At 74.3% G+C, this 47,543-nt stretch carries 44 protein-coding genes and 7 tRNA genes (1 of these 51 only partly in view); 34 read left to right on the top strand and 17 right to left on the bottom strand.

Going from position 1 to position 47,543, the window contains the following annotated elements; all coding sequences use genetic code 11:
• Positions 1-136 precede the first annotated feature (136 nt).
• Together argG and ACFYZY_RS26035 are read right to left on the bottom strand one after the other, a co-directional pair.
• Complete coding sequence (gene argG, locus ACFYZY_RS26040; RefSeq protein WP_383439479.1) at positions 137-1,582, bottom strand: argininosuccinate synthase; 1,446 nt, start codon at positions 1,580-1,582, stop codon at positions 137-139.
• Positions 1,583-1,915: 333 nt separating this feature from the next.
• Positions 1,916-2,611 (bottom strand): alpha/beta fold hydrolase, encoded by a 696-nt coding sequence (locus tag ACFYZY_RS26035; RefSeq protein ID WP_388698552.1) that lies wholly within the window; start codon positions 2,609-2,611, stop codon positions 1,916-1,918.
• A 376-nt stretch (positions 2,612-2,987) separates the two neighbouring features.
• Between ACFYZY_RS26035 and argC the strand changes: the two genes are divergently transcribed.
• The 8 genes from argC (at position 2,988) to ACFYZY_RS25995 (ending at position 12,516) form a co-directional block, all read left to right on the top strand.
• Positions 2,988-4,016 carry an N-acetyl-gamma-glutamyl-phosphate reductase gene (argC, locus tag ACFYZY_RS26030; RefSeq protein WP_388698549.1) on the top strand — a complete coding sequence of 343 codons (1,029 nt, stop codon included), beginning with the start codon at positions 2,988-2,990 and terminating at the stop codon, positions 4,014-4,016.
• A gap of 118 nt (positions 4,017-4,134) precedes the next feature.
• Positions 4,135-5,301: a bifunctional glutamate N-acetyltransferase/amino-acid acetyltransferase ArgJ gene (gene argJ, locus ACFYZY_RS26025; protein ID WP_388698546.1), complete on the top strand. Its 1,167-nt coding sequence runs from the start codon at positions 4,135-4,137 to the stop codon at positions 5,299-5,301.
• The gene (argB, locus tag ACFYZY_RS26020; RefSeq protein ID WP_388698544.1) at positions 5,298-6,203 is read left to right on the top strand and encodes an acetylglutamate kinase; all 906 of its coding nucleotides are present in this window, start codon (positions 5,298-5,300) and stop codon (positions 6,201-6,203) included. Before argJ ends, argB begins: the two co-directional genes overlap by 4 nt.
• The gene (locus tag ACFYZY_RS26015) at positions 6,200-7,399 is read left to right on the top strand and encodes an acetylornithine transaminase (protein WP_388698541.1); all 1,200 of its coding nucleotides are present in this window, start codon (positions 6,200-6,202) and stop codon (positions 7,397-7,399) included. Before argB ends, ACFYZY_RS26015 begins: the two co-directional genes overlap by 4 nt.
• Before the next feature lie 7 nt (positions 7,400-7,406).
• Entirely contained in the window at positions 7,407-7,937 is a 531-nt protein-coding gene (locus ACFYZY_RS26010; protein ID WP_030214728.1) for an arginine repressor, read from the top strand.
• Positions 7,938-8,842: 905 nt separating this feature from the next.
• Entirely contained in the window at positions 8,843-10,270 is a 1,428-nt protein-coding gene (gene argH / locus ACFYZY_RS26005) for an argininosuccinate lyase (RefSeq protein ID WP_388698539.1), read from the top strand.
• A gap of 153 nt (positions 10,271-10,423) precedes the next feature.
• A complete protein-coding gene (locus ACFYZY_RS26000; RefSeq protein WP_388698536.1) occupies positions 10,424-10,975 on the top strand; it encodes a TetR/AcrR family transcriptional regulator in 552 nt (183 codons plus the stop codon).
• A gap of 2 nt (positions 10,976-10,977) precedes the next feature.
• Positions 10,978-12,516 (top strand): MFS transporter, encoded by a 1,539-nt coding sequence (locus ACFYZY_RS25995; RefSeq protein WP_388698565.1) that lies wholly within the window; start codon positions 10,978-10,980, stop codon positions 12,514-12,516.
• A 74-nt stretch (positions 12,517-12,590) separates the two neighbouring features.
• On the opposite strand, the gene ACFYZY_RS25990 is transcribed toward ACFYZY_RS25995, so the two are convergent.
• The gene (locus tag ACFYZY_RS25990) at positions 12,591-13,262 is read right to left on the bottom strand and encodes a lysophospholipid acyltransferase family protein (RefSeq protein ID WP_388698533.1); all 672 of its coding nucleotides are present in this window, start codon (positions 13,260-13,262) and stop codon (positions 12,591-12,593) included.
• 241 nt (positions 13,263-13,503) lie between these two features.
• Here ACFYZY_RS25990 and ACFYZY_RS25985 point away from each other — a divergent pair, with 241 nt between their 5' ends.
• The 3 genes from ACFYZY_RS25985 to ACFYZY_RS25975 all read left to right on the top strand — a co-directional run bounded on the left by ACFYZY_RS25985 (position 13,504) and on the right by ACFYZY_RS25975 (position 16,029).
• Positions 13,504-14,673: a glycerophosphodiester phosphodiesterase gene (locus ACFYZY_RS25985; protein ID WP_388698530.1), complete on the top strand. Its 1,170-nt coding sequence runs from the start codon at positions 13,504-13,506 to the stop codon at positions 14,671-14,673.
• A 207-nt stretch (positions 14,674-14,880) separates the two neighbouring features.
• Entirely contained in the window at positions 14,881-15,510 is a 630-nt protein-coding gene (locus ACFYZY_RS25980; protein WP_388698527.1) for an RNA polymerase sigma factor, read from the top strand.
• A 36-nt stretch (positions 15,511-15,546) separates the two neighbouring features.
• Positions 15,547-16,029: a GNAT family N-acetyltransferase gene (locus tag ACFYZY_RS25975; RefSeq protein ID WP_388698523.1), complete on the top strand. Its 483-nt coding sequence runs from the start codon at positions 15,547-15,549 to the stop codon at positions 16,027-16,029.
• 40 nt (positions 16,030-16,069) lie between these two features.
• Here ACFYZY_RS25975 and ACFYZY_RS25970 read toward each other — a convergent pair whose 3' ends face one another.
• On the bottom strand, positions 16,070-16,504 hold the full coding sequence (locus ACFYZY_RS25970; RefSeq protein ID WP_388698520.1) for a hypothetical protein: 435 nt from the start codon (positions 16,502-16,504) through the stop codon (positions 16,070-16,072).
• Positions 16,505-16,506: 2 nt separating this feature from the next.
• Positions 16,507-16,869 (bottom strand): hypothetical protein, encoded by a 363-nt coding sequence (locus ACFYZY_RS25965; RefSeq protein WP_388698518.1) that lies wholly within the window; start codon positions 16,867-16,869, stop codon positions 16,507-16,509.
• Positions 16,870-17,537: 668 nt separating this feature from the next.
• Here ACFYZY_RS25965 and ACFYZY_RS25960 point away from each other — a divergent pair.
• From ACFYZY_RS25960 to ACFYZY_RS25925, 8 genes are all read left to right on the top strand, one after another.
• Positions 17,538-18,593, top strand: a complete 1,056-nt coding sequence (locus ACFYZY_RS25960; RefSeq protein WP_388698516.1) for a methionine ABC transporter ATP-binding protein — start codon at positions 17,538-17,540, stop codon at positions 18,591-18,593.
• On the top strand, positions 18,590-19,258 hold the full coding sequence (locus tag ACFYZY_RS25955) for a methionine ABC transporter permease (protein WP_388698514.1): 669 nt from the start codon (positions 18,590-18,592) through the stop codon (positions 19,256-19,258). Before ACFYZY_RS25960 ends, ACFYZY_RS25955 begins: the two co-directional genes overlap by 4 nt.
• 92 nt (positions 19,259-19,350) lie before the next feature.
• Entirely contained in the window at positions 19,351-20,205 is an 855-nt protein-coding gene (locus tag ACFYZY_RS25950; protein ID WP_388698511.1) for a MetQ/NlpA family ABC transporter substrate-binding protein, read from the top strand.
• A 239-nt stretch (positions 20,206-20,444) separates the two neighbouring features.
• Entirely contained in the window at positions 20,445-21,080 is a 636-nt protein-coding gene (locus ACFYZY_RS25945; protein WP_388698509.1) for a GNAT family N-acetyltransferase, read from the top strand.
• A gap of 73 nt (positions 21,081-21,153) precedes the next feature.
• Positions 21,154-22,395, top strand: coding sequence for a precorrin-6y C5,15-methyltransferase (decarboxylating) subunit CbiE (cbiE, locus tag ACFYZY_RS25940; protein WP_388698507.1), 1,242 nt, complete (start codon positions 21,154-21,156; stop codon positions 22,393-22,395).
• 303 nt (positions 22,396-22,698) lie between these two features.
• Positions 22,699-26,058 carry a nicotinate-nucleotide--dimethylbenzimidazole phosphoribosyltransferase gene (gene cobT / locus ACFYZY_RS25935; RefSeq protein ID WP_388698505.1) on the top strand — a complete coding sequence of 1,120 codons (3,360 nt, stop codon included), beginning with the start codon at positions 22,699-22,701 and terminating at the stop codon, positions 26,056-26,058.
• Between the two features lie 268 nt (positions 26,059-26,326).
• On the top strand, positions 26,327-27,586 hold the full coding sequence (gene cobA / locus ACFYZY_RS25930) for a uroporphyrinogen-III C-methyltransferase (RefSeq protein WP_388698502.1): 1,260 nt from the start codon (positions 26,327-26,329) through the stop codon (positions 27,584-27,586).
• Between the two features lie 72 nt (positions 27,587-27,658).
• Complete coding sequence (locus ACFYZY_RS25925) at positions 27,659-28,477, top strand: TrmH family RNA methyltransferase (protein ID WP_388698500.1); 819 nt, start codon at positions 27,659-27,661, stop codon at positions 28,475-28,477.
• A gap of 26 nt (positions 28,478-28,503) precedes the next feature.
• On the opposite strand, the gene ACFYZY_RS25920 is transcribed toward ACFYZY_RS25925, so the two are convergent.
• Positions 28,504-29,673, bottom strand: coding sequence for a serine/threonine-protein kinase (locus ACFYZY_RS25920; RefSeq protein ID WP_388698497.1), 1,170 nt, complete (start codon positions 29,671-29,673; stop codon positions 28,504-28,506).
• 508 nt (positions 29,674-30,181) lie between these two features.
• Between ACFYZY_RS25920 and ACFYZY_RS25915 the strand changes: the two genes are divergently transcribed.
• From ACFYZY_RS25915 to ACFYZY_RS25905, 3 genes are all read left to right on the top strand, one after another.
• Positions 30,182-30,337: a hypothetical protein gene (locus ACFYZY_RS25915; protein WP_388698494.1), complete on the top strand. Its 156-nt coding sequence runs from the start codon at positions 30,182-30,184 to the stop codon at positions 30,335-30,337.
• A gap of 212 nt (positions 30,338-30,549) precedes the next feature.
• A complete protein-coding gene (locus tag ACFYZY_RS25910; protein WP_388698492.1) occupies positions 30,550-31,500 on the top strand; it encodes a phosphotransferase family protein in 951 nt (316 codons plus the stop codon).
• 67 nt (positions 31,501-31,567) lie between these two features.
• Positions 31,568-31,864 (top strand): zf-TFIIB domain-containing protein, encoded by a 297-nt coding sequence (locus ACFYZY_RS25905; protein ID WP_388698490.1) that lies wholly within the window; start codon positions 31,568-31,570, stop codon positions 31,862-31,864.
• A 133-nt stretch (positions 31,865-31,997) separates the two neighbouring features.
• Here the strand turns inward: ACFYZY_RS25905 and ACFYZY_RS25900 are convergent.
• From ACFYZY_RS25900 to ACFYZY_RS25880, 5 genes are all read right to left on the bottom strand, one after another.
• Positions 31,998-32,069 (bottom strand) — tRNA-Val (locus ACFYZY_RS25900).
• Between the two features lie 39 nt (positions 32,070-32,108).
• Positions 32,109-32,180: transfer RNA gene (locus ACFYZY_RS25895), tRNA-Val, on the bottom strand.
• Positions 32,181-32,199: 19 nt separating this feature from the next.
• Positions 32,200-32,271, bottom strand: a tRNA-Val gene (locus tag ACFYZY_RS25890).
• A 1-nt stretch (position 32,272) separates the two neighbouring features.
• Positions 32,273-32,346: transfer RNA gene (locus ACFYZY_RS25885), tRNA-Cys, on the bottom strand.
• A gap of 39 nt (positions 32,347-32,385) precedes the next feature.
• Positions 32,386-32,458, bottom strand: a tRNA-Gly gene (locus tag ACFYZY_RS25880).
• 294 nt (positions 32,459-32,752) lie between these two features.
• Here ACFYZY_RS25880 and ACFYZY_RS25875 point away from each other — a divergent pair.
• The 3 genes from ACFYZY_RS25875 to ACFYZY_RS25865 all read left to right on the top strand — a co-directional run bounded on the left by ACFYZY_RS25875 (position 32,753) and on the right by ACFYZY_RS25865 (position 35,560).
• Entirely contained in the window at positions 32,753-33,820 is a 1,068-nt protein-coding gene (locus ACFYZY_RS25875; protein ID WP_388698487.1) for a chorismate-binding protein, read from the top strand.
• Positions 33,817-34,647 carry an aminotransferase class IV gene (locus tag ACFYZY_RS25870; RefSeq protein WP_388698484.1) on the top strand — a complete coding sequence of 277 codons (831 nt, stop codon included), beginning with the start codon at positions 33,817-33,819 and terminating at the stop codon, positions 34,645-34,647. Before ACFYZY_RS25875 ends, ACFYZY_RS25870 begins: the two co-directional genes overlap by 4 nt.
• Before the next feature lie 73 nt (positions 34,648-34,720).
• Positions 34,721-35,560: a GNAT family N-acetyltransferase gene (locus ACFYZY_RS25865; RefSeq protein ID WP_388698481.1), complete on the top strand. Its 840-nt coding sequence runs from the start codon at positions 34,721-34,723 to the stop codon at positions 35,558-35,560.
• Positions 35,561-35,633: 73 nt separating this feature from the next.
• Here ACFYZY_RS25865 and ACFYZY_RS25860 read toward each other — a convergent pair whose 3' ends face one another.
• A complete protein-coding gene (locus ACFYZY_RS25860) occupies positions 35,634-36,149 on the bottom strand; it encodes a DsbA family protein (protein ID WP_388698479.1) in 516 nt (171 codons plus the stop codon).
• A gap of 148 nt (positions 36,150-36,297) precedes the next feature.
• On the opposite strand from ACFYZY_RS25860, the gene ACFYZY_RS25855 reads away from it, so the two are divergent.
• Positions 36,298-36,714, top strand: a complete 417-nt coding sequence (locus ACFYZY_RS25855) for a hypothetical protein (RefSeq protein WP_388698477.1) — start codon at positions 36,298-36,300, stop codon at positions 36,712-36,714.
• 122 nt (positions 36,715-36,836) lie between these two features.
• Positions 36,837-37,019, top strand: coding sequence for a hypothetical protein (locus ACFYZY_RS25850; protein WP_388698475.1), 183 nt, complete (start codon positions 36,837-36,839; stop codon positions 37,017-37,019).
• 54 nt (positions 37,020-37,073) lie between these two features.
• Here the strand turns inward: ACFYZY_RS25850 and ACFYZY_RS25845 are convergent, their stop codons facing one another.
• A complete protein-coding gene (locus ACFYZY_RS25845) occupies positions 37,074-37,631 on the bottom strand; it encodes a CGNR zinc finger domain-containing protein (RefSeq protein ID WP_388698472.1) in 558 nt (185 codons plus the stop codon).
• Positions 37,632-37,822: 191 nt separating this feature from the next.
• Complete coding sequence (locus ACFYZY_RS25840; protein ID WP_015032345.1) at positions 37,823-38,236, bottom strand: SsgA family sporulation/cell division regulator; 414 nt, start codon at positions 38,234-38,236, stop codon at positions 37,823-37,825.
• A 189-nt stretch (positions 38,237-38,425) separates the two neighbouring features.
• Here ACFYZY_RS25840 and ACFYZY_RS25835 point away from each other — a divergent pair, with 189 nt between their 5' ends.
• Together ACFYZY_RS25835 and ACFYZY_RS25830 are read left to right on the top strand one after the other, a co-directional pair.
• Entirely contained in the window at positions 38,426-38,848 is a 423-nt protein-coding gene (locus ACFYZY_RS25835; RefSeq protein WP_388698469.1) for a TIGR02611 family protein, read from the top strand.
• A gap of 54 nt (positions 38,849-38,902) precedes the next feature.
• Positions 38,903-38,977 (top strand) — tRNA-Val (locus ACFYZY_RS25830).
• A 60-nt stretch (positions 38,978-39,037) separates the two neighbouring features.
• Here ACFYZY_RS25830 and ACFYZY_RS25825 read toward each other — a convergent pair.
• A complete protein-coding gene (locus tag ACFYZY_RS25825; RefSeq protein WP_388698466.1) occupies positions 39,038-41,611 on the bottom strand; it encodes an SCO7613 C-terminal domain-containing membrane protein in 2,574 nt (857 codons plus the stop codon).
• Positions 41,612-41,694: 83 nt separating this feature from the next.
• On the opposite strand from ACFYZY_RS25825, the gene ACFYZY_RS25820 reads away from it, so the two are divergent.
• Both ACFYZY_RS25820 and ACFYZY_RS25815 read left to right on the top strand, forming a co-directional pair.
• Positions 41,695-42,150: an SRPBCC family protein gene (locus ACFYZY_RS25820; protein WP_388698463.1), complete on the top strand. Its 456-nt coding sequence runs from the start codon at positions 41,695-41,697 to the stop codon at positions 42,148-42,150.
• Positions 42,151-42,189: 39 nt separating this feature from the next.
• Positions 42,190-42,261: transfer RNA gene (locus ACFYZY_RS25815), tRNA-Val, on the top strand.
• 61 nt (positions 42,262-42,322) lie between these two features.
• On the opposite strand, the gene ACFYZY_RS25810 is transcribed toward ACFYZY_RS25815, so the two are convergent.
• Positions 42,323-43,051 (bottom strand): 3'-5' exonuclease, encoded by a 729-nt coding sequence (locus tag ACFYZY_RS25810; RefSeq protein WP_388698461.1) that lies wholly within the window; start codon positions 43,049-43,051, stop codon positions 42,323-42,325.
• 121 nt (positions 43,052-43,172) lie between these two features.
• Between ACFYZY_RS25810 and ACFYZY_RS25805 the strand changes: the two genes are divergently transcribed.
• The 3 genes from ACFYZY_RS25805 (at position 43,173) to thrS (ending at position 47,208) form a co-directional block, all read left to right on the top strand.
• Positions 43,173-43,739: a DUF4365 domain-containing protein gene (locus ACFYZY_RS25805; protein ID WP_388698458.1), complete on the top strand. Its 567-nt coding sequence runs from the start codon at positions 43,173-43,175 to the stop codon at positions 43,737-43,739.
• The gene (locus ACFYZY_RS25800; protein WP_388698455.1) at positions 43,739-45,085 is read left to right on the top strand and encodes a hypothetical protein; all 1,347 of its coding nucleotides are present in this window, start codon (positions 43,739-43,741) and stop codon (positions 45,083-45,085) included. Before ACFYZY_RS25805 ends, ACFYZY_RS25800 begins: the two co-directional genes overlap by 1 nt.
• Positions 45,086-45,231: 146 nt before the next feature.
• The gene (gene thrS, locus ACFYZY_RS25795) at positions 45,232-47,208 is read left to right on the top strand and encodes a threonine--tRNA ligase (RefSeq protein ID WP_388698452.1); all 1,977 of its coding nucleotides are present in this window, start codon (positions 45,232-45,234) and stop codon (positions 47,206-47,208) included.
• 75 nt (positions 47,209-47,283) lie between these two features.
• Here thrS and ACFYZY_RS25790 read toward each other — a convergent pair whose 3' ends face one another.
• Positions 47,284-47,543 carry the end of a potassium channel family protein gene (locus ACFYZY_RS25790; protein WP_388698449.1) on the bottom strand. The gene runs 469 nt beyond the window's last position, so 260 of the gene's 729 nt are visible here — the last part of the coding sequence; its start codon lies beyond the right edge, outside the window; the stop codon is at positions 47,284-47,286.

The following is a 47,543-nucleotide window of genomic DNA, read 5'->3' as shown; positions in this document are numbered from 1 at the left end:
CCCCGCCCCCTTTGGGGGGGGGGGCGGGGGGGGCCGCGCCCGGCCCCCCCCCCCCCCCCCGGGCGCGGCCCCCCCGCCGCGGCCGGCGGCCCCCCCCCCCCGGGGGGCCCCCCCCCGCCCCTCTCCGTGAAACGCGTCAGTCCGTGCCGAACTCCATCGCGGCCCGGTCGAGCAGCTCGTCGTCGCCCGAGGACTCGCCGCGGGAGGCGATGGCCTCGGCCCCGCCCTCCGGCATGCTCCCGATCAGCCCGGTCGCGGCGGCCTGGGCGGCGCCGATGGCCGGGTTGGCCGTACCGATCAGACCGAGGCCGGCGTACTGCTCCAGCTTGGCGCGCGAGTCGGCGATGTCGAGGTTCCGCATGGTGAGCTGGCCGATCCGGTCCGCCGGGCCGAAGGCCGAGTCCTCGGTGCGCTCCATGGAGAGCTTGTCCGGGTGGTAGCTGAACGCCGGACCCGTGGTGTCGAGGATCGAGTAGTCCTCGCCGCGCCGCAGCCGCAGCGTCACCTCGCCGGTGACGGCCGCGCCGACCCAGCGCTGGAGCGACTCGCGCACCATCAGGGCCTGCGGGTCCAGCCACCGGCCCTCGTACATGAGCCGCCCGAGCCGCCGCCCCTCGTTGTGGTACTGGGCGAGGGTGTCCTCGTTGTGGATCGCGTTGACCAGGCGCTCGTACGCGGCGTGCAGCAGCGCCATGCCGGGGGCCTCGTAGATGCCCCGGCTCTTGGCCTCGATGATCCGGTTCTCGATCTGGTCCGACATGCCCATGCCGTGACGGCCGCCGATGGCGTTGGCCTCCATCACCAGGTCGACGGGGGAGGAGAACTCCTTGCCGTTGACGGTGACCGGGCGACCCTGGTCGAAGCCGATCGTCACGTCCTCGGCGGCGATCTCGACCGACGGGTCCCAGAACCGGACGCCCATGATCGGCTCCACGGTCTCGACGCCCGTGTCCAGGTGCTCCAGGGTCTTGGCCTCGTGGGTGGCGCCCCAGATGTTGGCGTCGGTGGAGTACGCCTTCTCCGTGCTGTCCCGGTAGGGGAGGTCGTGGGCGAGGAGCCACTCCGACATCTCCTTGCGGCCGCCGAGCTCGGTCACGAAGTCCGTGTCGAGCCACGGCTTGTAGATCCGCAGGTGGGGGTTGGCGAGCAGGCCGTAGCGGTAGAACCGCTCGATGTCGTTGCCCTTGAAGGTCGAGCCGTCGCCCCAGATCTGGACGTCGTCCTCCAGCATCGCCCGGACCAGGAGCGTGCCGGTGACGGCGCGGCCCAGCGGCGTGGTGTTGAAGTAGGCGCGACCGCCCGACCGGATGTGGAACGCGCCGCAGGTGAGCGCGGCGAGGCCCTCCTCGACCAGTGCCGCCCGGCAGTCGACCAGGCGCGCGATCTCGGCACCGTAGGTCTTCGCGCGGCCGGGCACCGAGGCGATGTCGGGCTCGTCGTACTGACCGATGTCGGCGGTGTAGGTGCAGGGGATGGCGCCCTTGTCGCGCATCCATGCGACCGCGACGGAGGTGTCGAGGCCGCCGGAGAAGGCGATGCCGACGCGCTCGCCGGCGGGCAGGGAGGTGAGGACCTTGGACATGGGAAGAGTATGCATCATCTCGCATGGTCATGCAAAGGGGGTGTCGCGCCTGACCGGTCCCCGGAGGCGAGCGACTGGCCGGCACTCGATCATCCCGCTGACCTCGGGGCGCATGCGGGCACGCTGCCCCCCCCGGCAATCCGCGAGCCGGCATCCGCTTTTCGCCGCGCGACCTCCCGGACGGCCCACGGGGGCCGAAGGTGCGGGTCGGCGGTGCCGCGGCTTGCTCCACGCGCATCGGGCGGGGGATCTCCCGGCGCGCGAACGGGCGGACCCAGGGGTTTCCGGAGAGCCCGTTCCCGGAGGAGGCGTCGGTCGGACCGGTCGGTGGGCTTACCGCCAGGCAGCGGTGGCGGTGATGACGGTCCGGGCCAGGGCCACGGGTTGATCGCGGGCGATGAGGTGCCCGGCGCCCTGGACGGGCCGGACCGTGGCGTGGGGGGCCAGGCGCAGCAACTGCTCGATGTCCTCGTCGGTGAGCGACGAGCCGTGGTCGCCGTGGACGAGCAGGACGGGCAGGTCGAGTTCCGCGGTGACCTGCCGCAGCCGCGGAACCCGGGCGAGGACGTCCTCGACGAGCTCGGTGTGGGCGCCGAGCGGGTCGACGGAGGCGAGGAGGCGGCGGACCCTGGAGGGTTCGAGGCAGGGCACGACGTCGACCAGCACCAGCCCCGCCACCCTGGCTCGCACGGCCGGGTCCGTGAGGGCGGCGACGGCGGCGAGCCCGCCGAGCGAGGCACCGACGACCACGCTCCCCGGCGGCTCGGCGCGCACCATCGCGGCGACGTCGTGCGCGCACGCGGACAGGGTCCGGGCGCTGCCCCCGCTGTCGCCGTGGCCTCGCTGGTCGAAGGCCACGCACCGGTACCCGGCACCGACGAGGACCTCGCTGACCGGCCGCCACACCCGACGGCGTTCGCCACCGGCGTGAAGGAGCAGGAAGGTCGGTCCGGCGCCGACCTCCTCCCCGCGCAGGATCGCATCGGGGCGAGTGATCCGCCGTCCTCGCGGGGCGGTGGGGCCGATCATGAAAATGACACCTTCCCTCCTCCTGTCGCCCGTGTCCCCGGCCGGGCCGCCGGGGCCGGCCGATGCCCCGGCCGAACGCGACACTCCGTACTGCCCGCGAGGCGCGTCGGGAACGGTACCGCCACCGGAGCGGATGCGGACCCGGGGCGGCACGGGCACGCGCTCGCCGGGCGCGACGGCCGGTGCCGACGGCCCCGGCCGGGTGCCGGCCCGGCACATCGCCTCCTGTCGGCGCCGCGCACCTCAACTCGCCGGCTCGGCCGCTCATCCGTCGAGCGAAGCGCTCGGTCGCACCCACCCGGACGGTCACCCCAAGGGCTCGTTGCATAAAACTGCGATGACACGTATAGTCATGCCATCCATGAGGAGGGTTTCGATGACGGTACGAGCAGCGGTGGCGGGTGCGAGCGGATACGCGGGCGGAGAGCTCCTGCGCCTGCTCCTGGCGCACCCCCACGTCGAGATCGGGACACTGACCGGCCACTCCCACGCCGGTCAGCGGCTCGGGGCGCTCCAGCCCCACCTGCTCCCGCTCGCCGACCGCGTCCTGGCGCCCACCACCGCCGAGGAACTGGCCGGACACGACGTCGTCTTCCTCGCCCTGCCGCACGGCCGATCCGCCGCCGTCGCCGAGCGGCTCGGCCCGGACGTCCTGGTCGTCGACATGGGCGCCGACTTCCGGCTGGACGACCCGGCCGACTGGGAGGCGTACTACGGCTCCCCGCACGCCGGGACCTGGCCCTACGGCCTCCCCGAACTCCCCGGCGCCCGCGCCGCCCTGGAAGGGACCAGGCGCGTCGCGGTGCCCGGCTGCTATCCCACCGCCGTGTCGCTCGCGCTCTTCCCCGCGTACGCCCACGGTCTCGCCGAGCCCGAGGCCGTGATCGTCGCCGCCTCCGGGACCTCCGGCGCGGGCAAGGCGGCCAAGCCGCACCTCCTCGGCAGCGAGGTCATGGGCAGCATGTCCCCGTACGGGGTCGGCGGCGGCCACCGCCACACCCCCGAGATGATCCAGAACCTCAGCGGACCGGCGGGGGAGCGGGTCACCGTCTCCTTCACGCCCACCCTGGCCCCGATGCCCCGCGGCATCCTCGCCACCTGCACGGCCGCCGCGAAGCCCGGCGTCACCGCCGGGGCCGTACGGGCCGCGTACGAGAAGGCGTTCGCGGACGAGCCGTTCGTCCACCTGCTCCCCGAGGGGCAGTGGCCGGCCACGGCGTCCGTCCACGGTTCCAACGCCGTTCAGGTGCAGGTCGCGTACGACGCCGCCGCGAACCGGATCATCGCGATCAGCGCCATCGACAACCTCACCAAGGGCACCGCCGGCGGCGCGGTGCAGAGCATGAACATCGCCCTCGGCCTCCCCGAGAGCGCCGGACTTTCCACGACCGGGGTCGCTCCGTGAGCGACGCGCGCGCGACAGCCGGTCCGCAGACGACGACGAAACCCACATCCCTGTGCCGCGCGGGCGGAGACGGGGACACCTCCCAGGCGTCCGCTCTGGGGAAGAACGGAGAAGCACAGTGAGCGTCACCGCAGCGAAGGGATTCACGGCGGCCGGCATCGCCGCCGGGATCAAGCAGAACGGCAACCCGGACCTGGCCCTCGTGGTCAACACCGGGCCCCGCCGCGCCGCCGCGGGAGTCTTCACCTCCAACCGCGTCAAGGCCGCCCCCGTCGTCTGGTCGCAGCGGGTCCTCGCCGACGGCGAACTGACCGCCGTCGTCCTCAACTCCGGCGGCGCCAACGCCTGCACCGGCCCCCAGGGCTTCCAGGACACCCACGCCACCGCCGAGAAGGTCGCGGAGGTCCTCTCCACGAGGGGAGAAGAGGTCGGCGCGGGCGAGGTCGCCGTCGCCTCCACCGGTCTCATCGGCGTCCCGCTCCCCATGGACAAGCTGCTCCCCGGCGTGGAGAAGGCCGCGGCCGAACTCTCCGAGCACGGCGGGGAGAAGGCCGCCATCGCCATCAAGACCACCGACACCGTCCACAAGACCGCCGTGGTGACGAAGGACGGCTGGACGGTCGGCGGCATGGCCAAGGGCGCCGGCATGCTCGCCCCGGGCCTCGCCACCATGCTCGTCGTCCTCACCACCGACGCCGACGTGGACGCCGAGGGCCTCGACGCCGCCCTCCGGGACGCCACCCGCGTCACCTTCGACCGGGTCGACTCCGACGGCTGCATGTCCACCAACGACACCGTCCTCCTCCTCGCCTCCGGCGCCTCCGGCGTCACCCCCGCCGGGGACGGGTTCGCCGAAGCGGTGCGGGCGGTCTGCGACGACCTCGCCCGCCAGCTCATCGGCGACGCCGAGGGCGCCAGCAAGGACATCCGCATCGAGGTGGTCAACGCCGCGACCGAGGACGACGCCGTCGAGGTGGGCCGCTCCATCGCCCGCAACAACCTCCTCAAGTGCGCCATCCACGGCGAGGACCCCAACTGGGGCCGGGTGCTCTCCGCCATCGGCACCACGGCCGCCGCCTTCGAGCCCGACGAACTCAACGTCGCCATCAACGGCGTCTGGGTCTGCAGGAACGGGGCCGTCGGCGAGGACCGCGACCTCGTCGACATGCGCTACCGGGAGGTCACGATCACCGCCGACCTCGCCGCCGGCTCCGAGTCCGCCGTCATCTGGGCCAACGACCTCACCGCGGACTACGTCCACGAGAACAGCGCGTACTCGTCGTGACCGGCGCCACGCGGAAGCACACCGCGCTCCCCAAGGCCCGGATCCTCATCGAGGCGCTGCCCTGGCTCACCCGCCACCACGGCAGGACCGTCGTCATCAAGTTCGGCGGCAACGCCATGGTCGACGAGGACCTGAAGGCCGCCTTCGCCCAGGACGTCGTCTTCCTGCGCCACGCCGGCCTCAGGCCGGTCGTGGTGCACGGCGGCGGCCCCCAGATCAACGCGGCCCTCGACCGCCACGGCCTGGTCAGCGAGTTCAAGGCCGGCCTCCGGGTCACCACCCCCGAGGCGATGGACGTCGTACGGATGGTCCTCGCCGGACAGGTCCAGCGCGAACTCGTCGGGCTGCTCAACCAGCACGGCCCGTTCGCCGTCGGCATGACCGGCGAGGACGCCCGCACCATCACCGCCACCCAGCACCGGCCGCTCATCGGGGGCGAGCCGGTCGACATCGGCCGGGTCGGCGAGATCACCGCCATCGAGACCGGCGCCATCGAAGCCCTCCTGGAGGACGGCCGCATCCCGGTCGTCTCCTCCATCGCACGCTCCCAGGACGACGGACATGTCTACAACGTCAATGCTGATACGGCGGCTGCGGCACTCGCTGCGGCGCTGGGTGCCGAGACCCTGATGGTCCTGACCGACGTCGAGGGCCTCTACGAGGACTGGCCGAACAGCGACGAGGTCATCAGCCGGCTCACCGCGAGCCAGCTGGAGAAGCTGCTGCCCGAGCTCTCCAGCGGCATGGTCCCCAAGATGGAGGGCTGCCTGCACGCCGTACGGAACGGGGTCACCACGGCCCGCGTGATCGACGGCCGGGTCCCGCACTCGATCCTGCTGGAGATCTTCACCGACGAGGGCATCGGCACGATGGTCGTGCCGGACGGACAGGGGGACCGATGACCGGCAACACCGAGCTGACCCAGCGGTGGCGGGGCTCGCTCATGGACAACTACGGCACCCCCCGGCTGCCGCTCGTCCGCGGCGAGGGCGCCAGGGTGTGGGACGCCGACGGCAAGGAGTACCTGGACTTCGTCGGCGGCATCGCCGTCAACGCCCTGGGCCACGCCCATCCGGCGGTCGTCGAGGCCGTGTCGCGGCAGATCGCCTCCCTCGGCCACGTCTCCAACCTCTTCGTCGCCGAACCGCCCGTCGCCCTCGCCGAGCGGCTCCTGGACCTCTTCGGCCGGCCCGGCAGGGTCTTCTTCTGCAACTCGGGCGCCGAGGCCAACGAGGCCGCGTTCAAGATCGGCCGGCTCACCGGCCGCTCCCGCATGGTCGCCACCGACGGCGGCTTCCACGGCCGGACCATGGGCTCCCTGGCGCTCACCGGCCAGCCCGGCAAGCAGACCCCGTTCCTGCCGCTGCCCGGCGACGTCACCCACGTCCCGTACGGGGACGCGGAGGCGCTGCGGGCCGCGGTCACGGAGGACACCGCCCTCGTGATCATCGAGCCGATCCAGGGCGAGAACGGCGTCGTCGTCCCGCCTCCCGGCTACCTGAAGGCCGCCCGCGAGATCACCCGCGCCACCGGGACGCTGCTCGTCCTCGACGAGGTGCAGACCGGCGTCGGCCGGTGCGGCCACTGGTTCGAGCACCAGGCCCACGAGGGTGTGGAGCCCGACGTCGTGACCCTCGCCAAGGGCCTCGGCGGCGGCCTGCCGCTCGGCGCGACGGTCGCCTTCGGCGAGGCCGCGGAACTCTTCGCGCCCGGCCACCACGGCACCACCTTCGGCGGCAACCCGGTCGCCTGCGCCGCCGGACTCGCCGTCCTGGACACCCTCGGCGCCGACGCGGCCCTCGACCACGTGAAGTCGGTGGGGGAGCGGCTGCGCCGGGGAATCGAGGCTCTGGGACATCCGCTGGTCTCCCACGTCCGTGGTGCGGGACTCCTGCTGGGTATCGTGCTCACCGGGCCCCTCGCACCCCAGGTGCAGCAGGCGGCCCAGGACGCCGGCCTCCTGGTGAACGCGCCCGCCCCCGACGTCGTACGGATCATGCCTCCGCTGGTCCTCACCGACGCCGAGGCGGACGCCTTCCTCCGGGCGCTGCCCGGGGTCCTGGACGAGGCGAACGGGCAAGGACGAACCGGAGAATGAGACGACGATGACCGACGCGCAGGAGAACGAGCACGGCGGGCCGTCCGTTCCGCAGACCCGTACGGCCCGCCACCGCAGGATCGTCGACATCCTCAACCGGCAGCCGGTGCGGTCGCAGAGCCAGCTCGCCAAGCTCCTCGCGGACGACGGGCTGAGCGTCACCCAGGCGACGCTCTCCCGCGACCTGGACGAGCTGGGCGCGGTGAAGATCCGCAACACCGGCGGGGAGCTGATCTACGCGGTGCCCAGCGAGGGGGGCTTCCGCACCCCGCAGGCCCCGCTCGGCGAGTCCGCCAAGGAGGAGCGCATGCGGCGCCTCTCCGGCGAACTGCTGATCTCCGCCGAGGCGTCCGCCAACCTGGTGGTGCTGCGGACCCCGCCGGGAGCCGCCCAGTTCCTCGCGTCGGCCATCGACCAGGCCGAACTCCACGCCATCCTCGGCACCATCGCCGGTGACGACACCCTCCTCCTGATCAGCCGGGACCCGGTGGGCGGCCAGGCCCTCGCGGACCACCTCCTGAAGCTGGCCCAGAAGTAGGGGTCCTCCTCCAGCGGCGCGTTCACCGCCGGACCGTCCCGCGACCCGCGCGGTGAGAACCCGTACGGGAACTTGTACGGCGGACCCGTACGGGGCGGACGGCCCGCCCGGCCCGCCCGGCGCCCTCCGGGGCGGACGGCGGAGGGATCGGCGCCGCTCGCCCGCCGACGCGCTCGTCTGTCTTTCCCGTGGACCGCGTTCCGCTCAACGCGCCCGCGCGGGGCGTTCCTCCGGCGCGTCCCCCGGGAAAGGAGGCGCCTCCCCCGGGCCCGCCGCGCCCGGGCGCGCACCTTCGGGTCCGGGTCGTCCACGAGCACCCGGACCGCCTCCCGGAACGGGGCGCCGCCGGTCTCCGCGAGCAGCCGCAGCGCGCCCCTGCGGACGTGCGCGGCGGGACGGGTGGTCGCACGCCGCAGGAGCCCGTCGGCCGGAAGCCGGTCGGCCCACGGCAGCAGCGCCGTCACCGTCTCGCGCACGACCCGCGGCGAACCGTCGTCCAGCGGCGGTACGAGCGGACCTGGCCGGACGGCGTCGAGCAGGCGCAGCCCCGCCACGGCGCCCGCCCGTACGCGGGACCGCTCGTGGCCCGTGAGCGTCCACAGGACCGGGGCGTCCACGGTCCGGTCCCCGCACTCGGCGAGCCCGAGCGGCGCGCCGTCGGGCATCCCGGCACCGTCCGCGCACACCGCCCGGTACAGCGGCAGCGGATCGGTGCCCGCCTGCCGCAGCACCCAGCGGGCACAGGCGCGCACCAGCGCGGAGCGGTCGTACAGGAACGGCCCGCCCGCGCGACGGCCGCGGCGCGTTGACAAACCATACGGTCAATTGCATAGTTATGCCATCACCTTCTCCGCTCCCGGGCCGGGAAGGTGGCGGTACCCGCACCCTCCCGAGGAGCAACAGCTGTGAGCAGCAACAACGGTGACGTACGGCTCTGGGGCGGACGGTTCGCCGACGGTCCGGCCGAGGCCCTGGCGAAGCTGTCCGCGTCGGTCCACTTCGACTGGCGTCTCGCCCCGTACGACATCGCCGGCTCCCGTGCCCACGCCCGCGTGCTGCACAAGGCGGGCCTGCTCACCCAGGACGAACTGACCCGCATGCTGGCCGGACTCGACCGGCTGGAGGCGGACGTCGCCGACGGCTCCTTCGTCGGGACCCTCGCCGACGAGGACGTCCACACCGCCCTGGAGCGGGGCCTCCTGGAGCGCCTCGGGCCGGACCTCGGCGGCAAGCTGCGCGCCGGCCGGTCCCGGAACGACCAGGTCGCCACCCTCTTCCGGATGTACCTGCGCGACCACGCCCGGATCATCGGCGGCCTCCTCGCCGACCTCCAGGACGCCCTGGTCGGCCTCGCCGAGGCGCACGCGGACGTCGCCATGCCCGGCCGTACGCACCTCCAGCACGCCCAGCCGGTGCTCTTCGCCCACCACGTCCTCGCCCACGTCCAGTCCTTCTCCCGGGACGCCGAGCGGCTGCGCCAGTGGGACACCCGGACGGCGGTCTCCCCCTACGGGTCCGGTGCCCTCGCCGGTTCCTCCCTCGGGCTCGACCCGGAGGCGGTCGCGAAGGACCTCGGCTTCGAGCGGGGCAGCGCGGGCAACTCGATCGACGGCACGGCCTCCCGCGACTTCGTCGCCGAGTTCGCCTTCATCACGGCGATGATCGGGGTGAACCTCTCCCGGATCGCGGAGGAGGTCATCATCTGGAACACGAAGGAGTTCTCCTTCGTCACCCTCCACGACGCCTTCTCCACCGGCTCGTCGATCATGCCGCAGAAGAAGAACCCCGACATCGCGGAGCTGGCCCGGGGCAAGTCCGGCCGCCTCATCGGCAACCTGTCGGGCCTGATGGCCACCCTCAAGGCCCTCCCGCTCGCGTACAACCGCGACCTCCAGGAGGACAAGGAGGCGGTCTTCGACTCCTGCGACCAGCTGGAGGTCCTGCTCCCCGCCTTCACCGGCATGATGGCCACGCTCACCGTCAACCGGGAGCGCATGGAGGAGCTGGCCCCGGCCGGCTTCTCGCTGGCCACGGACGTCGCGGAGTGGCTGGTCAGGCAGGGCGTCCCGTTCCGGGTGGCGCACGAGGTGGCCGGCGAGTGCGTGAAGGTCGCCGAGTCCGAGGGCAAGGAGCTGGACGAGCTGACCGACGAGGAGTTCGCCAAGATCTCCGAACACCTCACCCCCGAGGTCCGCACGGTCCTCGACGTCCCCGGCGCCCTCGCCTCGCGCGACGGGCGCGGCGGCACCGCCCCCTCCGCCGTCGCCGTCCAGCTCGTGGAGGTCAAGGCGGACCTGGTGATCCAGCACGCCTGGGCCGAGGCCAAGAAGTAACGACCGTACGCGTTCCACGGTGCCGCCGTCCCCGATCCGGGGGCGGCGGCACCGTGCTGTCCGTCCCGCCCCGGCCTGCGGAACACCCTCACTCTCCGGGACGCCTTTACTCTGAATGAGACGCCAATGTCTCACCGGGTGTATGGTTGTCTCATGTCAGTCGACCGCACCCAGATGCTCCGCGCCGCCGCCGCCCTGCTCTCCCGGAGATCGACCGCCACCATGGACGAGGTCGCCCGGGCCGCCGGGGTCGGCCGGGCCACGCTGCACCGGCACTTCGCCGGACGGGACGCCCTGGTGCGGGCGCTCGAGGAGCTGGGCCTCCAGGAACTGGACGCGGCCCTCGACGCGGCCGGGATCGAGGAGGGGCCCGAGGACGAGGCCGTGCGCCGGCTCATCGCCTCCGTGGAGCCCGTGGCGCCCCTGCTGTCGTTCCTCGTCACCGAGAACCAGCTCTTCGAGGGCGACCGGCGCAACGAGGGCTGGGAGCGCATCGACGCCCGGATCTCGGCCCTCTTCCGGCGCGGCCAGGAGCGCGGCGTCTTCCGGATCGACCTGACCCCCGCCTGGCTCACCGAGGCGTTCTACGGACTCGTGGGCTCCGGTACCTGGGCCGTGCAGGACGGCCGGGTCGCCGCCAAGGACTTCCAGTACATGATCGTCGAGTTGCTGCTCGGCGGAGCGCGCAGGAGTGTGGAGAAGTGAGCATCAGCACCCTCAAGACCCCGAACCATACCGAGGGCGTCCGCCGCCCCGGCCGGTGGCTCGCCCTCTCCGTCCTCGTCCTGGCCGTGCTGCTCGTGGCGGTCGACGCCACGGTGCTCGGCCTCGCGACCCCCTTCCTCTCCGAGGACCTCGAACCCACCGGTACCCAGCTCCTCTGGATCGGCGACGTCTACTCCTTCGTCATCGCCGGCCTCCTGGTCTCCATGGGAAGCCTCGGCGACCGCATCGGACGCAAGAAGCTGCTCCTGATCGGCGCCACGGCCTTCGGCGCCGTCTCGGTGCTCAACGCCTACGCGTCCAGCCCCGAGATGATGATCGTGGCCCGCGCCCTCCTCGGCGTCGCCGGCGCGACCCTCATGCCGTCCACCCTGGCGCTCATCCGCAACATCTTCCACGACCCGCGCGAACGCAGCCTCGCCATCGGCATCTGGGGCGCCATGGCCTCCGCGGGCGCGGCCGTCGGCCCGGTCGTCGGCGGTTTCCTCCTGGAGCACTTCTGGTGGGGCTCGGTCTTCCTCATCAACCTGCCCGTCATGGCCGTCCTCGTCCTCGTCGGCATCAAGCTGATCCCCGAGTCGAAGAACCCGAATCCGGGCCCCTGGGACCTGCCCAGCGTCGTGCTCTCCCTCGCCGGCATGATCGGCGTCGTCTACGCCGTCAAGGAACTGGCCTCGCACGGACCCTCCCTCGGCGCGGGCCTCGCCGCCGTCGTCGGCGCCGCCGCCCTCGCCTGGTTCGTCCGCAGGCAGCTGACCCTGCCCACGCCCCTCCTGGACATGCGCCTCTTCCGCCACCGGGGCTTCTCCGGAGCCGTCCTCGCGGACCTGCTGACCATCCTCGGCCTCTCCGGCCTGGTGTTCTTCCTGTCCCAGTTCTTCCAGCTGGTCCAGGGCCGCCACCCACTGGAGGCCGGACTCGCCGAACTGCCCGCCGCCGTGGGCGCCGTCACCGCCGGTCTCGTCGCGGGCGTCGTGGCCCGCCGCTTCTCCGTGCGGTCCGTGGTGGCCGGCGGCCTCGCGGCGGTCGGCGCCTCCCTCGCCGTCCTGACGACGCTCGACCAGCACACCGGCTATCCGCTGCTCGGCGGCGCCCTGCTCGTCGTCGGCGTCGGCGCGGGCTTCGCCTTCACGGTCACCGCCGACGTGATCCTCTCCAGCGTCCCCCAGGAGCAGGCCGGTTCCGCCTCCGCCGTCTCCGAGACCGCGTACGAACTGGGCGCCGCGCTCGGCATCGCCGTCCTCGGCTCGATCGTGACCGGCGTCTACCGGGGCTTCCCCACCCCGGCCGGCGTCCCCTCGGACGTCGCGTCGGCCGCCCACGAATCGCTCGGCGGCGCGGTCGAGGCGTCCGGCGCCCTCGCCCCCGACACGGCGACCGCCCTCGTGTCGGCCGCGCAGACGGCCTTCGTCGACGGCCTGCGGATCGCGGCCGGGGCCGGCGCGGCGGTCCTCCTCGTCACGGCGGTCGCCGCCTGGTTCCTGCTCAGGGGCCAGAAGCTGGAGGACGGCATCGAGCACTGACCCGCCCCCGCACAGGGGGGTGCCCCCGTACGGCCGGACCGTACGGGGGCACCCCCCTGTGCGTACTTACGCCCTCACGCGGCCTTCGCCTTGGTGGCGTACACGTCCACGTACTCCTGCCCGGAAAGCCGCATCACCTCGGCCATCACCGAGTCCGTCACCGCCCGCAGGACGTAGCGGTCGCGGTCCATCCCCTCGTAGCGGGAGAACTCCATCGCCTCGCCGAAGCGGACCGTCACCCGGCCCGGACGGGGGAACCCCGCCCCGCCCGGCTGGATCTTGTCGGTGCCGATCATCGCGAACGGCACCACCGGCGCACCGGTCATCAGGGTCAGCCGCGCGATCCCCGTACGGCCCCGGTACAGCCGGCCGTCGGGGGAGCGGGTGCCCTCCGGGTAGATCGAGAACGCCTTGCCCTCGTCGAGCACCCGACGGCCCGTCATCAGCGCCGCCACGCCGCCGCGTCCGCCGTCCCGGTCCACCGGGATCATGCCGACGCTGGTGAAGAACCAGGCCATCGCCCGGCCCTTGAGGCCCTTGCCCGTCACGTACTCGTCCTTGCCGATGAAGTAGACCGGACGGTCCAGGCAGATCGGCATGATCATCGAGTCGATGAAGGTGAGGTGGTTGCCCGCGAGGATCACGGGACCCGTCCCCGGAACGTTCTCGGCGCCCTCCACGCGGGGGCGGAACATCAGGCGCATGACCGGCCCGAGCACTGCCTTGATGATCGCGAGACGGGACAACGGTTCCTCCGGTGGGAAGCGGGTCAGCCGAAGACGGACGAACTGACGGTGCGACTGGCGACCATACTCGCGGGTCACCTCCGCGCGCACATCGGGTTCACCGAACGGATACGCAGTGTTGACACGAGTTTCCGCCATGTTCGGCGCAGGTCTGCCGCCCGTAGGGGGTCGGTGCCTAGCGTCGGGAGCACCGCCGACAGGTGCGGGACATCACACCACGATCCACCCAGGAGGACCCTTCATGACCCAGGGCGAACGCCGGACCCCGGCACGGCGGACGGTCCTCGGCGCCGCGGGCGCCACCGTCCTCGGCGCCTCCGCGGCCCTCACGGCCGGCACCGCGCAGGCCGCCCCGGCCGCCGCGACGAACCGTCCGCACGGGCGCGGCTACCGCTCCCTCCCCGTTCCCACGGTCATCGGCCACCGCGGCGCGAGCGGCTACCGCCCCGAGCACACCCTCGGTTCCTACCGGCTCGCCCTCGACCTCGGCGCCCACATCGTCGAGCAGGACCTCGTCCCCACCCGGGACGGCCACCTGGTCTGCCGGCACGAGAACGACATCACCGGCACCACCGACGTCGCCGACCACCCCGAGTTCGCGTCCCGGAAGACCACCAAGACCGTCGACGGCACCAGGATCACCGGCTGGTTCACCGAGGACTTCACGCTCGCCGAGCTCAAGACCCTGCGGGCCGGGGAGCGCATCCCCGGCACCCGCCAGGAGAACACCCTCTACGACGGCCGCTGGACGGTCCCCACCTTCGAGGAGGTGCTGCGCTGGGCCGACGAGGAGGGCCGCCGCCGGGGCCGCGAGGTCTGGCTGTACGTCGAGACCAAGCACCCCACCTACTTCCGCTCCCTCGGCCTCGGCCTGGAGGAGCGGCTCGCGAAGCTCCTGCGCCGGTACGGACGCCACCGCGCCCACTCGCCCCTCCTCCTCCAGTCCTTCGAGCCGAGCAGCATCCAGCGCCTGGCGAAGCTGGTCGAGACCCCCGGCGTGGTCCTGCTCTCCGGGGCGAACAGTCGCCCCTGGGACTTCGTCGAGGCCGGGGACCCGCGCACGGTCGCGGACCTGATCACGCCCGAGGGCCTGCGCCGGATCTCCTCGTACGCGAAGGGCATCGGCCCCACGCTCGACCTGGTGATCCCCCGGGACGCGGCCGGCCGGCTCGGCGCCCCGACCACCCTGGTCCGCGACGCGCACGCGGCCGGGCTGATCCTCCACCCCTACACGCACCGCAACGAGAACACCTTCCTGCCCGCCGACTTCCGGCGCGGCACCGACCCGAACGCCTACGGCGACTCGATCGGCGCCCTGAAGAAGTACCTGGAGACGGGCATCGACGGCATCTTCTCCGACAACCCCGACACCGCCCTGCTCGCCGCCGAGGACCTCACCGGCCGCCGCTGAAGCGCGTCGCGACGGGCGGCCCCCGGGTGTTCCCGCCCGGCTCGCGGCGCCCGTGACGGGCGGACGGTCGTGGGGGGGGGGGGGGGCCCCCCCCCGCCCCGCCCCCCCCCCCCCCCCCCCCCCCCCCCCCCCCCCCCACGACCCCCTCCCGGGTGGTTTACGTCCCGTACCGCGTCCACGGGCGCGTGACCCGGCATGGTGCGGGGCATGACCACCTCCGCTCCCGCCCCGCTCGCCCCCGCCCCGGGGTCCGTCTCCGCCCCCGCCGTTCCGGACGCGGCCGCCGCCCCGGGGTCCGTCTCCGCCCCCGACGCGCGCGCCGGGCTCCTCGCCGCGCTCGCCCCGCTGCTCGCCGCCGAGTCGGACGCCGAGGCCCCCGCCGCCGGCGTCGAACCCGGCGACCTGGAACAGGCCGTCTGGCTGCGCCTCCTCGAACGCCTCCGGGAGACGGGCGCCCCCGCGCGACCCGCCGACTGGCTGCGCCGGGCCGTCCGCGCCGAGGCCCGCCGCGCCCGCCGCACCGGCGACCGGGAACGCCCCTACCGGGACGAACCCGTCCACGACGGCGCCGGGCCCCACGGCTCCCCCGAGCACGCCCTGCTGGCCGACGAACGCCGCCGCGCGGTGCGCGCCGCAGTCACCCGCACCCCCGGCCGCTGTCCCGGGGTCCTGGCCGCGATGCTCGCCCCGGGGGACCCCACCTACCGGGAAATCGCAGGGGAGTTGGGTATCTCACAGGGCAGTCTGGGCCCGATGCGTTCCCGTTGCCTGGGATGCCTGCGCAGAATGCTGGCCGCGGAGGTTCCCGCCCCGGACCGCCGGGGAAGGGTGCGGTAGACCGGTGAACGGCAGGGGAGCGGGAGGCGTGCACACATGGGCCTGAGCGTGACCATCTCGGCGGCGGACGCGCGGGACGCGGAGCAGATCCTGAAGTTGCAGTACCTCTGCTACCAGGGCGAGGCGGAGCTGTACGACGACTGGTCGATCGAGCCGCTCACCCAGTCGCTCGACGCCCTGCGCGCCGAACTGGAGGAGGGCCACGGGCTCGTGGCCCGGCTCGGCGACGAGGTCGTCGCCTCGGTACGGGCCAGGCTCGACGAGGACGGCACGGTACGGATCGCCAAGCTCATCGTCCACCCGCGCATGCGGCGGCACGGTCTCGGCGGCCGCCTCCTCGACGGCATCGAGCGCCACTTCGCGACCGCGCCCGCGCCGGCCGCCAGGCGCTTCCGGCTCTTCGCGGGCCACCGCGGCGAGGGCCACCTGCGCCTCTACCGCCGCAAGGGGTACGCGCAGGTCGCCACCCGCGAACTCGGCGCCGGGCGCACCCTGGTGACCCTGGAGAAGGCCGCCTGACCCGGCGGCCCGCCCGGTCCCGGTCCGCCGGGCGGGGGCGTCAGGCCGCCGGCACCGCGCGCGACCGGCGCAGCCACCAGATGCCGGTCAGCGGCAGCAGCACCGGGATGAACACGTAGCCGTAGCCGTACTTCGACCAGACCGTCGTGTCCGGGAAGGCGGACGGCTCGATCAGCGTCCAGGTCCCCACGACCAGGACGCCCACGAGTTCGGCGGCGCAGCACACCAGCGCCGCCCTGCGGGCCGTCTCCCCGCCGCGCACCAGCGTGTACGTGATGAAGACGTAGACGGCGGCCGCCACCGCCGACAGGCCGTACGCGAGCGGCGCCCGGTCGAACTCGGTGGCGATCTGGAAGGCCGAGCGGGAGACCGCGCCCACCGACATCACGCCGTACAGCCAGACGACCAGCATGCCCGGACCCGTGACGAGCCGGGTCTTCGCGCCTTCCGCGGTCCTCTCCCGCGTCCCGGTCATGGTCAGCCCACCGTCCAGATGTCGTAGAGACGCACTTCGAGCACGGCCAGGACGACCGCGCCCGCCGCCACCGTCGCCGAACCCCACCGGCTGCGCTCCGCGAGCGACATGAACCCGGCGACCGGCACCGCGCACAACGCGCCGAGCAGGTAGGAGACGAAGATCGTCGCGCCCTCCTCGGCCTTCTCGCCGCGCGCCAGCCGCACGATGCCGACGACCAGCTGGACCAGGACCAGGAAGGTCACCACGGCCATGCCGATGAAGTGCCAGTCCTTGGTCGGCTGGTCGCGGAAGGCGGCGAAGCCGCACCAGGCGGCGAGGGCGAGCGCGGCCGCGGAGACCGCGACCGTCAGGGCGTCGAGCATGCGCCCGAGGGTATTACGGTCCGGACGGCCCGGTGCGCCCGGCCCTCCTCTCCCGGCCGCGCGGACCCCCGTGTGTTCTCGGCCACAGCCCGCCCCGGACCGCGCTCCGGCAGGGCCGGGAAGGGGCGGGCGGACCGGGCGGACCGCGCGGGTGTCCGGGCGGTCCCGGTGCGGCCCGGGGAACGGCCGACGGGCGGCCCCACAAGGGCCCGGAGGGCTTCCGGGCGGGTCCGCGAGGACCCGGGACGGACACCGGGACGGGCGCCGGGACGTCACGGCGGGGGCCTCCCCGGAGCGTCCGCAGGGCGTCTCAAGGGCGTCCGCTATTCGGACACCCTCCTTTCGTTCGCAGTCGCGCATGCTTTACTTGCAGACATGACCACGACGAGCAGCCGCATCCTTGCGACCGAGGCGATCACGACGCCCGGTGCTCGCCGCATGTGTCGAATGTGCGCCTTCTGAGGGCCCCCGCCCGAGTCCCGCGCCCCGAAGCGGGACCGACGGTCGCGCCGGTCCCCGCCGAACGGCGGTGGACCGCGCCCGCCCCGCGCACCCGCCGACGCCCGGCTCCCCGCCGGACCGGCACCCCGTGCGCCTGACTGTCCGATGACGAATGCCCCGTGCGTGACGGACCCCGCGTCGCGCACTCGACAGTGACGGAAACCCCTGTGATCACCACTTCGGGCCTGACCAAGGTCTACGAGTCGCGCGGCCGGCAGGTCACCGCTCTGGACGGCGTCGACCTCCACGTCCGCGAGGGCGAGGTGTTCGGCGTGATCGGCCAGAGCGGCGCCGGCAAGTCCTCCCTCATCCGCTGCGTCAACCTCCTGGAGCGCCCCACCTCGGGCACGGTGACCGTCGACGGCGTCGACCTCACCGCCCTCGCCGGCCGGGGCCGCCGCGCGGGCAGGGACCTGCGCCGGGCGCGCAGCGGCATCGGCATGGTCTTCCAGCACTTCAACCTGCTGTCCTCCCGCACGGTCAAGGACAACATCGAGCTCCCCCTGGAGATCCTCGGCGTCTCCGGTGCCGAGCGTTCCCGCCGCGCCCTGGAACTCCTCGACCTCGTCGGCCTCGCCGACAAGGCCAAGGCGTACCCCGGTCAGCTCTCCGGCGGCCAGAAGCAGCGCGTCGGCATCGCCCGCGCCCTCGCCGGCCGGCCCAGGGTCCTCCTCTCCGACGAGGCCACCAGCGCCCTCGACCCGGAGACCACCCGCTCCGTCCTCCAGCTCCTGCGCGACCTCAACCGGCAGCTCGGTCTCACCGTCCTGCTCATCACGCACGAGATGGACGTCGTCAAGACCGTCTGCGACTCCGCCGCGCTCATGCGGCACGGGCGCGTGGTCGAGTCCGGCACCGTCGGCGAACTGCTCGCCACCCCCGGCTCCCGCCTCGCGGCCGAACTCTTCCCGGTCGGCGGCGCCCCCACCGGTCCCGGCCGCACGGTCGTGGACGTCACCTTCCACGGGGAGGCCGCGACCCGGCCGGTCATCTCCCAGCTCTCCCGCACGTACAACATCGACATCTCGATCCTCGGGGCGGCGATGGACACCGTGGGAGGGAAGCAGATCGGCCGGATGCGGATCGAACTGCCCGGACCGTACGAGGAGAACGTCGTCCCGGTCGGCTTCCTGCGCGAGCAGGGCCTCCAGGTCGCGGTCGTGGAAGAGGACGAGGCGCCGGTCGAGACCGCGCCCGTACTGGTCGAGGAAGGTGCGAAGTGACCTGGTCCGAGATGCAGCCCCTGCTGGAGCAGGGCACCGTCGACACGCTCTACATGGTCCTGTGGGCCACCGTCGTCACCGTCGTCGGCGGTCTGCCGCTCGGCATCCTCCTCGTCCTCACCGACAAGGGCGGACTGCTGCAGAACAAGCCGGTGAACAAGACCGTCGGTGCGATCGTGAACATCGGGCGCTCGCTGCCCTTCATCATCCTGCTGATCGCCCTGATCCCCTTCACCACCTTCGTCGTCGGCACCTTCATCGGCCCGACCGCGATGATCGTGCCGCTCGCCATCGGCGCCATCCCCTTCTTCGCGCGCCTCGTCGAGACCGCGATCCGCGAGGTCGACCACGGACTCGTCGAAGCCGTCCAGGCCATGGGCGGCGGCATCCCCACCATCGTCCGCAAGGTCCTGCTCCCGCAGGCCCTGCCCTCCCTGGTCTCGGCCGTCACCACCACGGTGATCGTGCTCATCGGCTACTCCGCGATGGCGGGCGCGGTCGGCGGCGAGGGCCTCGGCTCCAAGGCCGTCACCTACGGGTACCAGCGCTTCGACACCACCTTCATGCTCGTCACGGTGGTCGTCCTCGTCCTGATCGTGACCGTCGTCCAGCTCATCGGCGACGGAGTCGTCCGGCTCCTCGCCCGCCGGGGCCGCACCGCGTAACGCTCCCCGGCCACCCCAGACTTCGTCCTTCGAAGAACAGTCCGGACTTGTTGTCCAGACGTCCACCGCTCCACCGGAAAGAGGCACTCTTCGTGCGCAAGAACATCAAGCTCACCGCCGGCCTGGCCGCCGTCTCCGCCCTCGCCCTCGGCCTGAGCGCCTGCGGCACCTCCTCCGACCCGTCCTCCTCCAAGGACCCGGCCGGCTCCGCCGACAAGCCCCTCGTCGTCGCCGCGTCCCCGACGCCGCACGCCGACATCCTCAACTACGTCAAGGACCACCTGGCCGAGAAGGCCGGCCTGAAGCTGGAGGTGAAGGAGTTCACGGACTACGTCCTGCCGAACACCGCCACCCAGTCCGGCCAGGTCGACGCCAACTTCTTCCAGCACAAGCCGTACCTCGACGACTTCAACCAGAAGAACAAGACCACCGTCGTCCCCGTGGCCAACGTCCACCTGGAGCCGCTGGGCCTCTACTCCAAGAAGCTCACGTCGCTGAAGGACGTCAAGCCCGGCCAGACGATCGCCGTCCCCAACGACACCACCAACGGCGGCCGCGCGCTCCAGCTCCTCGCCGCCAACGGCCTGATCGTCCTCAAGGACGGCGCCGGCACCGACGCCAAGCTCTCCGACATCACCGACAAGAAGGGCCTGGAGTTCAAGGAGCTGGAGGCCGCCACCGTGCCCCGCGCCCTGAACGACGTGGACGCCGCCGTCATCAACGGCAACTACGCCCTCGAGGCCAAGCTGGAGCCGGCGAAGGACTCCCTCGCCCTGGAGAAGGCGGAGGGCAACCCCTACGCCAACTTCCTCGCCGTCAAGAAGGGCAACGAGAAGGACGCCCGCGTCCAGAAGCTCGCCGCGCTCCTCCACTCGCCCGAGGTGAAGAAGTACATCGAGGACACCTACAAGGGCTCGGTCGTCCCGGCCTTCGGTCCCGTCCAGTAGGACCCGTCGAGCGGGGCCCGTCGAGCGGGGCCCGTCGAGCAGGACCCGGGAGGCCGAGGGACCGTCAGGACGACTTCCCCTCGCGGCCCTCGGGACGAAGGCCCCCGCACCCCGGCCGGTGCGCGGGGCCTTCGCCGCCCCCCGCCCCCACATCCCACCCGGCCATGCGCGGCGGCGGCGGCATGCTGCATGCTGTGCGTTCACGGTCGATTCGGACGGTCCACGGCATGGAGCTGCGCATGACTACCACCTTTCCGGACATCTCCATCAACACGGACCGGCTGGTGCTGCGCGCGCTCGAAGAGGCGGACGTCCCCGCGTTCGCCGACATGATGAACGACGAACTCGTCGGCGCCTGGACCGCCGTGCCCCAGCCCTGCACCGAGGCCGCCGCCCGCGCCTGGATCACCCGGCAGGCGCCCGCCGAACGCACCGCGGGCCGGGGCCTCGCCCTCGCCGTCACCGAGTTCCTCACCCAGCGCCTCGTCGGAGTGATCCGGCTGGACCACACCGACTGGCGGGTCCGCTCCACCGAACTCTCGTACATCGTCGCCCCCTGGGCCCGCGGCGAGGGCTACGCCTCCGAGGCCGCCCTCGCCACCGCCCGGTGGCTCTTCGGCGACCAGAAGTTCGAACGCCTGGAGCTGCGCACCGCCGCCGACAACACCGCCGCCCAGCAGGTCGCCCAGAAGATCGGCTGCATCAGCGAGGGCGTCCTGCGCAACGCCTGCATAGCCCGCACCCGTACCGAGGACGGGAGCTGGACCGACCTGCGCACCGACTTCATCGTCTGGGGCCTCCTCCCCGAGGACCTGGACGACGCCGCCGACCAGATGGCCGAGGCCGGGTACTCCTCGTACACCGACTGGAGCTGATTCCCGGGGCCGATCCCGGGGTACGCTCGGCACGCCCCCGACCTGCGACAACACCACAGGGAGACAGACGACGATGGCCGACCGCGTCACGGTGATCGGCTGGGACGGCTCACCCCTCTCCCCGGCGGCCCGGTCCGCGCTCTCCGCCGCCACGCTCGTGGCCGGAGCCGCCCACCACCTGGCCCGGCCCGAGGTGCCCCCCGCCGCCGAACGCGTCCGGCTCGGCAGCGTCGACCTCGCCGCCCGGCGCATCGCGGGCCACCGCGGCACCGCCGTCGTGCTCGCCGACGGCGACCCGGGCTTCTTCGGCGTCGTGCGCACCCTGCGCGCCCCCGAACACGGCCTGGAGGTCGAGGTCGTCCCCGCCGTCTCCTCCGTCGCCGCCGCCTTCGCGCGGGCCGGCATGCCCTGGGAGGACGCCCGGATCGTCGTCGCCCACCAGCGCACCCTGCGCCGTGCGGTCAACGTCTGCCGCGCCCACCCCAAGGTCGCCGTCCTCACCTCGCCGGGGGCCGGCCCCGCCGAACTCGCCCTCCTCCTCGACGGGGTCCACCGCACCTTCGTCATCTGCGAGGAGCTGGGCACCGACCGCGAACGGGTCTCCGTCCTCACCTCCGACAAGGCCGCCGACCACGCCTGGCGCGACCCCAACGTCGTCCTCGTCATCGGCGGGGGCGGCGGCACCCCCGCCGCCCCCTGGCTGGCGGGCCACGACCCGGCCGTCCGCCCCGTACGGGGCTGGGGCCTGCCCACCGAGGAGTACGACTCCGAGGGGCACGGCCCCGGAACCGGCACCGTCCGTCCGGGCGCGGGCGCGGACCCCGCCCTCCGCGCCGCCCAGCTGGCCCGGCTCGGCCCCCGGACCGGCGACCTCGTCTGGGACGTCGGCTGCGGGAGCGGCGCCTTCTCCGTCGAGGCCGCCCGTTTCGGCGCCGCCGTCATCGCCGTCGACGCCGACCCGGACGCCTGCGCCCGCACCGAGGCCACCGCCCGCCGCCACGGCGTACCGCTCCAGGCCGTCCCGGGCCGCGCCCCGCACGTCCTGGAGAGCCTGCCCGAGCCGGACGTCGTGCGGATCGGCGCGGGCGGCGTCCAGGTCGTCACGGCCTGCACCGACCGGCGCCCGGAACGCATCGTCGCCCACGCCTCCACCCGTGACGAGGCCGAGGCGATCGGCGCCGCCCTCATCGCGGGCGGCTACCTCACCGAGAGCCTCCTCCTCCAGACCGTGGGACTCGACCCGGACACCTGGTCGGAACGCGATCGTTCGGCCGTCTTCCTGCTCTCCGGACGCAGGATCGAACGCGCCCCCTGACCCGGCCGCCCCACCGGGCCAGGTAGGCTGGCCGATTGTTGTACCGCGTCCGGACAGTCGTCGCTTCGTGTGCCGATGTCCTGAATGGGTGGCCCCCGGGAGTCATCGGCGTGGTACGCGACGAGGGGGAACCGCGCGACGTGGCGCAGTCCACAGCGCATCGTGGCGAATCTTCCCGCCACGAGGGCCGAGGGTCGCGACAATGTGTCAGTGTCCGCGTGCTTCGTGCCGCGCGGCGCGCGTGCTCGTTCTTCTCGACGGGCACAGGTCTGAAGGAACACAAGCGATGGGCGAGGGGTACGCATGACGGACACCGGCCAGGTCCCGGGCGAGGGACTGCCGGAGAACGCAGGCATGGTCGAGCAGCCGGGCATCCCCGCACCGGGCGCGTACACCTTCCTGGACCCCTCCGAGCACACGCCCGAGGACGACGACCTGCTTCTGATGCCGGGCGCCCAGGGCGCCTGGAGCGAGCACCCGCCGGGCGTCGTGCCCGCGCCGCCGGTCGCCGTACCGCCCCCGCCGGCCCCGGCCGTCCCGCACCGGGGCGCGCCGCACGCGGCCGTCCCGCACCAGGGGGCCCCGGCCCCGGCGGGCGACCCGCTGACCGACCCGCTCCCGGAGCCCGTCGCCCTCGGCGACACGCCGACGGCCCCGCAGCGGGGGGCCCTGCCGCAGGACGTCCCGTCCGACCGGTTCACCGGCACCCCGGCGCACGGCACTCCCGCGCACGGCACCCCGGCGCACGGCGTGCCCGCTTCCGGTACCCCGGCGCACGGCGTGCCCGTCCAGGGCACCCCCGCCCACGGCACCCCCGCGCACGGCGTCCCCGGCGCTCCGCACGAGCAGGTCCCCACCGACCACGGGTACGAGCCCGGCATCCTCGACACCGGGGCGCACGAGGCCGCCGGCCGCGACACGGGCTCCGTCGATCTCGGCGCCGTCCGCACGCCGCCGCACGCCGCGCCGACCCCGCCGCCCGCCCGGCGCCCGCTGCACATGGGCCCGCCGGTGCCCGAGGGCACCGGGGGCGTCGTGCGCTCGCTGGCCGACCGGGGCCCGGCCACCGCGCCCGCCCCGGTCCCGCAGCCCGTTCCGGAGCCCCTCGTGGCCACCGGCCCCGCCCCCGTGCCGGTCCGGAACCCGGGCCCGCCCACCACGGGTCCCGAGTACTTCGACATCGCGCAGGAGCAGCAGGTCGCGCCGCAGGGCGCCGAGCCGTGGGCCGCGCAGCCGCAGGGGCCGGGCCCCGTAGAAACGGTCGTCCCGCAGTCGGGCGGGTTCGTCCAGGTCGAGGGCTCCGTCCCGACCGCCCCGCACCTGGCCCCGACGCCGGCCCCGGTGGCGGAGACCATGACCGGCGCCCCGGCCGAACCCGTCGCCGAGACGGCTCCCGCACCGGAGGAGCAGCCGGTGCCCACCGCCGTGGTGGAGCAGGAGGAGGCGCCCGCGCCCGCCGCGGCGCCCGAAGCCGTCGTGCCCGCTCCGCGCGAGGCCGAGCCCGCCGCCGAGGTGCCCGCGCCCACGGCACCGGATGCCGTCGAGCCGCCCGCGCCCGTCGAGGCCGCCGGGCCCGCGCCGGAAGAAACCGGACAGGCCGCCGAGGCCGCCGAGGACACCGAGGGCACGGCCGAGGAGGCGGTGGAACCGGAGGCGGAGACCGCCCCCGCGCAGGAGCCGGTCCAGGAGCCCGTTCCCGCCGTGGAACCGGCCCCCGCCGTGGAACCGGCCCCCGCCGCAGAGCCGGTCCCCGTCCAGGAGACGGTCGTCGCCCAGGAGCCGGCCCCGGCCGATGAGGCGGCCCTCGCCCCGGAGACGGCTCTCGCCGACGCACCGGCCCCCGCCGACCCGTCGGCCCCGGCCGAAGAGGCACCCTCCGCCGCCCCCGGCCAGGAGGACGCCGTCCCGGCCCCCGGCCCGCAGGCGGAGACCGCCCCCGCCCCCGGCTACGACGAGGCCGAGCGGGACGCGGTCCTGCGGGTGATGCGGGAGCGCCGCGACATCCGCAACGGCTTCCGCCCCGACCCGATCCCGCACGAGGTGCTGCTCCGCGTCCTGGAGGCCGCGCACACGGCCCCCAGCGTCGGTCACTCGCAGCCCTGGGACTTCGTCGTCATCCGCTCCGCCGAGACCCGGCAGACGATGCACGAGCTGGCCCACAAGCAGCGCGACGCGTACGCCGAGTCACTGCCGAAGGCCCGGGCGAAGCAGTTCAAGGAACTGAAGATCGAGGCCATCCTCGACACCCCGGTCAACATCGTCGTGACCGCCGACCCCACCCGGGGCGGCCGCCACACGCTCGGCCGCCACACCCAGCCGCAGATGGCCCCGTACTCCTCGGCGCTCGCGGTCGAGAACCTCTGGCTCGCGGCCCGTGCCGAAGGTCTCGGCGTCGGCTGGGTCAGCTTCTTCGACGAGCGCGAGATGGTCCGCACCCTCGGCCTTCCCGAGCACCTCGAAGTGGTCGCGTACCTCTGCGTGGGATACGTGGACGAGTTCCCCGAGGAGCCCGAACTGGTGCAGGCGGGCTGGTCCAAGCGCCGCCCGCTGGCCTGGGTCGTCCACGAGGAGACGTACGGCCGCCGCGCCCTGCCCGGCGAGGAGCCGCACGACCTCCTCCAGGAGACCGTCGCGAACATCCGCCCGCTGGACGCCAAGGCACTCGGCGAGGCGTGGGAGCGCCAGAAGCGGATGACCAAGCCGGCCGGCGCGCTCGGCATGCTGGAGATCATCTCCGCCCAGCTCTCCGGCCTGTCCCGGATGTGCCCGCCGCCGATCCCGGAGCCCGCGGCCGTCGCGGTCTTCGCCGGCGACCACGGCGTGCACGCCCAGGGCGTCACCCCCTGGCCGCAGGAGGTCACCGCCCAGATGGTGGCCAACTTCCTCGGCGGGGGAGCGGTCTGCAACGCCTTCGCCAACCAGGTGGGCGCCGAGGTCTGCGTCGTCGACGTCGGCGTCGCCGCCGAACTCCCGGCCACCCCCGGTCTCCTGCCGCGCAAGGTCCGTCCCGGCACCGGCGACTTCACCACGGGTCCCGCGATGAGCCGCGAGGAGGTCCTGGCGGCGATCGAGGTCGGTGTCGAGACCGCGCGCGACCTGGTCGCGGCGGGCAACAAGGCGCTGCTCACCGGTGAGATGGGCATCGCGAACACCACCGCGTCCGCCGCCCTGATCGCGGTCTACACCGGCGCGGACCCGGCCGAGGTCACGGGCCGGGGGACCGGCATCAACGACGAGACGCACGCCCGCAAGGTGGACGTGGTCCGCCGCGCCCTCGCCCTGCACGAGCCGGACCCGGAGGACCCGATCGGCGTCCTCGCGGCGGTCGGCGGCCTGGAGCACGCGGCCCTCGTCGGCCTGATCCTGGGAGCGGCCTCCCTGCGCACCCCGGTCGTCCTCGACGGCGTCTCCACCGGAGCGGCGGCGCTCGTGGCCCGGGCGATCGCGCCCGAGGCCCTCGCGGCCTGCATCGCGGGCCACCGCAGCGCCGAGCCGGGACACGTGGCGGCCCTCAACAAGCTGGGCCTGCGCCCCCTGGTGGACCTGGACCTCCGTCTCGGCGAGGGGACGGGCGCGCTGCTCGCCCTCCCGCTGGTGCAGAGCGCGGCCCGCGCGATGCACGAGGTGGCCACGTTCGACGCCGCGGGAATCACCGAGAAGTAGTACCCCCTCGCGCGCCGCCCCGCCCGGCGGGGCGGCGCGCGAGGCCGCCCCCGGCACGCGGAGCGCGGCCCGCGACGGCGCGCGGCACCGGTCGCGCGGTGTCCGGACACGAGTCCGACCGGCCCCGCGCCGCCCCTGCCACGGGGAGATTCGTCACGGAGTGGCATCCCCGGGCCACCGATATCGTGTGACGGACGAACCGCGTCCCACCAGCCGCTCCACCGCCGCAGCGGCCCGCACCCGCCACGTCCCGAGGAGCCGCTCACCCATGGCCAAGAACGCCGAGCCCGTCGAGCCCGCAGAGAAGGCGGCGCACCCCGCCTACCCCGTCGGCCTGCGCCTCGCCGGCCGCCGCGTCGTCGTCCTCGGCGGCGGCCAGGTCGCCCAGCGCCGCCTCCCCGCGCTGATCGCGGCGGGCGCGGACATCACGCTGATCTCGCCCTCCGCGACCCCGTCCGTGGACGCGATGGCCGAGACGGGCGAGATCACCTGGATCAGGCGCCGGTACGAGGAGGGCGACCTCGCCGGGGCCTGGTACGCCCTGGTCGCCACCACCGACCCGGCCGCGAACGCCACCGCCTCCGCCGAGGCCGAGCGCTCCCGGATCTGGTGCGTGCGCTCGGACGACGCGGAGGCCGCCACCGCCTGGACCCCGGCCACCGGCCGGGGCGAGGGCGTCACGGTGGCGGTGCTCACCGGCCACGACCCGCGCCGCTCGGCCGCCGTGCGGGACGCGATCGTGGAGGGCCTGCGGGACGGCTCGCTCGCGGCCCCGCAGCACCGGGCCCGCGCCCCGTTCGTGGCCCTGGTCGGCGGCGGTCCCGGCGACCCGGACCTCATCACGGTGCGCGGCCGCCGGCTGCTCGCGGAGGCGGACGTGGTGATCGCGGACCGGCTCGGCCCCCGCGACCTGCTCGACGAACTGCCCCCGCACGTCGAGGTGATCGACGCGGCGAAGATCCCGTACGGCCGGTTCATGGCCCAGGAGGCCATCAACGACGCGCTGATCGAGCACGCGAAGGCGGGGAAGTCCGTCGTCCGCCTGAAGGGCGGCGATCCCTTCGTCTTCGGCCGGGGCATGGAGGAGGCGCAGGCGCTCGCCGCCGAGGGCATCGCCTGCACGGTCGTCCCGGGCATCTCCAGCTCGATCTCGGTCCCGGGCGCGGCCGGCATCCCGGTCACGCACCGGGGAGTGGCCCACGAGTTCACCGTGGTCAGCGGCCACGTCGCCCCCGACGACCCGCGCTCCCTGGTGGACTGGGCCTCGCTCGCCAAGCTCACCGGCACCCTGGTGATCCTCATGGGCGTCGACAAGATCGGAAGGATCGCGGAGACGCTCATCGCCCACGGCAAGGCCCCGGAGACCCCGCTGGCCCTGGTCCAGGAGGGCACGACGGCCGCCCAGCGCCGGGTGGACGCGACGCTCGCGACGGTCGCGGAGACCGTCCGCGCGGAAGAGGTCCGTCCGCCGGCGGTCATCGTCGTCGGCGACGTCGTCAGGGAGAACCCGGACCGCCCGATCGGCTAGGAACGCCCCCCGGGGGAGCGACCCCGGACAGACCCCCACCGACACCCCACCCGGACAAGGCAGTATCACCCCGTGGCCGAACCCCTCACGATCGACACCCCCGACGACCCGCGCCTGCGCGACTACACGGACCTGACCGACGTTGAGCTGCGCCGCAGACGCGAACCGGCCGAGGGCCTGTTCATCGCGGAGGGCGAGAAGGTCATCCGCCGGGCCCTGGCGGCCGGGTACGAGATGCGGTCCATGCTGCTCTCGGCCAAGTGGGTCGACACCATGCGGGACGTCATCGACGACACCGGCGCGCCGGTGTACGTGATCGATCCGGACCTGGCGGAACGCGTCACCGGCTACCACGTGCACCGGGGCGCCCTGGCGTCCATGCGGCGCAAGCCCCTCCCGGACGCCGCCGGACTGCTCGCCGGCGCCCGCCGGGTCGTGGTCATGGAGTCGGTCAACGACCACACCAACATCGGCGCCATCTTCCGCAGTGCCGCCGCCCTCGGCATGGACGCCGTCCTGCTCTCCCCGGACTGCGCGGACCCGCTCTACCGGCGCTCGGTGAAGGTCTCCATGGGCGCGGTCTTCTCCGTCCCGTACGCCCGCCTGGAGAACTGGCCGCGGAGCCTGGAGACCGTACGGGAGGCGGGCTTCGACCTGCTGGCGCTCACCCCGGCGGAGGAGGCGGTCCCCCTCGACGAGGTGGCCCCGCACCGGCTGGACCGGGTCGCGCTGATGCTGGGCGCGGAGGGCGAGGGCCTCTCGGCGCGGGCCCTGCGGGCCGCCGGCACGTGGGTCCGCATCCCGATGGCCCACGGCGTGGACTCGCTCAACGTGGGCGCGGCGGCGGCCGTCGCCTTCTACGCGGTGACGGCGGGCCGGCCGGTGTCCTGAGGGAACCCCGCCCGCACGAGGGCGGGTCAGCCCTGAAGGGCCTGCGCGGCGGCGATGCCCAGGGCGACGACGAGGGTCACGACCACGAAGACGAAGAGCCGCTGGCGCAGCAGCCGGGGGTTGGCGGGGCGGCGGCCCGTCGAGGTGGAGCGGGCCCCGGGCCGGGTGCCCGGACGGGACTGCGGCCCCCGCGAACCCCCGGTCCCCGGCCCGGCGGAGGGACGCGACGACGGTCCGGGCCCGCGTCCCCGACCCCGTTCCCCCCCGGGCGCGCGCCCGCGCGTGTCCCGTTCGGTGTACCGCTCGGTCGGCCGGGCGGCGCTCCGCTCCTCGGCCCGCTCCCGCTGCACGGGCGGCCGGGCGGCCGGCAGCCCCTGCGCCTCGCGCGCCGCGATCTCCTTGAGCCGCATCGACAGCTGGAGCGTGCTGGGGCGGTCCTCGGGGTCCTTCGCGAGACAGGCCCTGATCAGCGGCGCCAGCGCGTCCGGCACGCCGTGCAGCTGCGGCTCCTCGTGCACGACCCGGTAGAGCATGACCTCGGAACTCCCGTGCCCGAAGGGCGAGTCGGCCATCGCCGCGTACGCCAGGGTGGCACCGAGCGAGAACACGTCGGTGGCGGGGGTGACGGCCGCGCCGCGCACCTGCTCGGGGGCGAGGAAGCCGGGCGACCCGACGGCCGTGCCCACATGGGTCAGGGTGCTGGCCCCCGTGGCCCACGCGATGCCGAAGTCGATGATGCGGGGGCCCTTGGGGGAGAGCAGGATGTTGGACGGCTTCAGGTCCCGGTGCACCACCCCGGCCTCGTGGACGGCGACCAGGCCCTCCGAGAGCGCCGCCCCGATCGTGGCCACGTCGGCGGCGCGCAGCGCGCCCTCCTCCGCGACCCGGTCGTGCAGGGAGGGGCCGGGCACGTACTGGGTGGCGAACCAGGGGCGGTCGGCCTCCAGGTCGGCGGCGACCAGCCGGGCCGTACAGCCGCCGCGGATGCGCCGGGCCGCCGACACCTCGCGGGCGAACCGCGACCGGAACTCCTGGTCCTCGGCGAGGTCGGGACGGATCACCTTCAGCGCCACCCGCTGACCACGCCGGTCGGACCCCAGGTACACGACACCCATCCCGCCGGCCCCCAGCCTGCGGTGGAGCCGGAACGACCCGACGATCCGCGGGTCCTCGCGCCGGAGCCGCATCATCGCCATGTCCGTCCCCTCGTCCGTTCGACGTGGCACAGCTTACGTAGTGGCGCCCGCACGCGCTCATAGGCCGCGCCCTCGCACCGGGACCGATTGTCGGCACGGGGCGGGCTCCCGGGACCCGGCCCCCTCCCCGTCGCGGCCAACCGCCGTCCCCGAAAACCCACTTGACGGAGCGTTCCGTACGCCACCCGCCGTCCGGGAGGGTGGCCTCCCGGCCCCGCCGGCCCGGACACACCTCCGACGATCAAGGAAGTGAGCGATGTCACGCCCTTCTCCACCCGTCCGGCCCCTTCCCGCGTCCCCTCCGGGAAGACCCCGGGAGGCGCGTCCGCGTCTCCACCCAGGGGAGTACGCCGCGCGGGCGGGCGTCATCCTCCGGGAGGCCCGCAAGCCGGTACGCGGGCATGACGCCCCGGCGCCCCCCGCTCCCTAATGTTGTCGTCACGCGGCAGGTGCGGCACTCGTCCCCCGAGGTCACGCACCTGCCGCGCCACACGACGGGAGAGGAACCATGGCGCACACGACACCCCGGCCCCCGGGCCACCGCCACCCCCTGGTGGCCACCGCCATGGTCCTTCCCCTCGCGGCCCTGCTCGTGGTCGTCTTCGGCGGCTGGGAAGCGGTGGTCACACAGGCGTCGTCCGTGGGCGTGATGCTGGGGCGCTGAGCGGCGCCCCCGGTCCGGGAGAGCGGCCCGGGCCGGAGCATCCGGCCAACAGCCCCGTGGGGACGGGGGTGCGGCGGGCGACAGCGCGGGGCCGGTCGGCCGGGGAGCCGACCGGCCCCCGCGCGTTCCCGCTCCGCTTACGGGCCCCCGCGCCGCCGCGGGGCGGACCACCCGGCCGGTGCCGGACGCCGCCCGCCCCGTACGCTCCCGGCGTGACCCCCTCCGTCCCGCCCCTGCCCGACCGGCTCGCCGCCCTGGCCCGCGCCGCCGCCCATCCGCCGGGCGCCCCCTGCCGCTGCGCGGACGGCCTCGCCGGGGTCCTCGCGGACCGGGACGACGGGACGGTCGTACGCCACGGGGCGCTCGTCGCCAAGGCCCACGCCCCGGGCACCGACCCCGAGGCGCACCGCGCCCGTCTCGCGCTGGCCGCCCACCCGGCCGTCGCCGACGTGTTCCTGCCGCCCCTCCCACCGCCGCCGGACGCCCCGGACGCACTCGACGGACGTCCCGTCACCCTCTGGCCGTACGGTCCGCCCGTCGATCCGGACGACCCCGACGCCGCCCCTTGGGAGGAGGCGGCCCGGCTGCTCGCCCGGCTCCACCGCACCCCGTGCCCGCCGGAGGCCGGCGGGCTCCCGGCGGCGCGGGCACCGCTCAAGGCGGCGCTCGCGGTGGAACGGATGTGCCGGACGGCGCCGGACCACCCGGCCGCGACCGCGGTCCTCGGCGCCTGGCGGACGGTCCCCGAACGCCCCGCGGAGGCGCCCCGGCTGCTCTGCCACGGCGACTTCCACCTCGGCCAGCTCGTCCGCTCCGGGAGCCCCCGCCCCCCGGCCGGTCCGCCGCCCTGGCGGCTCATCGACGTCGACGACCTCGGGCTCGGCGACCCCGCCTGGGACCTGGCCCGCCCGGCCGCCTGGTTCGCCGTCGGCATCCTGCCCCCGGAGATCTGGGCCCGTTTCCTGGACGCGTACCGGGAGGCGGGCGGACCGGCCGTGGGCGCCGACCCCTGGGACCGGCTCGACACACCCGCGCGGGCCCTGACGGCACAGACGGCCGCCCTGGCCCTCGTGAAGTCCACGGCCGGGCGCCGACCGCTCGACGAGGTCGAACAGATGATGGTCGACGCCTGCGTCCGCATCGCCGGGCATCGAACCGGGTAGGCGTCCTCGGCGTCCCCGTAAGGTGAAGCCATCATTCGAACGGCAATGTCAGGGAGTTGAGCCGAGCATGCAGTGTCCCAAGTGCCATGCCGCCATGCACACGTACAACCGCAACGGCGTCCAGATCGAACAGTGCAGCGGCTGCCGGGGCATCTTCCTGGACTACGGCGAGCTGGAGGCGCTGACCCGCCTGGAGTCCCAGTGGGTCCAGCAGGCCCCGCCGGCCCCGCCCGTCCCCGGGGGCTACCCGGCGCAGCCCGCCCCCGCCGCCCCGGCCTGGGGAGCCCCGCACCACGGCGGCGGCCACCACGGCGGCGGTCACTACCGCCAGCGCGGCTTCGGCCGGATGCTCTTCTCCTCCTGAGGAGCCCCGGTGTCCTGAGCGGACCCGGCGACACGGACCGGCCCCGGCGGGGCGCCGGCCCGTGTCGCCGGGTCCGGCGGCGGACACCAAGGAGCCCACGTCCGCTGTCGGCGGCCGGGGGCTCCTTGCTGCGTGCGCGATACTGGGATTGAACCAGTGACCTCTTCCGTGTCAGGGAAGCGCTCTCCCGCTGAGCTAATCGCGCGGGCCGGGCACGAGGTGTCCGGAGGTACGGCGTACTGCGTGCGCGATACTGGGATTGAACCAGTGACCTCTTCCGTGTCAGGGAAGCGCTCTCCCGCTGAGCTAATCGCGCGGGGGACCCGAAGGTCCGGTGGACGATACTGGGATTGAACCAGTGACCTCTTCCGTGTCAGGGAAGCGCTCTCCCGCTGAGCTAATCGTCCTTGGAGGTGGAGACGGGATTTGAACCCGTGTAGACGGCTTTGCAGGCCGTTGCCTCGCCTCTCGGCCACTCCACCAGGAGTGAATACGGGGGTTCGGGAAGATCCCCCACATCGAGCGGACGACGAGATTCGAACTCGCGACCCTCACCTTGGCAAGGTGATGCTCTACCAACTGAGCCACGTCCGCTTGTCGTTTCCGGCCCGCTTGCGCGTCCCGGCGACGTGTTGAACTCTAGCGGATTCCCGGGCCAGTACAAAAACGCGTTTCCGCAGCGTGCTGACCTGCGGACCGACCGGGGCGCCGGCCGGGGCGGGCCGGGCGCCGCCCCGGAGGGTTCGCGCGGCGTTCACCGCCGCGCCGCCCGGGTCGCGCGGGGTCCCCGCCGCACGCGATCCGGTGCCGCCCTCCCGTCCGGCCTGGGGCACGTGCCGGACACCGCCGGGCAGACGGGACTTTCGGCGCACGCCCTAGACTCGACGTGTGCACGACCTCGCCCCCCTGGCCCGTTTCGGCGGCCTCGTCGCGACCGACCTCCGGGACGTGACCCACGACCCCGCGGCCCTGGACTCCACCGGCTTCTGGGCCGTCTGCGCGGACTTCGAGGGGCGCCTGACCTGCGCCCGCTTCGGGGACGTACGGCCGGACCCGGTGCCCCCGCCCGTGCCGGGTGCCTGGCGCGGCCCCGCCGCGGACGCCTGGACGTCCTCCCTCGACCGCGCCGCCTACACGGCGGGCGTGCGGCGCGTGCGGGAGCACATCGCGCGCGGCGAGGTCTACCAGGCGAACCTCTGCCGGGTGCTGACCGCGCCGCTCCCGGACCCGGCCGCCGCCGACGTGGACGCCCTCACCGCGCTCCTCGCCGCGGGCAACCCGGCCCCGTACGCCGGAACGATCCGCCTGCCCGCCCACGGCGTGGAGATCGCCACCGCCTCCCCGGAGCTCTACCTGCGCAGGGAAGGGGCCCGGATCTCCTCCGGCCCGATCAAGGGGACCGGCCGCACCGCCGCCGACCTCCTGCCCAAGGACCACGCGGAGAACGTGATGATCGTCGACCTGGTCCGCAACGACCTGGGACGCGTCAGCGAGACCGGCTCCGTCACCGTCCCCGCCCTCTGCGCGGTCGAGGAGCACCCCGGCCTCGTCCACCTCGTCTCCACGGTCGACGGCCTGCTGCGCGAGGACGCCGGCTGGCCCGAACTGCTCGCCGCCACCTTCCCGCCCGGATCGGTCACCGGCGCCCCCAAGTCCAGCGCGCTGCGGATCATCGGGGCGCTGGAGACCGCGCCCCGGGGTCCGTACTGCGGAGGCGTCGGCTGGGTGGACGCCGACGCGGGCACCGGCGAGCTGGCCGTCGGCATACGCACCTTCTGGATCGACCGCCCCGAAGGCGTGCTGCGCTTCGGCACCGGTGCCGGGATCACCTGGGGCTCCGACCCGGAGCGCGAGTGGGAGGAGACCGAGCTGAAGGCGTCCCGGCTGGTCGCGATAGCGTCGGGCGCCTACGAGTCAGGCGCCCGCGGGGCGACCGGAAAGGCCATTCCTCGATGAAACTCTGGGTCAACGGCGGTCTGCACGACGCGGAAACCGCCCGGGTCTCCGTACTGGACCACGGACTGACCGTCGGCGACGGCGTCTTCGAGACGGTCAAGGCGGAACGCGGCGAAACCTTTGCCCTCACCCTCCACCTGGAACGCCTCGCCCGCTCGGCGCGCGGCCTCGGCCTCCCCGACCCGGACCTCGACGAGGTCCGCCGCGCCTGCGCCGCCGTCCTGGAGGCCAACCCGATGGAGCTCGGCCGCCTCCGCATCACGTACACCGGCGGTCTCTCCCCGCTCGGTTCGGAGCGCGGCGACGCCGGAGCCAGCCTCGTCGTCGCCCTCGGCGAGACCATCCGCCGCCCCGACTCCACCGCCGTGATCACCGTGCCCTGGACCCGCAACGAGCGCGGCGCCCTCACCGGCCTCAAGACCACCTCGTACGCCGAGAACGTCGTCGCCCTCGCGCGGGCGCGCGAGCGGGGGGCCTCCGAGGCCCTCTTCGCCAACACGGCGGGGCGGCTCTGCGAGGGCACCGGTTCCAACGTCTTCGTCGTGGTCGACGGCCGCCTCCTCACCCCGCCCGTCTCCTCCGGCTGCCTCGCGGGCATCACCCGCGCCCTCGCCGTGCGGTGGACCGGTGCGGAGGAGGCCGATCTGCCGCTGGAGGTCCTGGAGAGCGCCGACGAGGTCTTCCTGACCTCGACGCTCCGCGACGTGCAGGCCGTGCACCGGGTCGACGGGCGCGAGCTGTCGCCCGCTCCCGGGCCGGTGACCGCCAAGGCGATGCGGGTCTTCGAGGAGTACGCGGCCCGGGACCGGGACCCGGTCCTCGGCTGAGCCGGGGCAGGGAGCCGCGGCCCGCGCGAAAACACGATGACGGACGGGCCGCGGGGCGGGTAGAACACCTCTGATGACCACCACCCTGCGGCCGGCCGGGCCGCTTCAGGAGTCGCCCGACGGCGGCCGTTCCCGTACCTACGACGTGTGCGTGAACAGCCGCCGCGTCGGCTCCGTCCGCCTCGCCACCGACCCCGCCTTCGGCGCCGCCTCGGGGGTGATCGAGGACATCCGGATCGACGAACCGGACCGGGGCCGGGGCCGGGGCACGGTCGCCGCGCTCGCCTCCGAGGAGGTGCTGCGGGGCTGGGGCTGCGTCCAGGTGCGGGTGTCGGTGCCCGCCGGCGCCGGGACGGCGCTGCGCGCGGTCCGCTCGCTCGGCTATGCCGAACGCAGCCGGAACATGGTCAAGGAGCTGTCCGGCGCCCCTCCCGTGCTGCCGGAGGGCACCGAGATCCGGCTGATGGACGCGGCCGGGTTCGCCGTGTGGGAGGCGCGGGCCCGGGACGCCTTCGCGCGGAGCTGGATCGAGCGGGGCGTCCCCGAGGAACAGGCCCGCGCCAAGGCCGAGAGCAGCCACCGCGCGCTCCTCCCCGACGGTCTCGCCACCCCCGGCACGGCGATCCACGTCCTCGTCCGCGACGGGCGGCCCGTCGGCTCCCTGTGGACCGGCCGGACCGAACTCGAACCGGGGCGGCGGGCGGCCTACGTGTACGACATAGAGGTCCGGGAGGAGGAGCGCGGGCGCGGCCACGGCAGGGCGCTCATGCTGCTCGCCGAGCGGGTCGCGCGGGAGGCCGGGGAGACCCTGCTCGGACTGCACGTCTTCGCGGACAACACCCCGGCGGTCCGGCTCTACGAGTCGCTCGGGTACCGCACGACCCACGTCAACAGCGCCAAGTCGCTGGTGTGACCCGGCCGCCGGGGCGCCCCGCCGCCCGGTCCGCCCCTCGCGGACCCGGGCGGACGGGCGCGCGCCCGGTTCCTCAGGCGCCCAGGAGGCGGTCGGCGATCGTCCCGATCCGCTCCCGCAGGCCCTCCTGGCTCTGGCCGCCGTCCAGGCGTTCGCCGCCGATGACGTAGGTCGGCGTGCCGGTCACCTTGATCGCCCTGCCCTCCGCCTCGTCCGCGTCGACGGTCAGCAGGTGCCGGCCGTCGATCAGCGCGGTGTCGATCTCCTCGGCGTCCAGGCCGAGCCCGGCCGCCACCTCCAGGAGGACCGGTTCGCCCCGCTCGCCCAGCTCGGCGGTCCTGGCGAGCAGCGCCTCCGTGTACGGCCAGCCCTTCCCCTGCGCGAACGCCTCCTCGGCGGCCTGGGCGGCGGCGTACGCGTGCTTGTGCTTCGCCAGCGGGAAGTGGCGCAGCTGCACGTCGAGTCGGTCGCCGTACTCCTCGCGGAGCGCGCGGACGTCGTCGAGGGCCCGGAAGCAGTCGGGGCACTGGAGGTCGAACCACGCCTCCAGGACGACGGGGGAGGCGGGTGCGGTGGTGGAGTCACTCATGGCAGCAGTCTCCCTCACCGGGACCGGGGGAGGAGATCCCGGCCGGGACGACCCGGAGATCTCCCTGAGACCGGCCGCGGGGCATGGCCCCGGGCGGTGGTGGCGTGCAGGATGGAAGGGACGTATCACCCGGACCTGGAGGACCAGCATGCTCGCCGAGACCATCTGTTCCGCGGTGTCCGCGGCGGGCCTGGGCATCGCCGCGATCACGGCGTACCGGAAGCGCTTCCTCGCCGCCGCCCGGATCGCCGCCTACGCGCTGGTGCCGCTCGGCCTGGTGATGACGGGAGCCGTCGCCTGGGTCGCGGACGCGTTGTCGTTCAGCCCGGTGGTCTGGGCGGGCTTCGGCGTGCTCGGCGCCGCCTGGCTCCTCCTCCTGTCCACCCGGGCCGTCGAGCGGCGCCGGGCCGGCCGGCCGGGGGTCGCCGGGGGAGCGGAGCCGAGAGCCGTGGCCCCGGGCGCCCCGGTCCCCTCGCGGACCGTCACCGCGAAGCCGCGCTCCGCCCCGTCGGCGGACGACGACTTCGGCGACATCGAGGCGATTCTGAAGAAGCACGGAATCTGATCGCTTCTGATGATTCCGATGTCCGTCCCGGTTCGGTGAACCACGGGAAGGAGTGAACGACCCCCGCTCCGGGGTGGTTTCCGGAATTTCGGGTGTGCGGTGTGCGCGATCATCCCCCCGAGATGCCGGATACCTCGCGGGACCTCGTCCCCGCCCCCACCGATGCTTCCGCAGACGCCCCCGGCGTCGGCGAAGAGCCGCGCGGCTGCCTGTTCGCGCTCTCCCAGCCGCCGTTGATGATCTTCCTCGGGGTGATCGGATGCCTGCTGCTCATGGCCGCCGTGCACGACCTCTTCGTGCTGTGACCCCCGCTCGCGCCCCCGCCGCCGTCCACCGCCCCGCGCGTCCGGCCGGGCGGGTCAGCCCCCCGCCTCCTTGCGGCGCGCCCGGTACGCGGCCACGTGCAGCCGGTTCCCACAGGTCCGGCTGTCGCAGTAGCGGCGCGAGCGGTTGCGGGAGAGGTCGACGAAGGCCCGGCCGCAGTCCGGCGCCTCGCAGCGCCGCAGCCGTTCCTGCTCGCCCGCCACGACGATGAACGCGAGGGCCATGCCGCAGTCGGCCGCGAGGTGGTCCGCCACCGAGGCGCCCGGCGCGAAGTAGTGCACGTGCCAGTCGTAGCCGTCGTGGTCGGTGAGCTGCGGGGTGGTGCCCGCACCCGCCACCAGCTGGTTGATCAGGGGGGCGGCGATCCGGGCCTCGGGGGCGGAGAAGACGGCCGCGAACTTCTCGCGCACCGCGCGCACGGCCCGCAGGTCGTCGGGGCCGAGGGTGCCCACGTCGCTGATCTTGTGCGCGTGGACGAAGTCGTGGAGGCCCCGGAGATCCGCGAGGGCGTCGTCGCGGTCGCCCTGCGGCGCGGTGTTCATCAGATCGACGACGGTGTCGAGGGCGATCCGGGTGTCGTGAGGGATCAGCACGATTCGCTCCCTGGCCTGCCGCGGGCGGGCGCCCGTGGAATGGCGCTGACTTTAGCGCGACCGGGAGGACGGCACCGGCGCCCACCGCCGCGCCGGCTGCGCGGCGGTGGGCGCCGGATGACGTGCCTGGGAGCTGCCCGCGCGGCGCCGTCTCCCCGAGTCGGACGGCGTCGTGCGGGCCCCTGCCTGGTTCAGCTGTCGGCCAGGATGTGGGAAAGCTCCGTATCGAGGTCGAAGTGCCGGTGCTCGGTGCCCGGTGGCACGGCGGCGTCGGTCCGCTTCAGGAACGACTCCAGGGCCCGCGCCGGGGCCTCGAGCAGGGCTTCTCCCTCGGGGGAGCTCAACGCGATGCAGACGACTCCCTGACCGTGACTACGGGACGGCCAGACGCGGACGTCGCCCGTGCCGGTGGGCCGGTGCAGCCCCTCGGCGAGAAGGTCGCGGGCGAAGACCCACTCGACCGTCTCCTCGGCTCCGGTGTGGAAGGTGGCGTGCACGGCATAGGGATCGGCCGTGTCATACCGCAGGCCCGCGGGTACAGGCAGTGAGGACTCGCTCGACACAACGAGGCGCAGGTGCAGCTCGCAGCTGACCGTGGTGTTCATAAGCGCCAGGGCCTTTCGCTCAGTGTGCGCTCGGGGATTCGCACGTCGGCGCAATCGACATGCCACCTCTGGTGCTGTTGTAAACCCCTCTGTCTGGTTTGCGGGCGTTCAGGTAGCTCGTCTGGGCGTGTGTAACTATGGGTAATGCCATCGTTCCGGCTGTGGCCCCGGGTCCGGTAGGTTGGGCCCATGCATGCGGAGAGTGACGAGCGCGCCGAGGAGTCGGCGGCCGGCCAGGGGGCCGAACTGGGTTCCCGCGCGCCGGAGTTCATCAAGGCCCGCCGGACCCTGCACCTGAGCTGGCAGGTCGGCGTCTTCATCGTGGGGCTCGCCGTGGTCGGCGCCGGCGTGGTCATGCTGCCGCTCCCCGGCCCCGGCTGGCTGGTCATCTTCGGCGGCATGGCGATCTGGGCGACCGAGTTCGTCTGGGCGCAGCTCGTGCTCCGCTGGACCAAGCGCAAGGTCACCGAGGCCGCCCAGCGGGCCCTCGATCCCAAGGTCCGCCGCAGGAACATCGTCCTCACCACCGTCGGCCTGGTGATCGTCGCCGTCCTGCTCGGCGTCTACCTCTGGAAGTTCGGCCTCGTCATGCCGTGGAAGATCGACGAGTGACCCTCCGGCGGTTCGGGAGCCCCGCTGACATGGGGTAACGTATGCGGTGCGCCCGGGCGATTAGCTCAGTGGGAGAGCGCTTCGTTCACACCGAAGAGGTCACTGGTTCGAACCCAGTATCGCCCACCACCCGGACCGAAGGCCCGGAGACGATCACCGTCTCCGGGCCTTCGGCGTTCCCCGGTCCCCTCACCGCATCCGCGCCAGCCGTTCCCGCAGCCTCCGGGCGTCCCGCAGCCGCTGCTCGTACGTGGCGCCCACCGCGAGCAGCAGCAGTCCGGCGAGGGCGGGCGGCAGCCAGCGCGGCAGCGCGCCGACCACCTGCACCACGTACGGGGCCAGCTCGTGCAGCCCGTCCAGGGCGAGCGCCGCGCCGCCCAGCACCAGGAGCGCCTGGAGCCGGAACCGCGCGCCGGCCAGCGTCACCGCGAGCGCCGCGATCCCCAGGACCAGCGGGCGCGTCCACCCCGGGTCCGTCCACGCGGCGCCGAGGCTCGGCAGCAGCGTCACCGCGAGACCGGGACCGTACGCCGTCCAGGAGGACACCTCCGGGGCGCGCCGCCGCCGCAGGAACCCGACGACGAGGGCCGGAACCGTCACCGGGAGCGTGTGCGCCTCCGGGGCCGTCACGTCCCAGGCCCCCAGCCGCACCCAGGTGGCCGTCAGGAACAGTCCCGCCGCCGCCCAGGAGGCGAAGCGGCGCCGCTCGGGCCGGAGCGCCGTCGCCGCCGCGATCACCCCGCCGAGCGCCAGGACGAGCGCCAGGAACGCGGGGCGGGACCCGGCCGGACCCAGGGCCGCCAGGCCCACCGCCGCGCCGGTGATCTCGACCGGCAGGGCCACCGGCCGCGCCCGGGCGCCGACGGCGGCGGTCGCCGCCGGGACGAGGAGCAGGGCGAGCGCGGTCCAGTGGTCCTCGAACCCGCGGGCCGCCGCCACCGCGCACACCAGCCCCGCCGCCGCGAGCACCGCCCCGCAGGCCGAGACCGCCCGGCGCGTGCCCGTACCGAGGACGGCGACCGCGGTGAGGAGCGCGAGCACCGCCGTGAGCGCGGCGAACGTGGCACCCCGCACGTCCAGGGCGAGCGCGAGCGCCCCCGCGGCGGACACCAGCCCGCCCGCGTACGCGAGCCGCCCGAGGACGTCGCCCGGCTCCGTCGTGCCGACCCGCGGGAGCGTCCGGCCGGGCCGGGAGGCGCCGGGACCGGCCGCCGGCCCAGACGCCGGGGGCCAGGACGGATGCGGGGACGAGGGCGGGACCGGCGGCGGCGCGGCGGGACCGGCGGCCGGCGGCACGGCGGCCTCCGGGGCCCCCGCCGCCGGAGCGTCCGTGCTCCCGGGCGCTCCGGGCGCTCCGGGCGTCCGGGGCCGGGACAGGCCGCGGGCCGTCGTCCCGGGCCGGACCGCGACCCACAGGGCCGCCGCCGCCGTCAGCAGCCGGAGGGCGAGCGCCGCCGCGTACGGCAGGTCCAGGGAGACCGGCAGGGCCGTGAGGAGCGACCAGGCCAGGACGAGGGCCCCGCACCGCGCCGGGAGGCGGGGGACGGCCGCGAGCGCGGCGGCGGCCACCGCCAGGACCAGGAGGGCCGTCGCCGGGTACGGGGCGAGGAGGGGCTCGGCGTGTTCGCCCGACCAGACGCCCGTCGTCCGCACCGACGGCCCCAGCGCCCCCGTCACGACCGGCGGCAGCGCCCACAGGAGCCCGAGGCCCGCCGCCGACGCCCCCGCGGCCGCCAGACCCGTCCGGACCCCGCGCGGCAGCCGGGCGCCCGCGCCCGTCCGCCACACCGACGCCAGGACGAGGGCGCACAGCACGTACCCCGGGACCGTCCAGTCGGCCGGGAGCGCGGACCGCAGCAGGCCGCCGGGGGCCGCCACCACCGCCAGACCGGCGACGACCGAGGCCGCCACCGCCCACGAGGGCGCCCGCCACGCCGCGTACAGGCACGCCGCCGCGCCCGCCAGGAGCAGCGGCGCGCCGCTCCACGGCGAGGAGAGGGAGAGCCAGCCACCCGTCAGGAACGCCCAGCCGCCCAGTGCCGCCCCGCCCGCGCCCGCCGTGATCCGGACCGGCAGCGGACGCGCCCGCAGGACCACCGCCCCGTCCGCCACCGCCGTGACGAGCGCCGCCCAGGCGAAGGCCGTCGGTCCCCCGCCGGCCGCGAGCACGCCCAGCGGCAGCGGCAGCTGTGCGGCGGCCGCGGCCGCCGGCAGCGGGACGCGCAGCCGGGGGAGTGCCGAGCCGTACGCCGCCCACGTCCCCGCGAGGACCGCCGAGGCCGCCGCCGCGTACGCGGTGCCGTCCGTCCCGGACAGCGCCGCCCGGTGCAGCGCGTACGCGTCGAGCACGGTCAGGGCCAGGCCCAGCGCCGCCACCGCCCCGGCCGTCGACACCAGGCCCCTGCGCAGCAGCGCCACCGGCGCCGCGAGCGCCGCGCCGGTCACCACGGCCAGGACCGCCGCGCGACCGCCGATCCCCATCGCCCCCCAGCTCACCAGGGTGAACGCGACCGCCGCGATCGTCAGCAGCGTGCCCCCCAGCGTCAGCAGCACGTTCTGCGCGCTCCGCGGCGTCGAGTCCGCCGCCGGCGCCGCCTGCGGCATCGGCGGCACCGGGTACGGCGACGCCGCCCGGACCGGCTGGTACAGGATCTGGATCAGCCAGGCCCGCCGGGTCAGCAACTGGGTCCGGCGCGCTTCGAGTCGGGCCAGTTCGCGGTCGACGAGCACCAGTTCGTCCGCGGGAGGCAGGGTGTTGTCCATGTCCGGAGTGTCGTCCCGGGTCCGGCGGCCGGAAAGGGGCGTCCGTACTCAGATCCCCGTCTGAGTACACCCAGACTGGGGTCATGGACTGGTCCCGCTACCGATTCCGCTGCGTCTGGCGGCTCGCCGCCCCGCCCGAAACCGTCTACGCCGTCCTCGAACGGGCCGAGGAGTACCCCCGCTGGTGGCCGCAGGTCCGCGAGGTGGTGCCCGCCGAGGACGCCCCCGAGACCACCGGCACCGCCCGCTTCCGGTCCTTCCTCCCGTACGACCTCGTCGTCACCGTCCGCGCCCTGCGCCGCGACCGCGCGGACCGGGTCCTGGAGATCGGCCTCGGCGGGGACCTGGAGGGCTGGGCCCGCTGGACCCTCACCCCGGAGGGGACCGGCACCCGCGCCCTGTACGAGCAGGAGGTCGAGGTCCGCGCCCGGCTCCTGAGGGCGCTCGCCGTCCCCGGCAGACCCGTCTTCCGCGCCAACCACGCCGTGATGATGCGCGGCGGGAGACGGGGGCTCGCCGCCCACCTGCGATCGGTTTGAAGGAAGGACGGAAGTGCCTGTATGGTTCAACCCGTTCCCGGGCGATTAGCTCAGCGGGAGAGCACTTCGTTCACACCGAAGGGGTCACTGGTTCGATCCCAGTATCGCCCACCGGGAGAGGCCGGCCCGTCGAAAGACGGGCCGGCCTCTGTCATGCGCGCGGCCGCGCGGATCACGCCGCGGTCCGCAGTTCCGGGCGCAACGGCCACGAGGGGTCCACCGCCTCCGGCGTCCCCTGCCGTGCGAACCACGCCTGGAGCCCCCGCGCCTGCGCCGCGTGCCACACCGCCTGGAGCGTGTGCAGCTCCGCCGGGGTCAGCCGCTCCAGACGGGACGAGAAGCGCCGCGCCACCGCCCGTACGACTTCCATCGCGGCCGTCGCGTCCGCCGCCGCGTCGTGCGCCCCCGTCAGCTCCACCCCGTAGTGGGCGCACAGGTCGGTGAGCGTCCTGCGGCCCTTCCGGTAGCGGTCCAGGTGCTTGTCCAGGACCCGCGGGTCGAGCACGCACAGCGGCGCCCCCGCCAGGTAGTCGCCGAGGGTGGACGCCCGGTGCCGCCGCAGCTCCCGGTCGAGGAGCGTCAGGTCGAACGGCGCGTTCATCACCACCAGCGGACGCCCCGTCGCGGTCTGTTCGGTCAGTGCCCGCGCCACCTCCTCCATCACGGGAGCGGGCCACCGGCCGTTCCGCCGGAGGTGATCGTCCGTCAGGCCGTGCACGGCGGTGGCCTCCGCGGGCACCGGCATGCCCGGGTTCACCAGCCAGCGCGTCACGCGCGGACGCGCCCCCGCCGCGTCCTGTACGACGAGAGCGGCCGAGACGATCCGGTCGCCCTCGACGTCGACTCCCGTGGTCTCCGTGTCGAAAGCGGCCAGGGGCCCTTCGTACCAGTGCAACGTCATCCCCGAACTCCCTGCGCCCGTGCGGCAGATGGCCAACCCCCTGCCCCGAAACGGTGATACCCGGACTGTTTGCGCCGTACGCGGACCGGTCACAACAGAAGGGACGGGGAAGGAAGACGACATGGCGCTCGCCCAGCCCGGGGCGGGTGGGCCCCCGCCCGGGCGGGCGGCACCGGCCCGCGGCTCACTCGCCACCACCGCCTGCATGGAGACCCTCCAGGTGGGATACCTGCACGCCGTCGCCGCCGCGGCCGGCTGCTCGCTGTCCCAGCCCTTTCCGGACAACGGCATCGACTGGCACGTGAGCCACAGCGCCCCCGGGCACACCGTCGACGACGAGGTGACCATCAAGGTGCAGCTCAAGTGCACCTACCAGATACCGCCGCGCCCCTCCGGGAGCGCCTTCTCCTTCACCCTGGACAACGACCACCTGGTGAAGCTCGCCCGGACCCCCGTGTCGGTGCACAAGATCCTGGTCGTGATGCTCGTCCCGAGGTCACGGGAGGACTGGCTGAGGGCGAGCCACGACCGGCTCGACCTGCGGCACTGCTGCTACTGGATCAACCTGGCCGGACACCCGGTCACGGGGCGGCGCCGGACCACCGTGCGCGTGCCGACGGCACGGATCTTCGACGACCGGGCGCTCTGCGAGATCATGACCCGGGTCGGCGTGGGAGGGAGACCCTGATGCACCGGCCGACCGACGACCCCGGCCCCGACGACCCCGGCCCCGACGACCCCGGCCCCGACGACCCCGGCCCCGGCGGCTCCGGGGGAGGGGAGGGCGGAGGCGGGTACGGCCCGGCCCTCCCGCCCCGCCCCCGCGCGGTGCCCGGACCCCGCCCCGGGCTCCCCGCCCCGCCCGCCGGTCCCTGGGACGGCGCCCGGGGCGCGCCCGACCCCGGCCGCGTCGATCCGCGCGTCCTCGGCGCCCTGCTCGCCCGCCACGGCTGGCGGCGGCGCGGCGGGGTGCCCGGCCGCTACGGCCGCTGGACCCCGCCCGGGGGCGCCGCCACCAGCCTCCTCGTCCCCGAGAGCCGCGCCTTCCCGGACTGCGAGGACCTGCTCGGCGAGGCCCTCACCGCCCTCGCCCGCGGCACCGCCCCCTCCGCCCGCGAGATCCTCACCGGCGTCGCCGTTCCCAGCGACGAGGTCCGCTGGTGGCGGGACGTGCCCCCGGGCCCGGCCGGAACCGTCCCCTGGACCGTGCGGGACCAGCTCGGCTCGGCCGCCCGCCGGCTCCTTCTCGCCGGGGCCCTCGCCGTGTGCGACCGGGCCGGCTACCACGGGGCCCGGCACCGGCGCCAGGCCCGGAGTTCCCTGGAGACCGTCCTCGTCGGAGCGGCCCCCGGCGGGCACGGCCTCACCGCCTTCCTGCCCGTCGACCCCGGCCGCCCGCTCGCCGTCCGGCTCCACCACGCGCTCCACGCGGCCCGCGAGGCCACCGACTACCGGCGGGCCACCGGCGGTGCGGAGGCGTTCGACGCCGCCGTCGGGGCGGGCGTCAGCCACGAACTCACCGAGGCCCTGATCGCTCTCGTCCGGGGCACGGAGGGCGCCCGCGTCGCCCTGGAGTGGGCCCCGGCCGCCGGGCCGCCCGAGGGGTGCGCCGCCCGCCCCGAACCCGTCGAGTTCTCCCCCGGCGACCTGCCGGCCCTGCGCGAGGCGAGCGCCCGTTACCTGGCCGGCGAGCCCTCCGTACCGGTCCGCCTCACCGGCGCCGTCGTCCGCATGCGCCGCTCCGGCCCCCGGGGCGAGGGCACCGTCCGGCTGCGCGTCCTCGGCGGCGCTGAGGTCCCGCACGTCCGCGTCGTCCTCGACGAGGAGGCGTACCGCACCGCCGGCCACGCCCACCTCGTCGGGCTCCCCATCCGCGTCTCCGGCCGTCTGGAGAGCCGGGGCGGCTTCCGCCGCCTCACCGGCGCGTCCGGCGTCGTCCCCGTCCAGGTCGACGAGACCGAGCGGGACCGCCTGATGAAGGCGCTCCACGAGAACCTGGACTTCTTCGGGGAGGCGTGCGGACCGGAGGACTGAGGGGCGGAGCGACCGGCCGGCCGGAATTCCGGGGACGGGTGCGGGGCGGAGCCCGTAAGATCGGCGGTGCGCGGCACCTCGTCTCTGTCGCGCGCCACCGGCGCCGGCACCTCGTGTCTGTCCGCGCCCCGATGTATGGAGTACCCGTGTCCGATGTCCGTGTGACCGTCCAGTCCGCTTCCGAACCGGAGGAGAGGACGGTGAGCGCGGGCACCACCGCCGGCGCCCTGTTCGCCGACGACCGTACGATCGTCGCCGCCCGCGTCGGCGGTGAGCTGAAGGACCTGTCGTACGAGCTCGCCGACGGCGACGTCGTCGAGGGTGTCGGGATCTCCTCCCCGGACGGTCTCGACATCCTGCGCCACTCGACCGCCCACGTCATGGCCCAGGCCGTGCAGGAGCTCTTCCCCGAGGCCAAGCTGGGCATCGGCCCGCCGGTCCGGGACGGCTTCTACTACGACTTCGACGTCGACCGGCCCTTCACCCCCGAGGACCTCAAGGTCATCGAGAAGAAGATGCAGGAGATCCAGAAGCGCGGGCAGCGGTTCGCCCGCCGCGTGGTCTCCGACGAGGCGGCCCGCGAGGAGCTGGCCGACGAGCCGTACAAGCTGGAGCTCATCGGCATCAAGGGCGCCGCCTCGGCCGACGACGGCGCGAACGTCGAGGTGGGCGGCGGCGAGCTGACCATCTACGACAACCTCGACGCCAAGACCGGCGAGCTGTGCTGGAAGGACCTCTGCCGCGGTCCCCACCTGCCGACCACCCGGAACATCCCGGCGTTCAAGCTGATGCGGAACGCGGCCGCCTACTGGCGCGGCAGCGAGAAGAACCCGATGCTCCAGCGCATCTACGGCACCGCCTGGCCGTCGAAGGACGAGCTGAAGGCGCACCTCGACTTCCTCGCCGAGGCCGAGAAGCGCGACCACCGCAAGCTGGGCAACGAGCTGGACCTCTTCTCCGTCCCGGACGAGATCGGCTCCGGCCTCGCCGTCTTCCACCCCAAGGGCGGCATCATCCGCCGGGCCATGGAGGACTACTCGCGCAGGCGGCACGAGGAGGAGGGCTACGAGTTCGTCTACACGCCGCACGCCACCAAGGGCAAGCTGTTCGAGAAGTCCGGCCACCTGGACTGGTACGCCGAGGGCATGTACCCCCCCATGCAGCTCGACGAGGGCGTGGACTACTACCTCAAGCCCATGAACTGCCCGATGCACAACCTGATCTTCGACGCGCGCGGCCGCTCCTACCGCGAGCTGCCGCTGCGCCTGTTCGAGTTCGGCACCGTGTACCGGTACGAGAAGTCCGGCGTCGTCCACGGCCTGACCCGGGCCCGCGGCTTCACCCAGGACGACGCGCACATCTACTGCACCCGCGAGCAGATGGCGGACGAGCTGGACCGCACCCTCACCTTCGTCCTGAACCTGCTCCGCGACTACGGCCTGACCGACTTCTACCTGGAGCTGTCCACCAAGGACCCGGAGAAGTTCGTCGGCTCCGACGAGGCGTGGGAGGAGGCCACCGCGGTCCTCCAGCAGGTCGCCGAGAAGCAGGGCCTCCCGCTGACCCCCGACCCGGGCGGCGCCGCGTTCTACGGACCGAAGATCTCCGTGCAGGCGCGGGACGCCATCGGCCGCACCTGGCAGATGTCGACCGTGCAGCTCGACTTCAACCTGCCGGAGCGCTTCGACCTGGAGTACACCGCGCCGGACGGCACCAAGCAGCGCCCGGTCATGATCCACCGCGCGCTGTTCGGCTCGATCGAGCGGTTCTTCGCGGTGCTCCTGGAGCACTACGCGGGCGCGATGCCGCCGTGGCTGGCGCCCGTGCAGGCGGCCGGCATCCCGATCGGCGACGCGCACGTCGAGTACCTCCAGGACTTCGCGGCCGAGGCGAAGAAGCTGGGGCTGCGGGTCGACGTGGACGCGTCCTCCGACCGGATGCAGAAGAAGATCAGGACCTGGCAGAAGCAGAAGGTTCCGTTCATGATCATCGTCGGTGACGACGACATGGCGGCCGGAACCGTCTCCTTCCGCTACCGCGACGGGTCGCAGGAGAACGGCATCCCGCGCGAGCAGGCGCTGGCGAAGCTCGTCGACGTGGTGGAGAGCCGCGCCCAGGTGTGACGGGGGCCCCGCGTGAGCGGGGCCGTTCGAAAGGCGCACGAGCACGAGGCGTCGTGCTCCCCGCCCGCGCGGGGGTCAGGCCCCCGGGGGATCCCCCGGGGGCCTTCCCGCGTCCGTCCGCTTCTCGTCCGTCCGCTTCTCGTCCTCCCGCGTGAACGCCTGCACCAGCCAGGACGAGAACGAACCCGTCACCGCCCCCAGCAGCGCCAGGCTGCAGGCCATCAGGCCCACCGCCGTCACCCGGCCGGCCGGGGTCACCGGGGAGACGTCCCCGTACCCCACCGTCGCCAGCGTCGAGCAGGCCCACCACACCGAGTCGCCGAAGGTGAGGATCG

Origin of the sequence: Streptomyces sp. NPDC001744 (assembly GCF_042892575.1) — a bacterium.
Taxonomy (GTDB): domain Bacteria; phylum Actinomycetota; class Actinomycetes; order Streptomycetales; family Streptomycetaceae; genus Streptomyces.
Note: the sequence above shows the minus strand (reverse complement) of the source record. Positions and strands in the feature narration are given on the sequence as shown.

Coding starts and splice junctions, on each gene's coding strand:
- ACFYZY_RS25840 (WP_015032345.1), bottom strand. CDS start 38,236: ATGAACACCACGGTCAGCTGCGAGCTGCACCTGCGCCTCGTTGTGTCG.
- ACFYZY_RS25850 (WP_388698475.1), top strand. CDS start 36,837: ATGCCGGATACCTCGCGGGACCTCGTCCCCGCCCCCACCGATGCTTCC.
- ACFYZY_RS25820 (WP_388698463.1), top strand. CDS start 41,695: ATGGACTGGTCCCGCTACCGATTCCGCTGCGTCTGGCGGCTCGCCGCC.
- ACFYZY_RS25905 (WP_388698490.1), top strand. CDS start 31,568: ATGCAGTGTCCCAAGTGCCATGCCGCCATGCACACGTACAACCGCAAC.
- ACFYZY_RS25855 (WP_388698477.1), top strand. CDS start 36,298: ATGCTCGCCGAGACCATCTGTTCCGCGGTGTCCGCGGCGGGCCTGGGC.
- ACFYZY_RS25835 (WP_388698469.1), top strand. CDS start 38,426: ATGCATGCGGAGAGTGACGAGCGCGCCGAGGAGTCGGCGGCCGGCCAG.
- ACFYZY_RS25825 (WP_388698466.1), bottom strand. CDS start 41,611: ATGGACAACACCCTGCCTCCCGCGGACGAACTGGTGCTCGTCGACCGC.
- ACFYZY_RS25985 (WP_388698530.1), top strand. CDS start 13,504: ATGACCCAGGGCGAACGCCGGACCCCGGCACGGCGGACGGTCCTCGGC.
- ACFYZY_RS26035 (WP_388698552.1), bottom strand. CDS start 2,611: ATGATCGGCCCCACCGCCCCGCGAGGACGGCGGATCACTCGCCCCGAT.
- ACFYZY_RS25980 (WP_388698527.1), top strand. CDS start 14,881: ATGACCACCTCCGCTCCCGCCCCGCTCGCCCCCGCCCCGGGGTCCGTC.
- ACFYZY_RS25860 (WP_388698479.1), bottom strand. CDS start 36,149: ATGAGTGACTCCACCACCGCACCCGCCTCCCCCGTCGTCCTGGAGGCG.
- ACFYZY_RS26015 (WP_388698541.1), top strand. CDS start 6,200: ATGACCGGCAACACCGAGCTGACCCAGCGGTGGCGGGGCTCGCTCATG.
- argC (WP_388698549.1), top strand. CDS start 2,988: ATGACGGTACGAGCAGCGGTGGCGGGTGCGAGCGGATACGCGGGCGGA.
- ACFYZY_RS25920 (WP_388698497.1), bottom strand. CDS start 29,673: ATGGCGATGATGCGGCTCCGGCGCGAGGACCCGCGGATCGTCGGGTCG.
- ACFYZY_RS25970 (WP_388698520.1), bottom strand. CDS start 16,504: ATGACCGGGACGCGGGAGAGGACCGCGGAAGGCGCGAAGACCCGGCTC.
- ACFYZY_RS25945 (WP_388698509.1), top strand. CDS start 20,445: ATGACTACCACCTTTCCGGACATCTCCATCAACACGGACCGGCTGGTG.
- cbiE (WP_388698507.1), top strand. CDS start 21,154: ATGGCCGACCGCGTCACGGTGATCGGCTGGGACGGCTCACCCCTCTCC.
- cobT (WP_388698505.1), top strand. CDS start 22,699: ATGACGGACACCGGCCAGGTCCCGGGCGAGGGACTGCCGGAGAACGCA.
- ACFYZY_RS25805 (WP_388698458.1), top strand. CDS start 43,173: ATGGCGCTCGCCCAGCCCGGGGCGGGTGGGCCCCCGCCCGGGCGGGCG.
- ACFYZY_RS25965 (WP_388698518.1), bottom strand. CDS start 16,869: ATGCTCGACGCCCTGACGGTCGCGGTCTCCGCGGCCGCGCTCGCCCTC.
- ACFYZY_RS25975 (WP_388698523.1), top strand. CDS start 15,547: ATGGGCCTGAGCGTGACCATCTCGGCGGCGGACGCGCGGGACGCGGAG.
- ACFYZY_RS25870 (WP_388698484.1), top strand. CDS start 33,817: ATGAAACTCTGGGTCAACGGCGGTCTGCACGACGCGGAAACCGCCCGG.
- ACFYZY_RS25865 (WP_388698481.1), top strand. CDS start 34,721: ATGACCACCACCCTGCGGCCGGCCGGGCCGCTTCAGGAGTCGCCCGAC.
- ACFYZY_RS25810 (WP_388698461.1), bottom strand. CDS start 43,051: ATGACGTTGCACTGGTACGAAGGGCCCCTGGCCGCTTTCGACACGGAG.
- ACFYZY_RS26000 (WP_388698536.1), top strand. CDS start 10,424: ATGTCAGTCGACCGCACCCAGATGCTCCGCGCCGCCGCCGCCCTGCTC.
- argG (WP_383439479.1), bottom strand. CDS start 1,582: ATGTCCAAGGTCCTCACCTCCCTGCCCGCCGGCGAGCGCGTCGGCATC.
- ACFYZY_RS25915 (WP_388698494.1), top strand. CDS start 30,182: ATGGCGCACACGACACCCCGGCCCCCGGGCCACCGCCACCCCCTGGTG.
- cobA (WP_388698502.1), top strand. CDS start 26,327: ATGGCCAAGAACGCCGAGCCCGTCGAGCCCGCAGAGAAGGCGGCGCAC.
- ACFYZY_RS26010 (WP_030214728.1), top strand. CDS start 7,407: ATGACCGACGCGCAGGAGAACGAGCACGGCGGGCCGTCCGTTCCGCAG.
- ACFYZY_RS25800 (WP_388698455.1), top strand. CDS start 43,739: ATGCACCGGCCGACCGACGACCCCGGCCCCGACGACCCCGGCCCCGAC.